A 56,421-nucleotide genomic window follows, 5' to 3' on the forward strand; every position below is an offset into this window, starting at 1 on the left:
CTTCGTCGTCTCTGCCGGAAGCGGCGGGTCAGCCGTCGCGGCCCGTCCCCGACCGGCTCGGCCGGCTCCGACGCGGGCTGCTGGTCCAGGTGCCGGGCCCGGCGGCGCAACCACCAGGTGCTGCCCAGCCAGCGAGCACCGCGAGGACCAGGGCCAGGAGATGTCCTTGGCTCGGCCCGGGCGAGCTGCGCGGGCCCGAGGTGTCGGGGAAAACGCCGGCCCAGCCGGGCCAGCAGCGGACGCCCGCCGCGCCGGCCGACGGCGTACCCGACGGATCAGCCGGTGACGGGCGCGACGAACTCCAGGCGGTTGCCGTGCGGGTCCGCGGTGTGGAACCGCCGCATCCCCGGCAGTTCGTCGTCGCCCCAGGTGACGGGGTGTCCGGCGGCGACCAGCCGGGCGGCGAGGTCGTCCAGGTCGGGACGGAGCAGCGCCGGGTGCGCCTTGCGGGCGGGGCGGAAGTCGTCCTCGACGCCGAGGTGCAGCTCTGCGCCGTACCCGGTGAACCAGCAACCACCGCGGGCGGCGAGGTGCGGCGGTTTCGGCTTCTCGGCCAGGCCGAGCAGGCCGGCGTAGAAGGCTCGGGAGGCCTCCTCCGAGCCGCGTGGGCAGGCGAGCAGGACGTGATGGATCATGGTGGCACCTCCTCGTCCCGAACCCTGGCACGAGGTTGCACTAATAGCAAGACGGACGTACGGTTTTGTTGACGACGAGAATCGGCGGTAAGTGTCACCTAACCTGGGCGGCGCTCCGACCGGTGCGACAGACTGCTCAGGACTACTCACGGTCGCTGGTGTGAAGGAGTACGACGTGGCGAGCCTCGACACCTTCGGTGCGAAGACCCAGCTACGCGTCGGAGACGCGAGCTACGAGATTTTCAGGATTGACAAGGTGGAGGGCCACGACCGGCTGCCCTACAGCTTGAAGGTCCTGCTGGAGAACCTGCTGCGGACCGAGGACGGCGCGAACATCACCGCCGACCACATCCGCCAGCTCGGCGGCTGGGACCCCACCGCCGACCCCAGCGTGGAGATCCAGTTCACCCCGGCGCGGGTGCTGATGCAGGACTTCACCGGCGTGCCCTGCGTCGTGGACCTGGCCACCATGCGGGAGGCCGTCCGCGACCTCGGGGGCGACGCCAGCAAGGTCAACCCGCTCGCCCCGGCCGAGCTGGTCATCGACCACTCCGTCATCGCCGACCTGTTCGGCCGCGAGGACGCCTTCGCCCGCAACGTCGAGCTGGAGTACGAGCGCAACAAGGAGCGCTACCAGTTCCTGCGCTGGGGCCAGACCGCGTTCAACGAGTTCAAGGTCGTCCCGCCGGGCACCGGCATCGTGCACCAGGTCAACATCGAGTACCTGGCCCGCACGATCATGGAGCGCAACGGCCAGGCGTACCCGGACACCGTGGTCGGTACCGACTCGCACACCACGATGGTCAACGGCCTGGGCGTGCTGGGCTGGGGCGTCGGCGGCATCGAGGCCGAGGCCGCGATGCTGGGCCAGCCGGTCAGCATGCTGATCCCGCGCGTCGTCGGCTTCAAGCTGCACGGCGAGATGCCGGCCGGCACCACCGCCACCGACCTCGTGCTCACCATCACCGAGATGCTGCGCAAGCACGGCGTGGTCGGCAAGTTCGTCGAGTTCTACGGCCCCGGCGTGAGCGCCGTGCCGCTGGCCAACCGGGCCACCATCGGCAACATGTCCCCGGAGTACGGCTCCACCGTCGCGATCTTCCCGATCGACGCCGAGACCGTCCGCTACCTGGAGCTGACCGGCCGCGACCCGCAGCAGGTCGCGCTCGTCGAGGCGTACGCCAAGGAGCAGGGCCTCTGGCACGACCCGGAGCGCGAGCCGGAGTACTCCGAGCGGCTGGAGCTCGACCTGAGCACCATCGAGCCGTCCCTGGCCGGCCCGAAGCGCCCGCAGGACCGGGTGCCGCTGGGCAGCGCCAAGACGCTGTTCCGCTCCGCCCTCACCGACTACGTCGCCGAGGGCGACCTCGGTGGCGAGAAGGAGAAGGACGTCAAGCCGGGCGTGCCGCGCGAGCGGCTGCCGCGGGGCGTGGCCGGCCCGGCCGACGAGGCCAGCGCCGAGTCGTTCCCGGCCAGCGACCCGCCCGCCAACGACTACAGCGACCCGAACGACGAGCCGCGCGACCTGGAGACCGCCGCGGTGGGCTCCGGCGGCCGGGCCAGCAACCCGATCCGGGTCACCGCCGAGGACGGCGTCGAGTACGAGCTGGACCACGGCGCCGTGGTGATCGCCGCCATCACCTCCTGCACCAACACCTCCAACCCGCAGGTGATGATCGGTGCCGCGCTGCTCGCCCGCAACGCGGTCGACAAGGGCCTGGCCCGCAAGCCGTGGGTCAAGACCACCCTGGCCCCGGGCTCCAAGGTCGTCATGGACTACTACGACCGCGCCGGCCTCACGCCGTACCTGGACAAGCTCGGCTTCAACCTGGTCGGCTACGGCTGCACCACCTGCATCGGCAACTCCGGCCCGCTGCCGGAGGAGGTCTCCGCCGCGGTCAACGAGGGCGACCTCGCCGTCGTCTCGGTGCTCTCCGGCAACCGGAACTTCGAGGGCCGGATCAACCCGGACGTCAAGATGAACTACCTGGCGTCCCCGCCGCTGGTGGTCGCGTACGCGCTCGCCGGCACGATGGACATCGACCTCGCCAACGAGCCGCTCGGCGAGGACAGCGAGGGCAACCCGGTCTTCCTGCGCGACATCTGGCCGAACAGCGCCGAGATCCAGGACGTCATCGCGCAGGCGATCGGCGCCACCGGCTTCAGCGCCGCGTACGCCGACGTCTTCGCCGGCGACGAGCGCTGGCAGTCGCTGCCCACGCCGACCGGTGACACCTTCGCCTGGGCGGACGACTCCACCTACGTCCGCAAGCCCCCGTACTTCGAGGGAATGCAGCGGGAGCCGAAGGCCGTCGTCGACATCGCCGGCGCGCGGGTGCTGGCCAAGCTGGGTGACTCGGTGACCACCGACCACATCTCCCCGGCCGGCTCGATCAAGGCCGACTCCCCCGCCGGCAAGTACCTCGCCGAGAACGGCGTGCCGCGCCACGAGTTCAACTCGTACGGCTCGCGCCGGGGCAACCACGAGGTGATGATCCGGGGCACCTTCGCCAACATCCGGCTGCGCAACCAGCTCGTCCCGGGCGTCGAGGGCGGCTTCACGGTCAACCACCTGACCGGCGAGCAGACCTCGATCTACGACGCTTCCATGGCCTACCAGGAGGCCGGCGTCCCGCTGGTCATCCTGGCCGGCAAGGAGTACGGCTCCGGCTCGTCGCGCGACTGGGCGGCCAAGGGCACCATGCTGCTCGGCGTCCGGGCGGTCATCGCCGAGTCGTACGAGCGGATCCACCGCTCGAACCTGATCGGCATGGGCGTGCTGCCGCTGCAGTTCCCGGTCGACGTGACGGCGGAGTCGCTCGGCCTCACCGGCACGGAGACCTTCTCCATCACCGGCGTGACCGCGCTGAACGACGGCGACACCCCGCGCACGGTGAAGGTCACCACCGACACCGGCGTGGAGTTCGACGCCGTGGTCCGGATCGACACCCCGGGCGAGGCGGACTACTACCGGCACGGCGGCATCCTGCAGTACGTGCTGCGCCGGATGATCGCCAACTGACGTAGCACCGACGACAGGGCCCCTTCCCGCGCTCGCGGGGAGGGGCCCTGTCGTGTCGCTGCGGTTGCCGGTGCGGTCAGTCCGCCCGGCGCCGGGCGTCGCGGGTCTTCATCGCGTGCTCCAGGAGGGTGACCAGCACGTCCCGGCTGGACTCCCGCTGCCGGGCGTCGCAGAGCAGCACCGGCACACCCGGGTCCAGGTTCAGCGCCGCCTGCACCTCGTCCAGCTGGTAGCGCCGGGAGTCCTCGAAGCAGTTCACCGCCACCACGAACGGCGTGCCCCGCTCCTCGAAGTAGTCGATCGAGGGGAAGCAGTCGGCCAGCCGGCGGGTGTCGGCCAGCACCACCGCCCCGATCGCGCCCAGGGCGAGCTCGTCCCAGACGAACCAGAACCGGTCCTGACCGGGGGTGCCGAAGAGGTAGAGCACCAGATCGTCGCTGATCGTGATCCGGCCGAAGTCCATCGCCACCGTGGTGGTGGTCTTGTCCTCCACGCCCGCCAGATCGTCGACCCCGATGCCCGTCTCGGTCAGCACCTCCTCGGTGCGCAACGGCTTGGTCTCGCTCACCGCGCCGACCATGGTCGTCTTGCCCGCGCCGAACCCTCCCGCGATCAGGATCTTGATCGCGGTGGGCAGCAGCGGCGCGCCGGCCGGCCGCTCAGAGTGCCCGTAGTCCATTGATCACCGCCTCGAAGACGCTTTCGTCAGGTAGGCCGGCGCTGCCGCGCGGCGGCCGCACCACCACCAGTTCACGGGCCATCAGATCGCCCAGGAGGACCCGGACGGTCCCCACCGGCAGGTCCAGATGGGCGGCGACCTCCGCCACGGACTGCATCCGCTGGCAGAGCGCGACGATCGCCAGGTGTTCCGGGCCCAACCCGGAGTCCGAGCCGGCGTCCGCGCGGGTCGCCGTCACCAGGGAGATCAGGTCGAACGTGCCGGTGACCGGGCGGGCCCGGCCGCGGGTGACCGCGTACGGCCGGACCACCGGTCCGGCGTGGTCGTCCACCCACCTGTCCTCGGAACCGCCCCCGACCGTCATCGCCGCTACTTCCCGCCGGCCGGCTGGTCGAGCCCTCGGGTGGGCGACGCGACGAACTTGCCGACCCGGGTCACCAGCATCGCCATCTCGTACGCGATCAGTCCGACGTCGGCGTCCTCGGCGGCGAGCACCGCCAGGCAGGCGTTGCGCCCGGCCGCCGTGACGAACAGGAACGACGACTGCATCTCGATGATGGTCTGCTGGACCTGCCCGCCGCCGAACCGCTTGCCCGCACCCCGGGCCAGGCTCTGGATCCCGGCCGCCATGGCCGCCAGGTGCTCACCGTCGTCCCGGCTCAGCCCCCGCGACGAGGCCATCAGCAGGCCGTCGGAGGAGAGCGCCACGGCGTGTTCGGCCTGCTTCACCCGACCGACCAGATCGTCCAGCAGCCACGTCAGGTCGGCACTCGAAGCCGTCTTCTGCCCCACTCGTCGTCCTCTTCTCCCCCGGCTGGTGTCGCCGTACGTCGGTGTTGCCGTGCCTCGTCGCGCGGTCGCTTCTCCTCGCGCCGCCGTCAGGTCGCCTGACCGTCCCCGTTCTCCGGCCCGTTGCCGGCCCGCGCCCCGGTGGCGGCGCCTCCCAGCAGGCGGGCGGCATCGGTCCGGCCGCGCCGGGTGCCCGTCTGGTAGGAGCTCATCATCCTGCGCACCTGCTCCGGCGGGCGCGTGGCGTGCCCCTCGGAGTCGTCGTCCGCCGCCTGCTCGCCGCGCAGCTCCGGCACGATGTTGGTTTGCCGTACCCGCACCGGTAGGCCGGAGTCGGTGACCCGGGCGGCCGTGCCGGCCGGCGTCTGCTCGTCGGTGGCCGCGTCCGGCACGGCCGCGTCGACCGGCGCCGGGACGGCCGCGGGCCGCTCCGGCGCGGCCGGCCGGGCCACCGTGGTCGGCAGGCCGGTCGGCACGGTGGGGCCGGTCAGGGCACCCTGCCCCGGCCTGGTCCGGGACCGGGTGGGTAGCCCCGACGCGGTCGGCGACGGCGCGGTCCCGGCCCGGACCGGCGGCGGAGTGTCCACCGGCTCGCCGTCCGCGGCGGTGTCCCTGTCGGCCGCCGGTGCCCCTGCCGTTGGCGCGCCCTCGCCGGCGGCGACCGGCGGGACCGACCCGGTGCCGACCGGGAAGCCGCCGGAGGTGTTCGCGTCCTGGCCGGTCTGCACCAGGTCGAGGGGGATCAGCACGACGGCCGTGGTGCCGCCGTACGCGGACTCCTTGAGCTGCACCTTCACCCCGTGCCGCTCGGTCAGCCGGCTGACCACGTACAGACCGAGCCGGGAGGCGTTGGCCAGGTTCAGCTCGGAGCGGTCCACGATGCGGTGGTTGGCGGCGGCCAGGTCCTCCTCGGTCATGCCGAGGCCCCGGTCCTCGATTTCGATGGCGAAACCGTTGGCCACCAGCTGCCCCCGCACCTCCACGGAGGTGTGCGGCGGCGAGAAGGTGAGCCCGTTCTCGATCAGCTCGGCCAGCAGGTGGATGACGTCGCCGACCGCCCGGCCGGCGAGCGACACGGAGCCCAGCGGCAGCACGTTGACCCGGGTGTAGTCCTCGACCTCGGCGACCGCGCCGCGCACCACGTCCACCATGGGCACGTTTCGCCGCCAGGCACGACCCGGGGTCGAGCCGGAGAGCACGATCAGGTTCTCGGCGTTGCGCCGCATCCGGGTGGCCAGGTGGTCCACCCGGAACAGGTCCTCCAGCTCCGCGGCGTCGTGCTCCCGACGCTCCATCGCGTCGAGGAGGGTGAGCTGACGGTGGACCAGCGCCTGGGTGCGCCGGGCCAGGCTGAGGAACACCTCGCGGACGTTGCGGCGCAGCTCGGCCTGCTCCACCGCGGTCCGCACGGCGGTCTCCTGCACCACGTTGAAGGCCTTGCCCACCTGGCCGATCTCGTCGTCGCCGAACTCCAGCGGTGGCGCCTCCTTGGCCACGTCGACCTGCTCGCCGTGACCGAGCCGCTCCACCACCCCGGGCAGTCGCTCGTTGGCCAGCCGGAAGGCGGCCTCGCGCAGCCGTTCCAGCTGACGGACCAGGGCACGGGCGGTGGTGATCGAGACGATCACTGAAGCGATGACGGCGATCAGGCCCAGGCCGGCGGCGAGCACCATCCGGATGATCACCCAGATCGCCACCGGGGTGGCCCGGTCGACCAACGCGTCGCCGCTGGCCAGCACCGCGGCTTCCTGCTCCTGCAACGCCGGGGCGATGGCGGCCTGCCAGTCGTCCGCCTCGACGGGCAGCGGCGCGTTGGGGCGGCCGTCGCGGACCAGCCGGTCCTCCAGGGTGCGCAGCCGGGTGAAGGACTGCCCCTCGGTCATCCGCACGTAGCGTTCGCGGTCAGCGTCGGGCAGCTCGGCCAGCGCGTCGGCGGCCAGGAACCGCTGCGCGCCGACCAGGTGGGCGAACTGGGCGTACTCCCGGTCGTTGATCCGGCCGGCGGCGGCCACCCCGGCGAAGAGCGCGTCCTCCTGGGACATCAGCTCACGCACCCGGACCAGCTGGGTGAGCGTGGCGGTGTCCTTGGCGATCTGCTCGTCGTCCAGTTTGCCCAGTGAGGCGTACACCCGGAACAGCGAGTCGAGGACCCCGGTGTACGCGTCGGCGGCGCCGGCCCGGTCGACGGACCGGGCGGCCACCGCGTCCCGCACCGGGCCCAGGGCGTCCAGCCGGGTGACCACCTCGTCGATCCGCGCCACCAGCTCATCGCTGGAGGCGAGCCGGGCCCGCGAGCTGCGGGCCGCCTCGGCGAACTCCGCGGCGCTTTCCTCGCTGCGCCGACGCTGCTCACGCAGCTGCTGCGCCTGCTCCTGGCTGGGCCGGCCGAGGTAGGCCACCGACATCCGGCGTTCCTGCTGCAGCTCGGTGCGCAGCGACTCGCTCGGCTCGGCGACCTGCGCGTCGAGCGTCTGCACGCCGAGTACGTTGAGACCGTCGCGCAGGGTCACCCAGGCCGCGAAGGCCCAGAGTGCGGCCAGCGAGACCAGCAGGGCCACAACCTTGGTGCGCAGACTTGCACTGCGGGAACCCATCACACCCGTCCCTCGCCGGTCCTGATTCACGTTTCGGATTGGCCGAAAAGCGCGACGCCGACCCCGGCGCACGCTAGCAGTGTCCGGAAGTTCACTCAAGCAGTGCAGACCTGATGGCCGTTGGGGTATGGACCCCAGCGCGCAGCCGATCGCCGGCCACCTGGCACGCGGCGGCCACGGCGGCCCGGACGATCTGTCCAGGATGGTACAGATCTTTGTCGTGCCACAGTGGATGGTGGTCGCGCTCACCGTCCAGCTGGGACAATCGCCCGGCCGCCGCGGCCACGGCCGCATCGACCGAGGGCGAGGGCCGCCCCGCCAGGAGCACGAGCAGGCCGTACGCGGTCTCCTCCGCCGTACCGGCCCACCGCCCCCAGGAGCGGTCGGGTCGCTGGCTGTCCAGCACCCAGGCGACCGCCCGCTCCACGGCCGGACGGGCCGACGGACCGCCGTGGTCGCGCAGGGCGAGCACCGCGCAGCAGGTGGCGTAGTAGGGCGAGGCGTGCCACCGGTCGGACCACCGGCCGTCGGCGTGCTGCCGGTCGAGCAGCCAGCCGGTGAGCCGGCGCACCACCGCCGCCGCCCGGGGACCGCCGTCGGCGAGCTGGTGGCCCAGCGCCTCCAGCACGTGGGCGTTGGTGGTCACCGACGCGCCGTTCTCCCCCTGCCAGGTGCAGAAGTGCTCCCCGGTGTCGTACCCGGCCAGGCACGCCGGGTCGGCCGGCCGGCCCAGCCGCGCCAGCGCGTACAGGGTGACCGCGGTGGTGTCCGCGTCGGTGGGCAGGCCCGGCCCGGTGGCCGCGCCGGCCGGGCCGAGCGCGGCCCGCAGCTCGGCGAGGATCCCGGCCGGCACCGCCAGTGGCACGCCGACCCGGGCCAGGGTGGCGAGCACCCAGGAGCGTTCGAAGACGGTGATCGGGGTGGCGCAGGGCACCGGGCCTTCGTGCTCGGCGGTCGCCCGGCGCAGGTAGTCCGCGGTGGCCGGTGTGCTGTCGTCGGGGTGACCGAGCCAGGCGGCGGTGGCGGCCGGGGAGGCGCCGACCGCGCCCGACGCGGTGGGGGTCACGCTGGGCAGCCGCCGCGCCGCCGGGCCGAGGACCTCCAGGGCGTGCAGCAGCTTCGGCGGCATCGGACGGCCGGACCGGGCGAGCCGGCGTACCCGGTCGAGGCGCTGCGAGTCCATGCCGGCCGGCAGGGGCGGCGGGCCGGCGGCGCGCCACTCGGCGAGCGCCGCCGGCGGATCGGCCAGCCGGTCGCCGATCCACTCGACCAGCGCGGGGACGATCAGGTCCGCGGCCGGCAGGTCTGGCACGGGGTACGTCGCCGGGCCGGCCACCCGGTCGTACAGCAGGCGCAGCGCGCGGTCGACGGCGTTGCGCACGCCGTCGCAGGACCAGCCGACGGGGACGTCCCGCGCCAGCGCGGCGAGCAGCCCCTCGACGGCGCTCAGGGTGGGCACCAGCGCGTAGCCCTCCGGCCCGCCCCAACCGCCGTCCGGGCGCTGCCCCGCCAGCAGGAAGCGGATCCGTTCGGCATGCTGCGGCAGCCATGGCGCCAGGGAGACCAGCCGGCCCGTCTCGTACGGCGACGCGGACGTACGGCCGGCCGGCCGGACGGTCAGCCCGGCGACCAGCTCGCCCGCCGCGACCGCGGACCCGGGATCCTCCGGCGGTGCGGCGTCCCGGGCCAGCGCCTCCGTGCTCACGCCACCCCCCAGAAGTCGGTGGACCGGTAGAAGCCGCTGGTGTAGCCGAGCTGCCGGGTGAGGTAGGCCGCCTCCCGCGGTCGATCGGTACGCAGCTCGTCGAGGAGTTCGGTCGCCCGCGCGACCAGGCCGGTCAGCTCCCGCTCGACGACGACCCGGTCGTCGACCAGCATGATCGCGTTGAGATCGCCCCAGCGCAGGTCCCGCTCGTAGGTGGCCAGGTCGTTGACCAGCCGCAGGGCGCGTTGCACCGCGTCGCTGGCGGCGACCAGCCGCTCGAACCGGTCGGGCACTTCCGTGCCGCCGACCGAGATCCAGTGCGCCACGTTCACCACGGTGCAGGCCAGGTTGTCGGCGTTGGCCAGGTAGTCGGCGAGCGACGGCAGCGGCAGCACTCCGTCGCGGCCGGCCGCCCTCCAGTGCCACTCCCGCCGCATCGCCTCCAGCGTCCGGCGCACCGCCTCCCGCCACCCCCCGCCCAGCGTGCCGAAGGTCGGCGCGGCCGCCAGGTCTGCGCGGAGGCCGGCGAGGAACCGGCCCAGCGGGTCGTCCGCCGCCGCCGGCGCCCCGGCGGCGACCGCGAGCTGCTGTTGCACCAGCCGGTCGACTTCGGCGGCGGAGCTGGCCAGGTGGTCCACCTGCCAGTCCAGCGCGAACCCCCAGAGCACCGCCCGGTTGGTGAGCCGCAGCTCGGCGGCGTCGCACCAGGGGGCGCTGAACGCGATGGCCAGGGCGATGCTGCTGGTCAGGGTCGCGTCGAAGGGTCCGGCGGCGAAGAGGTCCGGATGGGCGGCCAGGCAGCGTTGCAGATCCCGCTGGCCCTGTGCGGCGAGGGCGGAGATCCGTCCGTGCTCGGCGGCCGCCCGCAGCTCGTCCGTGGCCGGTACGACAGGCGCCACCACGGTCAGGCCAGGGCCGGTTGCCGGTGCGGGGTGAGCATCAGCGGCACCCGCTCCCGGGGGCGCAGCGACGCGGCGAGCTGCGGGTTGGGCATCCCCGGCTCGCAGAGCCGGTACCGGAACCGGCTGAACAGGGTCGCCACGATCAGCGGCGCCTCCAGCTGGAAGAGGTACTGGCCGATGCACTGATGGGCGCCGCCGCCGAACGGGTAGTAGGCGTACCGGTGGGCGCGGCGGGGCGCGTCGGGGGCGAAGCGTTCCGGGTCGAACACCTCGGGTCGGTCCCAGTACCGGGCCAGCCGCTGGGTGACGTACGGGCTGAGGACGATGGTCCCGCCGGCGGAGATTCTGGTGCCGCCGATGACGTCGTCGGCGATCGCGGTGCGCGGCACCAGCCAGCCGGACGGGTACGCGCGGACCAGCTCGTCGAGCACCATCCGGGTGTAGCGCAGCTCGCCGAGCTGCTCGCGGCTGACCACGTCACCGGGGCCGACCACCCGGTCGATCTCCTCGTAGAGCCGGCCGGCGATCTCCGGCAGCTGCTCCAGCAGCGGGAAGAGCCAGGTGAGCACCACGTAGGTGGTCTCGGTGGTGGTGGCGAAGATGGACACCAGGTCGTCACGGACCCGCTGCTCGTCCAGCTTGCGACCGTCGGAGTCGCGGGCCCGGGCCAGCGCCGCGAGGATGTCGTCGCCGCCGTCGGAACGGGCGCGCTCGGCGCGGACCAGCGGCAGCAGTATGTCGTCGATGTTCCGCACGGCGCGACGGAACGCCCGGTCGCCGGGCATCGGCACGGCGTCGGGCAGGAACGGGGCGAGCAGCCGGAACCGCAGCGCGGTCGCCACGGTGTCCTGCTCGGCGACCACTCGCACGCCGTCGGCGACGGGGATCTTGTCGCCGAAGAAGACCCGGATGACCGCCTGGCAGATGATCCGGGAGATCTCGGTGGCGGCGTCGACCGGCGCGCCGGCCCGCGCCGGGCCGGCCAGTTCGTCGACCGCCTCGCTGATCGCCCGGCTCAGGTCGTCCACCGCCGTGTCGATCCGCTTGGCGGTGAAGTGCGGCTGGAGCCGCCGGCGGCTCGCCTCCCACTGCGGACCCTCGGACAGGATGCCGTCGCCGGCCAGCTTGCGCACGGACTTCCACATCATGCTGTCGCCGGCGCGGGTGTAGTTGGCGGCGTTGTCGCGCAGCACGTGCTGCACGTGCGCCGGCTCGGTGACCAGGTACGGCCGGATGGTGCCGAGGTTCAGTCGGACGACCTGCCCGGGTGCGGCGTCGGCGAGACCGACCAGGGTGGCCAGCGGGTCCCGGAGCAGCCCGGGCAGTGTGCGGCGCAGCGGGGCGACGTGCGGTTTGCGGGGTACCGGGGCGGTCGGCTCAGTCATGGCTCACCTGCACGGGTCCTCCTCCGGCGACGCGGCCGCCTTGCGCTGCGTACTTCCGTGGTCATCGCGCGTGACGGTTCCGGTGAGCATGTCACCGACGAGAAGGCTTTTCCAGATTTTGCGTCCGGAGGAATTCTCACAGTCAACGAATTCCGTCCATGGTGCACCGTCGCGTGGGGACCTCAGCCCGACAGATCGCGCAGGTAGCGCCACTCGGCGGCGACCGGTCGGTAGCCCAGCCGGCGGTTGAGCGTGAGCATGGCCACGTTGCCGGCGTCGTTACTGGTGTACGCGTACCGCAGCCCCGCCGCGCGGGCCCGGCTCAGCGAGCGCTGCTTGACCGCCCGGGCCAGCCCCCGGCCCCGGTGTTCGCGCCGGGTGCCGGTCATCCCCGACCGGTAGCGGTCCCGCCGGTCGGTGAGGGCGAAGCCGAACGCGAGCACCTCCCCGTCCCGCACCGCCACCGTAGTCAGGTCCCGGTCCAGGTCGGGGCGCTCCCAGTAGGCGCTTCGCCAGTCGGCGTAGCTGATCTCGTCCATCGTCACCTCGCCCGGCTCATCGCGGGAGGCGTCGAGGTCCGCCAGGTAGAGCGGGTACGGATCGGACAGGTCGGCCGCGGCCAGCAGCCGCACCCCGGCCGGCAGCGCCGCCGCCGCGGACAGGTCCGCCTGGGCCAGGTCCAGCAGCAGGAACTCCGCCCGCCGCCCGCGCCGGTAGCCGCGCCGCTCGGCGAAGCCGGTGCTGGCCGGGTCGTCGGCCACCTTCGCGTACGCGGCCACGGCCCCCAACGCGGCGAGCCGCCGCTCGGCGGCGACCAGCAGGGCGGTGCCCGCGCCGCCGCCGCGCCGCCGCGGGTGCACGGTGAGGTTGGCGAAGCCCAGCCCCGGATCGGCGCTCTCGTGCAGCAGCCCGGTCAGCGCCGCGCCCACCACTCCGTCGGCGGTCGCGGCGACCAGCACCCCGAACCGTTCCGCCGCGGGCCCGCCGGTGAGGCGCCAGCCCAGCCACTCCTCGGTGATCATCTGGTGCGGCACGGCGGCGGCCAGCATCTCGACGACCGCCGGCACGTCGGCGGGTCGCAGCGGGCGTACGACAGAGGTCATGGTGGGGCAACCTACCCCGGCGCGGCGGAGCCCGGGGGGTGCGAATCCGGGCGCGCCGGGGCACCCTGTGCCAGGCTCAGGGGCATGGACGACACCACCATCCTGAACCGGATCTCGGAACTCGTCGACGAGGAGCACCGGCTCCGTTCCGCGGCGCAGGCCAACGAGTCCGGCACCGACGACGAGGCGCGCGACCGGCTGCGCGCGCTGGAGGAGTCCCTGGACCAGTGCTGGGACCTGCTGCGTCGCCGTCGGGCGGCCCGCAGCGCGCACGGTGACCCGGACGCCCAGGGCGAGCGGCCGATCCCGGCGGTCGAGCGCTACCTCCAGTAGACCGCCGGTTGCCCGCCGACGGCGGCCGCGACGCGGTACGCCCCGGACGGTCACCGGACCGTCCGGGGCGTACCCGGATCAGCGGATGCCCGCCTCGTGCAGCAGCAGCCCGGTCAGCTCGGCCGGGTCGGTCTCGGCCGCCGGCAGCCCCCGGGCGGTGAACCAGGCCGCGACCACCTTCACGTCCCGGGCCAGGAACTCCGGGCCCTGCGGGTTGGCCACCACGTCGACCACCTGCGGCAGGTCGATCATGACGAGGCGGCCCCGGTGCACCAGCAGGTTGTACGGGGACAGGTCGCCGTGGGCGTACCCGGCGCGGGCGAGCACGACCAGGGCGTCCACCATCTGCTCCCACAGCGCGCGCAGCTCGCCCGCCTCGGGGCGCAGCTGGGCCAGCCGGGGCGCCGCCGCTCCCTCGTCGGCGTCGCCGACGAACTCCAGCATCAGCTCGGTGCCGATCAGCTGGACCGGGTAGGGCACGGCGATCCGCCCGGAGGCGGCCCCGATCTCCCAGAGCCGGCTGAGGGCGGCGAACTCCGCCGCGGCCCACTGCCCGGCGATCATCTGCCGGCCGAAGGCGGTACGCCCGGCCATCGCCCGGTTCTCCCGGGACCGACGGACCCGGCGCCCCTCCAGGTAGCCGGCGTCGCGGTGGAAGAGCCGGTGCTGGGCGTCCCGGTACCGCTTGACCGCCAGCAGGCAGGAGCGGTCGGTGTCCGGCACCGCGCGGCGGACGAGGTGGACGTCCGCCTCTTTGCCGGTCTTGAGCACACCGAGTTCGGTGTCCCGGGCGGCCAGTTCGGTGACCAGCCACTCGGGGTGGGGTTCGGGGCCGTGGACGGCCTCGTCCCAGGAGGACCAGCGGTCCTCCGGTTCGGGCTCGTCGTCGGGCTCGACGAGGGCCGGCTCGGTGTGCCGGCCGTGCCTCAGGAAGTGTGGTTCGTCGTCGTCGAAGCGGCTCTTGCCGCGGCCACGGCGCTGCGGCGCCGGGAGGTCGTGTTCGCGCACGGAAGTGGTGATCCCTTGATCGAGGCTGATGGAGGCAGGTGGAACGACCCTGCAAAGACGGCCATGACCGACCTCCTTCTCCTCGACCGGGCTCGACCCGGCTGCGCCGTACGCGCGGCCACCATGCTGGTCGGCACCCCGACCCGGGGTCAACCGAATTACGGCGACCGTCAGGCGGCGAGCACGGTGGCGACCGCCGCGATCAGCGAGTCGACCGTGCGGGTCGGCGCGAACCGGTTGTCCGGCCAGGGGCGTCCCCGGTGCAGCCAGACGCTGGGCAGCCCGACGGCGGCGGCCCCGCCGATGTCCGCCTCGGGGCTGTCCCCCACCACCCACGCCCCGCGCAATGGCATCCGGGCCCGCTGGGCGGCCAGCGCGAAGATCCTCGGATTGGGCTTGCTGACCCCGGCCTCCTCGGAGATCACCCAGTCGGCGACGTACCGGTCCAGCCCGGTCTGCCGGATCTTGGCGTCCTGCTGACGGACCGAGCCGTTGGTGACCACCACGGGTACCCAGCCGGCGTCGTCGGCGATCCGCAGCGCGCAGGCGACCAGCGGGTCGAGGCGGGTGTTCGCCACCACCCCGTCGTGCAGCTCCTCGACGAGGTCGATGGAGGGGATGCGCAGCGCGTACCGGTCACGGATGGCGTCGGCGACGTCCCACCGATCGGTGAGCCCGTCGGCGTCGATGGAGAGCAGCCAGTCGATGTCGGTGTGCGGCGCGCCGATGCCGTCCAGGAACCGCTCACCCCAGGCGCGGAACGGACCTGCCCGGTCGAGCAGGGTGTTGTCCAGGTCGAGCAGGAGCAGCGGCACGCGGGCACCTTACGGGAGAGGGGGGCGCCGTCGACAGGGCCGAGCGGTCGGCGACGTCCGTCAGGCCGGCAGCACCGTTCGGGGGAGCCCCTGGTCGGCGGGTCGGTCGGCGAGCATGGAGTGGGCCGAGCGGGTGGCCGCCAGCGCGGCCGGGTCCAGGGTGGCGACCAGCACGGCCTCGCCCTCGTCGGCGCCGCGCACCAGCGGACGTCCCTGCGGGTCGTAGACCGCCGCGCCACCGTTGAACCGCCACGGGTCCGCGCCTCCGACGGCGTTGGCGAAGACGACGTACATGGTGTTGTCCAGGGCACGGGCGGCGTAGTAGAGGTCGCGTCGGTGCGCCGACCCGGCGAGGTAGCCGCTCGGGCAGAGGTAGCCATGCGCGCCGTCGGCCGCGGCGGCCCGGGCGTGCTCGGGGAAGCATCCGTCGTAGCAGATGCCCAGCCCGAGCCGCCAGCCGTCGACCAGCAGCGTGGCGCCGCGCCGGCCGGCGTCGAACAGCTCCCGTTCGCCGCCCCAGAGCTGCTGCTTGTCGTATCCGACCCGGACCGTGCCGGTCGGGTCGACGACCAGGGCGGAGATGGTCCGGCGGCCGTCCGGGTGGCGGACCGCCGCGCCGAGGACCACGGTGATCCGGTCGTTACGGGCCGCGGCCCGTAGCGGGTCGAGCCGGGGGTCGTCGACCGCGCCGTCGTCGGTCGCGGCGACGTCGGTGCCGGCCGGGTCGGCGGCCAGCGCCGGCGGGTGGTACGCGGGCAGGAACAGCTCCGGCAGGACGACGATCCGGGCGCCGTCGGCGGCGGCGCGGGCGGCCAGGCCGGCGGCGGCCACCGCGTTGCCGGGCACGTCGCCGGGGACCGGGTCGGCCTGCACGGCCGCGACGGTCAAGGGGGCGGGGGGAAGGGGGGCGGAGGCGACCGGGGGCGTCGTCACCCGGCGATCCTAACCGGACCGGCGCGCCGCGCCGTCCCACCCCGCAAGATCCCAAGCCGTACGTACGGTTTGCGTAACGCAGGGTCAGCTGGAACGATCGACCCGTGCCCAGAGTAAGTCAGGACCAGCTCGACGCGCGTCGGCAGGAGATCCTCGGCGCGGCGCGAGCCTGTTTCGCCCGGCACGGCTACGAGGGAGCCACCGTACGCCGGCTGGAGGAGGCCACCGGGCTGTCCCGGGGCGCCATCTTCCACCACTTCCGTGACAAGGACTCGCTCTTCCTCGCCGTCGCCGAGGACGACGCGGCGGCCATGGTGGAGACCGTGGCCCGCAACGGCCTCGTGCAGGTCATGCGGGACCTGCTCGCCCGGGCGGTCTCCCCCGACACCACCGGCTGGCTGGGCAGCCAGCTGGAGGTGTCCCGGCGGCTGCGTACCGACCCGGCCTTCGCCCGCCGCTGGGCCGAGCGCTCGGCCGCCATCGCCGAGGCCACCCGCGACCGCCTGGTACGGCAGCGGGAGGCCGGCGTGCTCCGCGAGGACGTGCCGATCGACGTACTGGCCCAGTTCCTGGAGCTGGCGTACGACGGTCTGGTGCTGCACCTGGCGATGGGGCGGCCGGCCGGCGACCTCGGCCCGGTGCTGGACCTGGTCGAGGAGGCCGTGCGCCGGCGTTGACCGCGGCACGTCTCGGCTTGGTAACTCGGCGTTCGCGATCGTCGGGGCGTGGCGACCCTGCTCCACACTGGGGCCAGGTTCCCCTCGCACGACAGGAGCAGAGCCATGACCGTTCTCGCGGCCGACACCTGGGGCGTTCCCGGCCCGACGTTCCTCCGGTTCTACCTGCTGGCGGCCCTGGTGGTCGTCGTCGGCTCGCTCGTGTACCGGTCCCGGATGCTCGCCGGGCAGCCGACGGTCGGGGCCGGCCAGCTCGGTCCGCAGCAGGTGGCGTACCTCAACGGCGGCGACCAGCTCGCGATCTGGACGGCGCTGGGCGGCCTGCGCGGCAGCGGCGCGGTCGGGGTGGGTTTCGACCGGCGACTCACCACCGATGGCCCCCTGCCCAGCGGCGTCACCCCGCTCGACCAGGCGGTCTACCACGCCGCCCGCAACCACCTGCACACCCGGGAGCTGGCCCGCGACCAGCGGGTATCCTGGGCCCTCACCGAGCTGCGCGAGGGTCTGGAGCGGCAGGGCCTGACACTGCCGCCCGAGCAGCGCGCGGCGGCGCGACGCGGCGCGTGGTGGGTGCTCGCCCTGATGGCGCTCGGCGCGGCCCGGATCGCCGCCGGGCTGGCCAACGGCCGGCCGGTCGGGTTCCTGCTGATCGCCTGCCTCGCGCTGATCGTCCCGCTGGTGCTGCTCGCCCGGGTGCCGTGGCGGACCCGGGCGGCCGACGCCGCGCTGCGCGAGCTGCGCCGGAGCAACATCCACCTCTCCCCCGCCTCCGCGCCCGCCTACGCCACCTACGGTCCGGCCGGGGCGGCCATGGGGGTCGCCCTCTTCGGCACCGTCTCGCTCTGGACGCTGGACCCGGGCTTCGCCGAGCAGGCGGAGATCCAGCGGCAGGCGTTGAACAGCAGCGGTGGCAGCGGGATCGGCAGCTCCGGCAGTTCCTGCGGGGGCGGCGGCAGCTCCTGTGGCGGTGGCGGTGGCGGCTGCGGTGGCGGTGGTGGGTGCGGCGGATGACCGGACCGAGCGGGGTGGGCATCGGCTGGCGGCCGGAGATCGCCGGGTTCGTCGCCGAGCTGCCCGGGCTGCGCTTCGTCGAGGTGGTGGCCGAGGCGGTCCCGGTGACCGGCCCGCTCCCACCGGGGCTGGCCGAGCTGCGCGGGCGCGGGGTCACCGTCGTACCGCACGGGGTGCGGCTCTCCCTCGGCGGCGCGGAGCCGGTCGACCCGGCCCGGGTGGCGCATCTGGCCCGGGTCGCCGAACTCCTCGACGCGCCGCTGGTCAGCGAGCACATCGCCTTCGTCCGGGCCGGCGGTCTGGAGGCCGGTCATCTGCTGCCGCTGCCCCGCACGCGGGAGGCGGTGGCGGCGGTGGTGGCGAACGTCCGGCGGACGCAGGAGCAGCTGCCGGTGCCGCTCGCGCTGGAGCCGATCGCCGCGCTCTTCGACTGGCCCGAGGACGAACTGGACGAGGCGGACTTCCTCCGCGAGATCCTGGACGCCACCGGGGCGACGCTGCTGCTCGACGTGGCCAACGTGCACGCCAACGCCCGCAACCGCGGCGGTGACCCGGTCGCGCTGCTCGACCGGCTGCCGCTGGACCGGGTCTCCTACGTCCACGTGGCCGGGGGCGCCGAGCGGGGCGGCTTCTACCACGACACCCACACCGATCCGGTACCGCCGGAGGTGCTCGACCTGGTCGGCGCGCTCTGCGCCCGGCACCGGCCACCGGCGCTGCTGCTGGAACGCGACGGGCACTATCCGCCCGCGCCGGCCCTGCGGGCGGAGCTGGACGCGCTCGCCGCCGCCTCCGGCTTCCCGGTGGTCACGTGAGCGGCCCCGACACCGGCCACCGGGAGGAAGCAGCCGCCGACCTCGCCGGTCGACGTGCGGAGCCGGGCGGGGACCTCGCCGGTGGGCGCGGGGCACCTGACGGGGACCTAGCCGCCCGACAGACGGCGCTGGTCGCGGCGCTGGTCGCCGGGGCGCCGCTGCCGGCCGGCTTCGCGCCCGCGCCGGTGGAGGCCGCCCGGGTCGCGCTGCTGGGCAAGCGGGCCGGCGAGGTGGCCCGGCACTGGCCGCTGCTGGCCGCCGCCCTCGGCGACGCCTGGTGGAACACCTTCCGCGAGTGGGCGGACGGCCGCCGCACCAACGGCTCGCTGCGCGACGGCTGGGACCTGGCCCGCGCCCTGCGGGAGCGGGGCGCCCTGCCCCCGCTCGGCGCGGAGGAACTGGCCACGCGCGAGGCGGCCGGCCGCTACGACGGCCGGCACCCGCCGCGACCCCGCCGGCTGCCGGCCGCCGCCCGCGCCGGCGGCGCCGTCGCGATCCAGTTCGCCGGTCGGGTACGCCTGCTGCGCCCCGCCCGCCGCTGACCGCCCACGGGTGCGTCGGGTACGCCCGTGCGGCAGGATCGGACGCATGGATCTCGGACTCATCGACCGGGTGTACGTGCTGACCGGCGCCTCCCGGGGCCTGGGCTTCGCCACCGCCGAGTGCCTCGTGGCCGACGGGGCGCGGGTGGTGCTCTCGGCGCGTGCCCCGGAACGGGTCGCCGAGGCCGTCGAGCGGCTCGGCGGCCCACGGCACGCCATCGGGCTCACCGCCGACCTGGCCGACCCGGAGACGCCGCAGCGGCTGGTGGTGGCGGCGCGGGAGCAGTTCGGCCGGCTGGACGGCGCGCTGGTCTCGGTCGGGGGGCCGCCGCGCGGCACCGCCGCCCAGGTGACCGACGAGCAGTGGCGGCAGTCCTTCGAGACGGTCTTCCTCGGCAGCGTCCGCACCGCGCGTACGGTGGCCGACGCGCTCACCGACGGCGGCGCGATCGGGCTGGTGCTCTCCACCTCGGCCCGGGGCCCGGTGCCCGGCCTCGGCATCTCCAACGGTCTGCGCCCCGGCCTGGCCGGGGTGGCCAAGGACATGGCCGACGAGTACGGCCCGCGCGGCGTACGGGTGCTCGGCCTGCTGCCCGGCCGGATCATGACCGACCGCAACCGGGAACTCCTCGCCGCCACCGGGGACGCCGAGGCGGCCCGGGTCGAGGCGGAGGCCGGCATCGCGCTGCGCCGCATCGGTGATCCGGCGGAGTTCGGCCGGGTGGCCGCGTTCCTGCTCTCCCCTGCCGCCAGCTATCTGACCGGGAGCACCGTGCCGGTCGACGGCGGCGCGCTGCGCGGCCTGTGAGCCCCGCCCACCGCTCCCCCGACCCGGCCGGCGCGCGGCCGGGCCGGTCGGCGGCCCGGGCCGGATCGGGACCACGGGCGCACCGGTCCGACCGGGGGCCGGGCCCGGTGTCCGCCCGACCGTCCGAGGGCGCGCAGCCCGCGTCGGCGCTCGGGTCGGCCGGCGCGCGGACCGCACGGCCGACGAAGGACGAGCTGGCCGCCGCGGCGGACCGGACGATCCCGGACCTGATCGCCCCCGGGCTGGACGTGCTCTTCGTCGGGATCAACCCTGGGCTCTGGTCGGCGGCCACCGGCTGGCACTTCGCCCGCCCCGGCAACCGGTTCTGGCCCGCGCTGCACCGGGGCGGCTTCACCCCGCGCCAGCTGCACCCGAGCGAGCAGCACCTGCTGCCTGGCCTCGGGCTGGGCATCACCAACATGGTGGCCCGGGCCAGCGCCCGGGCCGACGAGCTGACCCCGGCGGAGCTGGTGGCCGGCGCGGCGATCCTGACCGGCAAGGTCGCCGCGCACCGGCCGGCCTGGGTGGCGGTGGTCGGCGTGACCGCCTACCGGATCGGGTTCGGCCGCCCCAAGGCCGGTTTCGGCCCCCAGCCGGAGACGCTGGCCGGGGCCCGGCTCTGGGTGCTGCCCAACCCGAGCGGCCTGAACGCGCACTTCACGCCGGAGACGCTCGGCGCGGCCTTCGGCGAGCTGCGGACGGCCGTCGTCGGCTAGTTCGCCGTGGCCGGTGGTAGCGCCTCCTGGGCGACGTACGTGCCCAGGGGCACCGTGGTGATCACCGGCTCGGGCTCCGCCACCGCGTATGGCGTCGGCGAGTCGGTGACGGCGAACTGGGTGCGGTACAGCTCGGCGTAGAGCCCGCCGATCGCGACCAGCTCGTCGTGCCGGCCCCGCTCCACGATCCGGCCGTCGTCGAGGACCAGGATCTGGTCGGCGTCGCGGACCGTGGAGAGCCGGTGCGCGATCACCAGCGCGGTGCGGCCGGTCAGCGCGACCGCCAGCGCCCGCTGCACCGCGGCCTCGCTCTCCGAGTCGAGGTGGGCGGTGGCCTCGTCGAGGATCACGATCGACGGCGCCTTGAGCAGCAGCCGGGCGATCGCGATGCGCTGCTTCTCGCCGCCCGAGAAGCGGTAGCCCCGCTCGCCGACCATCGTCTCCAGCCCGTCGGGCAGGGCGCGGACCAGGTCGGCGACCTGTGCACCGGCCAGCGCGGCCCAGATCTCGTCGTCGGTGGCGTCCGGCTTGGCGTAGCGCAGGTTCTCGGCGATCGTCTCGTGGAACAGGTGCGAGTCCTGGGTGACCACGCCGATCTCGTCGCGCAGCGAGGCGAGGGTGGCGTCACGGACGTCGACGCCGCCGACGCGCACCTCGCCGTCGGTGACGTCGTAGATCCGGGAGATCAGCATGGAGAGCGTCGACTTGCCCGCGCCGGAGGGCCCGACCAGGGCCACCATCTGACCCGGCTCGACGGCGAACGACACGCCCTTGAGCACCGGCTCGTTGACCGTGCGGTCGAGGGTGGCGACCTCCTCCAGCGAGGCCAGCGACACCTCGGCGGCGGCCGGGTAGCGGAACCGGACGTCACGGAACTCGACCCGGCCGTTGCCACGGGGCACCGGCACCGCGTCCGGCTTCTCCTCGATGCCGGGGCGCAGGTCCAGCACCTCGAAGACCCGGTCGAAGGAGACCAGCGCGCTCATCACGTCCACCCGGACGTTGGAGAGCGCGGTCAGCGGGCCGTAGAGGCGGGTGAGCAGCAGCGCGAGGGTGACCACGGTGCCGGCGCTGACCGCGCCGGTGACCGCGAGCCAGCCGCCGAGCCCGTAGGTCAGCGCCTGGGCCAGCGAGGCGACCAGCAGCATCGCCACGAAGAACGTCCGCGAGTACATGGCCGACTGGATGCCGATGTCGCGGACCCGCTCGGCCCGGCCGGCGAAGCGGCGGGCCTCGACCTCGGGCGACCCGAAGAGCTTGACCAGCAGCGCCCCGGCCACGCCGAACCGCTCGGTCATCGTCGCGTTCATCTTGGCGTCGAGGTTGTACGACTCCCGGGTGATCTCGGCCAGCCGCTTGCCGACCCGCCGGGCCGGGATGATGAAGATCGGCAGCAGGACCAGCGAGAGGGTGGTGATCTGCCAGGAGAGGGTGAACATCACCCCGGCGGTCAGCACCAGCTGGATGACGTTGCTGACCACGCCGGAGAGCGTGGAGGTGAACGCCCGCTGGGCGCCCATCACGTCGTTGTTGAGCCGGCTGACCAGCGCGCCGGTCTGGGTGCGGGTGAAGAACTGCAACGGCATGCGCTGCACGTGGTCGTAGACCCGGGTGCGCAGGTCGAGGATGATCCCCTCGCCGATGCGGGCCGAGTACCACCGCTGGGCGAGGGAGAAGAGCGCGTCGGCGACCGCCAGCGCGGCGATCACCAGCGCCAGGCGGACCACGGTCGCCCCGGCCTCGGCGCCGCCCCGGGTGATGGCGTTGATGACCTTTCCGGCCAGCACCGGGGTGGCCACCCCGATGATCGCGGCGATCACGACGGTGACCAGGAAGACGACGATGTCCCGCCGGTACGGCCCCGCGAAGGCGACGATCCGCCGGGCGGTGCCGCGCTTCAGCCGGTGCGCGGCGACCTCGTCGCTGCTGCGCATCGACCGGAGCATGCTCCACCCGGCCATGCCCCCACCGGACATCGGGCTGGACATCGGTCACCTCCGGGGTCTGGGCAGTACCGTCGGGTTCGATTCTCCCGACGACTACGACAACCTCAGTAGTAACCCGGATCTTCCCGAACGGTCCTTACTATTCTCCCCGGCCGGCGAGGTCGCGCAGCCGACGGGTCTGCGCCTCCCGCTCGGCGCGCTGCTGGTCGGCGTGCGAGCGGCCGGCCGCGCCGGCGAGCAACGCCTTGATCTCCACCACCGCGTCGCGGTTGTTGGCCAGCAGCCCGGCGGTGAGGTCCCGCACCGCGCCGTCCAGGTCGGCGGCAGGCACGACGAGCGTGGCCAGCCCGATCCGGTCGGCCTCGGCGGCGTCCATCCGCCGGCCGGTGGCGCAGATCTCCAGCGCCCGCGAGTAGCCGACCAGCTCGACGAGGCGCTTCGTCCCGGCGAGATCCGGCACCAGGCCCAGGGTCACCTCGGCCATGGAGAGCTTGGCGTCCTCGGCGAGCACCCGCAGGTCACAGGCGAGCGCCAGCTGGAAGCCGGCACCGATCGCGTGCCCCTGCACGGCCGCCACGGAGATCACGTCGGGGCGGTGCAGCCAGCTGAAGCCGCCCTGGAACTCGGCGATCCGGTCGGCGCACTCCTGCTCGGGCAGGGTCGCCAGCTCGGCGAAGGAGCCCGGCCCGGACGCACCGGCCACCGAGAGGTCGAGGCCGGCGGAGAAGGACCGCCCCTCGCCGCGCACCACGACGACGCGCACGTCGCCGGGGAGATCCCGCGAGAAGTCGCTCATCGCGCGCCACATCGCCGGGGTCTGGGCGTTGAGCACGTCGGGCCGGCACAACGTCACCGTCGCGACCGGCCCGTCGCAGTCGAGTCGTACCCCGGTCGTCTCGGCGGTCACCGGACGGCCCGGAACACGACGCTGATGGACGACGCTGGTGAGCGGGTCACGCCTTCTTGCGGCGCCGGGCGCCGCCGCGCTGCCGCAGCTGCACCCCGGACTCGGTGAGCACCCGGTGGATGAACCCGTAGGAACGTCCGGTCGAGGCCGCGAGGGCGCGGATGCTCTCACCCGAGGTGTACCGCTTTACCAGGTCCTTGGCGAGCGTCTGACGCTCGGCTCCGACGATCCGGCGACCCTTCTCAGTGCTGGTGGCTGTGCCAGTGGCTGCCATGCTGATTCCTCACGTCCCAGACTGTGCGGTTCGGATACGGTCCCACCTATTAGACCGCCTCGAACGATCATGCGCCAGATATCAACTCTTCGCCAACCGACACGCTATGCGATGTCAGCTTCCCGATAGCGTGATCCTTCCGACCGGCTCCGCGCGACGTGCGCGCCCGGGCCGGTCGGCGCCCGCCACGCGGCCCGTACCCTGCCTGGCGTGACCGACGTGCTCGCCGCCGCCGCCGGCGCGGCCCTGGTGTTCGCCGCGACCAACGTGGACGACATCGTCGTGCTCACCGTGCTCTTCGTGGCGGCCCGCGCCACCGGCCGGCCCCGGCCCTGGCGGATCGTCGCGGGCCAGTACCTGGGCATCGGCGCGCTGGTGGCGACGGCCGTGGTGGTCGCGGCCGGGCTGCTGGTGGTGCCCGACCCGTGGACCGGGCTGCTCGGCCTGCTCCCGATCGGCCTCGGGGTCCGGGCGCTGCTCGCCCGCACCGACGACGAGGCGCCGCCGACGGTGGTCGGCGGCGCGCTCGGGGTGGCCGGCGTGACCATCGCCAACGGCGCGGACAACATCGCCGTCTACGTGCCGGTGTTCCGCTATTTGTCGCCGGCAGCCGGGCTGGTCTGGCTGCTGGTCTTCGCCGCGCTGGTGGCGCTCTGGTGCGCGGTCGCGGCCCTGCTGGGCGGCCACCCCCGGGTGGTCCGGCTGGTCGGCCGGGCCGGGCACTGGCTGGTTCCGGCGATCTTCATCGGCGTCGGCCTGGTCATCCTGGTCACCTCCGGCGTGCTGACCCGCCTGGTCGACCTGGCCACCTGAGCCCGCCCGCCGGGCGCCGGCGGTCAGGCCAGTTCGACCAGTTCGAGCAGGTCGTCGCTCCAGGCGTCCTCGTCGCCGTCGGGCAGCAGGATGGCCCGGTCCGGCTTGAGCGCGAGCACCGCGCCGGGGTCGTGGGTGACCAGCACGATCGCACCCGGGTAGCGGGCGATCGCGTCGAGCACCTGCTCCCGGCTGACCGGGTCGAGGTTGTTCGTCGGCTCGTCGAGCAGCAGCACGTTGGCGCCGGAGCAGACCAGGGTGGCCAGGGCCAGCCGGGTCTTCTCGCCGCCGGAGAGCACCCCGGCCGGCTTGTCCACGTCCTCGCCGGAGAAGAGGAACGCACCGAGGATCTTGCGCAGGTCGGTGTCGGTCTGCTCGATCGCGGCGGCCCGCATGTTCTCCAGCACGGTGCGCTCGACGTCCAGCGTCTCGTGCTCCTGGGCGTAGTAGCCCAGCCGCAGCCCGTGCCCGGCGTGCACCTCGCCGGTGTCCGGCGTGAGCAGGCCGCCGAGCATCCGCAGCAGCGTCGTCTTGCCGGCGCCGTTGAGCCCGAGGATGGCGACCCGGGAACCACGGTCCACCGCGACGTTCACGTCAGTGAAGATCTCCAGCGAGCCGTACGACTTGGAGAGGCCGGTGGCGGTCAGCGGGGTCTTGCCGCACGGCGCCGGGGTGGGGAAGCGCACCTTCGCCACCTTGTCGGAGACGCGTACCTCCTCCAGGCCGGAGATCAGCTTCTCGGCGCGCCGGGCCATGTTCTGCGCGGCGACGGTCTTGGTGGCCTTGGCCCGCATCTTGTCGGCCTGGGCCATCAGTGCGCCGGCCTTCTTCTCGGCGTTGGCCCGTTCCCGGCGGCGCCGCCGCTCGTCGGTCTCCCGCGCCTCCAGGTACGCCTTCCACCCGAGGTTGTAGACGTCGACCACCGAGCGGGTGGCGTCGAGGAACCAGACCTTGTTGACCACCGACTCCAGCAGCGCGCCGTCGTGGGAGATCACGATCAGGCCGCCCTTGTGGTTGGCGAGGAAGGTGCGCAGCCAGGTGATCGAGTCGGCGTCGAGGTGGTTGGTGGGCTCGTCGAGCAGCAGGATGCCGCCGCCGTTCTCACCGGCGTCGCGGAACAGGATCCGGGCCAGCTCGATGCGGCGGCGCTGGCCGCCGGAGAGGGTGCCGATGGTCTGGGAGAGCGCCCGGTCGGGCAGGCCGAGGTTGGCGCAGATCCGGGCCGCCTCGGCCTCGGCGGCGTACCCGCCCAGGGAGGCGAACTGGTCCTCCAGCGCGCCGTAGCGGCGCACCAGCTTGTCGTCGGCGCCGTCGGCGAGCTTGGCCTCGATCTCCGCCATCTGGGCCATGAGCACGTCCAGCCCGCGGGCGGAGAGCACCCGGTCCCGCCCGGTGACCTCCAGGTCGCCGGTACGCGGGTCCTGCGGGAGGTAGCCGATCGCGCTGCGCCGGTCGATCTGCCCGGCGTACGGCTGCCCCTCGCCGGCCAGCACCTTCAGCGTGGTGGTCTTGCCGGCGCCGTTGCGGCCGACCAGGCCGATCCGGTCACCCGGCTGCACTCGCAGGGTGGTGTCGGACAGCAGGATCCGGGCGCCGGCACGCAGCTCCAGGCCGGTGGCAGTGATCATTTCCGGTACTCGCTCTCGGGGTCTGGAAGGGCTGACTCAGGGCACGCGAAACGGCCGGCGGGCCCGATGGACCGTCGGCGCGGGGCGGTTCAGCCTTCGCAGAGCAGCACGGGGGCAAGTGTACCGGGCCGGCTTCCACGCCCCGCCCGGATTACCCAGCAAGATCATCGGGTACCGAAACGCCGTCCGGACCCGGTCCGGTACCGGAACCACCAAACGTGATGAATCGGTGATCGGGGTCAACATGGAGCTGAACGAGAACGCGCGGATCGACACCAGTCAGGTGGACGATCGGCGAGGGTCCGGCGGAGGCGGCGGGATGGGGATCCCGATCCCGATCGGCGGCGGGCGCGGTGGGATCGTCGGCATCATCATCGCCGTGCTCGTGGCGCTCGTCGGCGGCGGCTTCGGGCTGAACGCGGCGACCAACGGCGGCGGCGGGGAGCAGGGCGACAACACGGCCCTGGAGCAGAAGTGCGCGGCCGACGACGCGCTCCAGCAGCTGGACTGCCGCAATGCCGCCTACGTCAACTCGATCCAGGCGTACTGGCAGACCGCGTTGCCGGAGAAGTTCGGCGAGCAGTACCGGCCGTCCAGGACGGTCTTCTTCAGCCAGGGCGTCAACACCGCGTGCGGCCAGGCCGACTCCGGCGTGGGCCCGTTCTACTGCCCGGCCGACGACCTGATCTACATCGACCTCACCTTCTACCGGGTGCTCGCCGAACAGCTCGGCGCGGAAGGCGAGTTCGCCCAGCCGTACGTGCTGGCCCACGAGTACGGCCACCACGTGCAGGACCTGCTCGGCACCGAGGCGCAGATGCGCCGCCAGCAGCAGCGTGACCCGGACAACGCCAACGCGCTGTCGGTGAAGCTGGAGCTGCAGGCCGACTGCTACGCGGGCGCCTGGGCGAAGAACGCCACCGGCACCGCCGACGCCAAGGGCCAGAAGATCTTCAAGAGCATCAGCGAGCAGGACATCGCGCAGGCGATCGACACGGCCGAGAAGATCGGCGACGACGCCATCTCGGAGCGGGCCAACCGCCCGGCGAACCCCGAGGAGTTCACCCACGGCTCCTCGGCGCAGCGCAAGGAGTGGTTCACCAAGGGCTTCGAGACCGGCGACCCCAAGTCCTGCGACACCTTCGCCGGCGGTCTCTGACCGCCCCTGAGAGGTGCCGGCGGCGGCCGGTGGGTTGGTGACCCACCGGCCGCCGTGGCGTTTCCCGGTCGCCGGTTTCGGCCGCGTTCGGCCACACTGGCCGGATGGCCGGTGCACCGCCCCGGCTCCGGGTCGCCGCCTACGTCGTCCCCGACGGCGCCGCCGGGCCGGAGCTGCTCGTCTTCGACCACGTCGACTTCCCGGAGGCCGGAACGCAGCTCCCGGCGGGCGGCATGAAGCCGGGCGAAGGCGTGGGCCGACGCGGCGGTGCGCGAGGTGGCCGAGGAGACCGGGCTGACGGGACTGACGCCGGTCGCCGCGCTCGGCGTCCGGGACCGGCCGCACCCGGTGACCGGGGGGCCGCGCCGCACCACCTACGTGCACCTCACCGCGCCGCCCGGGCCGGCACGGCGGTGGACCCACCGGGTCGGGGGCGGCGGCGGGGACGACGGACTGCTCTTCGCCTGCCGGTTCACGCCGCTGCCGCTGACCGCCCCGCTCGCCGATGACCAGGACGAGCTGCTCGGTGCGATCGACCCGGCCTGGACGCCGCCCGCCCGGCGGTGACCGGCAGCGGGGTCAGGCCGGGCCGGGCGCGGCGTCGCGCACCAGGATGGTTACCGCACGGGCCGCGGCGATCGCGGCGACCAGCACGGCGTGCCGGGGTTCCGGGACGTCGAGCAGCCGCTCGGCCCGCAGCGCGGCGAGCGGGGCCAGTCGCCGGTCGGCGAGCACGGTGTCGACGGCCCGCCGGTCACCGCCGCAGACCAGCGCCCGCAGCGTCGCCACCTCCGGCAGCAGCAGCCGTACGGCCAGCTCGGTCGCGTCGCCGAGCGCCGCCTTCGCCTGGTTGTCCCGGCGGCGGGCGAACCGCTGCTGGGACCAGCCGCCCGCGGCGGTGCGCCCCTGCACGTAGCGGGTGTCCACCTTGGAGACCACCAGCTCCTCCCCCGCCGCGATGCCAACCGCCACCGCGCCCTTGCGGGCGAGCAGCAGGCCGATCCGGCGCGGCTCGGCCGCCGCGGCCACGAAGGCGGGTACGTCGGGGGCGGGCGAAGCCCCGGGCGGGGTGTGCAGTTCGGCGGTCGCGTCGTCCGGGGCGGTGAGCAGCAGGCCGTACCCGGTGACGGTGGTGGTGGGCGGGCCGTGCCGGTCGGCGAAGCCCTCGACCCAGCGGGCGACGCGGGTCGGGTCGACCTCGACCCACCGGCCACCCCCGGCTGCGGGTCGACTGGTCATGGCGGAACGGTACCGAACTGCCGGACTGCGGGCGGCGCTCGACTCCAGGCCTTTCACGGGCATCGATGAACGCTTACCATCCGGTAACCGAATGTTTCTCGGATCCATCCTCCGTCTGCGAGGTACCCATGCAGCCACGCGGTCCCGTCCCACCGCACCCCGCCCGCCGCGCCGTCGCCCGCCGGCTGACCGCCGCCGCCGCGGCGACGGTCACCGTGGCGGCCCTGCTCACCGTCTCCCCCACCGCTCCCGCCACCGCCGCGCCCGCCGTCACCGACGCCATCGACGCCACCACCAGCGGTTTCGCCGCGGGCGACCACTGTCTCGGCGAGTGCTCGGACATCCTGCCGCCGGGGCAGAACGGCAACGCCACCCTCGTCGAGGTGCTCGCCAACCAGGCCCTCGGCACCCTGCCCCGGCACGCCGGAGACCAGCTCGGCCGGTACGCCGACCTGGTCTACGGCTACGCGGGGCTGCGCGAGGACCAGCTCGGCGCGTTCTTCAACGACGCCGGCTTCGGGGTGCCGGCCGACCAGGTCGAGCGCCGCTACTCGCCCCGCGCCGACGCGACCATCGTGCGCGACCGGGCGACCGGCGTGCCGCACGTCACCGGCAGCACCCGCGGCGGCACCATGTTCGGGGCCGGCTACGCCGGGGCCGAGGACCGACTGTTCACCATCGACCTGCTGCGCCACGTCGGGCGGGGCACCCTCACGCCGTTCGCCGGTGGCGCGCCCGGCAACCGGGCCCTGGAGCAGAGCGTCTGGCGCAACTCGCCGTACACCGAGGCGGACCTGGCGGCCCAGGTGGAGGCGCTGCGACGCAAGGGCCCCCGGGGCGAGCAGCTCTACGCCGACGTGCAGGAGTACATCGCCGGTATCAACGCCTACATCGGGCACTGCATGGCGCACCGCAACTGCCCCGGCGAGTACGTGCTCACCGGGCACCTGGACGCGGTCACCAACGCCGGGGGGCCCGAGCCGTTCCGGATGACCGACCTGATCGCCATCGCCGGCGTGGTGGGCGGGCTGTTCGGCGGCGGGGGCGGCAACGAGATGCAGTCGGCGCTGGTCCGGCTGGCCGCGCGGGCCCGCTACGGGGTGGTCGAGGGGGACCGGGTCTGGACCGCCTTCCGCAGCCGGGAGAACCCGGAGACCGTGCTGACCCTGCACGACGGGCAGAGCTTCCCGTACGGTGGCGCCCCCGCGAACGCGTCCAGCGTGGTGCTGCCGGACGGCGGGTCGGCCCGGGTGGAATCCGTCGTCAGCGACGCCACCGGCACGGCCACCGGCGCCGCCGTCGGCGGACCGTCCGAGCTGGCCGCCGCGCTGTCCGGGCTGACCATCGGCCGGGCCAGCCGGGGCATGTCGAACGCGGCGGTGATCTCGGCCGAGCACTCCGCCACCGGCCACCCGATCGCCGTGTTCGGTCCGCAGACCGGGTACTTCTCGCCGCAGCTGCTGATGGTGCAGGAGTTGCAGGGGCCTGGGATCAGTGCCCGTGGCGCGGCCTTCGCCGGGCTCAACCTCTACGTGCTGCTCGGCCGGGGCCAGGACTACGCGTGGAGCGCCACCTCGTCGGCCCACGACATCACCGACACCTACGCCCTGCCGCTGTGCACCGTGGACGGCAGCGCACCCACCCTGGCCAGCAACCACTACCACTATCGGGGTCGGTGCCAGCCGATGGAGGAGATCTCCCACGTCAACGCCTGGCGGCCCACCCTCGCCGACGGCACGGCGGCCGGGTCGTACCGGCTGGTCGCCCGGCGCACCGCGCTCGGCCTGGTCGCCTGGCGGGGCACCGTGGGCGGCCAGCCGCACGCCTTCACCCACCTGCGCTCCACCTACCGGCACGAGGCGGACTCGGCGATCGGCTTCCAGATGTTCAACGACCCGGCCGCGATGGGCGACGCCGCGGCGTTCCGCGAGTCGGCCGGCACCATCGGGTACGCGTTCAACTGGTTCTACGTGAACTCCACCGAGTCGGCGTACCTGAACTCGGGGCTCAACCCGGTCCGGGCGGCCGGGTCCGACCCGAACCTGCCGATGCGGGCCGATCCGGCGTACGAGTGGCGCGACTTCGACCCGACCACCAACACCGCCGCGTACCAACCCCTGGCCGAGCATCCGTACTCGGTGGACCAGGACTACTACGTGAGCTGGAACAACAAGCAGGCCAAGGACTTCGGGGCCGCCGACGGCAACTTCACCTTCGGCCCGGTGCACCGGGTCGACCTGCTGGACCGGCCGATCCGGGCAGCGCTGGCGGCCGGGCGCACCTTCGATCGGGCCACACTGACCTCGCTGGTCGAGCGGGCCGGGCTGACCGACCTGCGCGGCGCCGAGGTGCTCGACGAGCTGATCCGGGTGCTGGAGAGCCAGCCGGTCACCGACCCCGACCTGGCCGCCGTGGTGACCAAGCTCCGCACCTGGCGTGCCGACGGGGCCCTGCGGGTCGAAACGGCCCGCGGCAGCAAGGTCTACCGGCACGCCGAGGCGATCCGGATCTTCGACGCCTGGTGGCCACTGCTGGTCAACGGCCAGTTCAAGGCGCCGCTCGGCGCCGAGCTCTACCAGGCGCTGGTCAACGCCATGCAGATCAACGAGTCGCCGTCCGGGCAGCAGCGCGGCGACGAGTCCACCCTGCCCACCTCCGCCAACGAGGCGCAGGGCCACAAGGGCTCGTCGTTCCAGTACGGCTGGTGGGGTTACGTGGACGCCGACCTGCGCGCGGTGCTGGGCGAGTCGGTGCCCGGCGGGCCGGCCCGCCGGTACTGCGGCGGCGGCGACCTCGCCGCCTGCCGCCAGATCCTGCTGGACACGCTGCGCAGCGCCGCCGCCCAGCCGGCGACCCAGGTCTACCCCGGCGACGCCAGCTGCGCGGCGGGCGACCAGTGGTGCGCCGACGCCATCGTGCAGTCCCCGCTCGGCGGGCTGAAGCAGCCCGTCATCGCCTGGCAGAACCGGCCGACCTACCAGCAGGTGGTGTCGTTCCCGGCCCGCCGCGGCGACGACCTGACCAACCTGGCCGCCGGCCGGCCGGTCACCGCCTCCAGCAGCCAGCTCTTCCTCCCGGCGAGCCGGGCGGTGGACGGCGACCCGGGCACCCGGTGGTCGAGCGGCTGGTCGGACAACCAGTCGATCACCGTCGACCTCGGGTCGGTCCGGCCGGTGGCCCGCACGGTGCTGCGCTGGGAGGCGGCGCACGCCCGGTCGTACCGGATCGACGTCTCCGCCGACGGCGCCGGCTGGCGAACGGTCTGGTCCACCACCGCCGGTGACGGCGGCACCGACAACAACCGGTTCGCCGCGACCAGCGCCCGCTACGTGCGGATGGTCGGGCTGACCCGGGCCACCTCCTACGGCTTCTCGCTCTGGGAACTGGAGGTGTACCCGCACTGAGCCGGCTGGCTCACCAGATCATCCGCAGCGCGAGCAGCACGATCAGCGCACTGGCCAGCAGCGCGGTGACCAGCCGGCCACGGTCGGAGGTGAGCAGCCGGCCGAGCAGCGAGCCGCCACCGGCGACCAGCAGCTGCCAGCTCGCCGAGGCGGCGAACGCTCCGGCCACGAAGGCCACCTGGCCGGCGGGCATCCAACCACCGGACGCCTGCCGGCCGATCACCAGGGCCACGAAGTAGACGATGGTCATCGGGTTGAGCAGGGTGAGCGCCAGCAGCCCGAGGAACGCCCGGCCCGGCGTGGCCAGGGCCCGCTCGGCCCGCGCCGGACCGGGCGGGCGGTGGTGCCGGCGCAGCGCGCCCACGGCGAGCTGCCCGGCGAGGAGGAGCAGGATCACGACGGCCGACCAGCGCAACGGGGTCGCCACCGGGCGCACCAGCCCGGCCAGGGCCGCGCCGCCGAGCACGGCCAGCGCGGCGTAGAGGCCGTCCGCCACCGCCACCCCGAGGGCCGCGGCGGCGCCGACCCGCAACGAGGTACGGGCGGTGAGCCCGATGACCACGATGGCGATCGCCCCGACGGGCACCGCCACCCCGTAGCCGGCCAGCAGGCCGGCGAGCAGCGCGTCACCCATGACGACCGGTACCGGGTCGCGGCCGCCCCGGCGCCGACCGCTGTCGCCCGGCGGCGATGGCCGCGGCGACAGGGACGGTGCGGGACGACTTCGACTCGATCACCGGGCAATTGTCGCCGGACGCCGTCCCGCCCCGCGACCGGTTATCCGTCGGTCGCGTCGGAGTTCCGCCGACCGCGCACGGAAAAGGCCCCGACCTGGGTCGGGGCCTTTCCGGTGTCTCGCCAGCCGGCAGGACGGATCAGACGTTGAAGCCGAGCGAGCGGAGCTGGTCGCGCCCCTCGTCGGTGATCTTGTCGGGGCCCCACGGCGGCAGCCAGACCCAGTTGATCCGGATGTCGTTGACCAGTCCCCCGCCGGGGCCGGTGGTCAGCGCCTGCCGGGCCTGGTCCTCGATCACGTCGGTGAGCGGGCAGGCCGCCGAGGTGAGCGTCATGTCCAGCGTCGCGACGTTCTCGTCGTCGACGTGCACGCCGTACACCAGGCCGAGGTCGACCACGTTGATGCCCAGCTCGGGGTCGACGACGTCCTTCATCGCCTCCTCGATGTCGGCGACGACGGCCTTGCCGCCCGCCGCCGTCGGGGCGCCGTCGGTCGCCACGGCACCGGTCGCCGGCGTCGTGGCGGCGTCACCGGCCTCCGGCGTCGCCGCAGTGGCGGTGTCCTCGCTACTCATGCCTTCACCTCCGTCGGGCTCACGCCCACGCCGGCGCGTGCCGCGGCGTCCTTGAACGCCATCCACGGCAGCAGCGCGCACTTGACCCGGGCGGGGTAGCGGGCGACGCCCGCGAAAGCCACCCCGTCACCGAGCACGTCCTCGTCCGGGGTGACCTGGCCACGCCCGGACATCAACTCGACGAACGCCTCGTGCACGGCGAACGCCTCACCCGCACCCCGACCGCGCAGCAGCTCGTGCAGCACGCTCGCCGACGCCTGGCTGATCGAGCAGCCCATCCCGTCGTACGAGATGTCGTCGAGCGTGTCGCCGTCGGTGGCCACCCGGACGGTGATCTCGTCACCGCAGGTCGGGTTGACGTGGTGCGCCTCGGCGACCCGGGCGTCCGGGTCGGCGTCGCGCAGGCCACGCCCGTGCGGGTGCTTGTAGTGGTCCAGGATGATCTCCTGGTAGAGCTGGTCGAGCTGCATCAGTCGAACACCTTCCGTGCCTGCTCGAGCCCCGCCACCAGGGCGTCGATCTCCTCCGTGGTGGTGTACAGGTAGAACGAGGCCCGCGTCATGGCCGGCACGCGGAACCGCGTGCACACCGGCTTCGCGCAGTGGTGCCCCACCCGCACCTGCACGCCGAGCGAGTCGAGGACCTGCCCCACGTCGTGCGGGTGGATGTCACCGAGCGCGAACGAGATCGTCCCACCCCGGCCGACCGGCACCGTCGGTCCGAAGATCCGCAGCCCCGGCACGGTGGCGAGGGCGTCCAGCGCGTACGCCGTCAGCTCCTTCTCGTGCCACTGGATGGCGCGCATCCCGATGCCGGTGAGGTAGTCCACCGCCGCGCCGAGCGCGACCGCCTCGGCGATCGGCGGGGTGCCGGCCTCGAACCGGGCCGGCGGCGCGGCGAACGTCGAGCCCGCCATCGACACCGTCTCGATCATCGACCCGCCGCCGAACACCGGGGGCATCGCGGCGAGCAGCTCGCCCCGGCCCCAGAGCACGCCGATGCCGGTCGGGCCGCACATCTTGTGGCCGGTGAAGACGATGAAGTCGGCGTCGTACTCGACCACGTCCATCGGCATGTGCGGCACCGACTGCGAGCAGTCGAGCAGCAGCAGCGCCCCCACCTCACGGACCCGCTGGGTGATCCGGGAGGTGGCGTTGACCGTGCCGAGGATGTTGGACATGTGCACCAGCGAGACGATCTTCGTCCGCTCGGTGACCAGCTCCTCCAGCCCCGACTCGTCCAGCCGCCCGTTGTCGGTGACCGGGAACCAGCGCAGCGTCGCGCCGGTGCGCTCGCAGAGCAGCTGCCACGGGACGATGTTCGAGTGGTGCTCCATCTCGGAGATCACCACCTCGTCACCCGGGCCGAGCCGGAACCGCGGGTCGGCGTCGGGCCGCAGCGAGGCGTTGGAGAACGCGTACGCCACGATGTTGATCGCCTCGGTGGAGTTCTTGGTGAACACCACCTCGTCCACGCTCGGCGCGTTGATGAACGCGGCGATCTTCGCCCGCGCCCCCTCGTACGCCTCGGTCGCCTCGGTGCCCAGGGTGTGCACCGAGCGTGACACGTTCGCGTTGTGCATCGCGTAGTGCTCGGCGAGCACGTCGAGCACCTGGCGCGGCTTGTGCGAGGTGTTGGCGCTGTCGAGATAGACCAGCCGGTGCCCGTTGATCTCCCGGTCCAGGATCGGGAAGTCGGCGCGCACTCCCGCCACGTCGAAGCGTGGCACGTCGTCGTACTGCGGCATCCCGGACGGGATCGCGATGGTGGTCATCTCAGCCGGCCCCTGTCGTGTCAGGCCCGCGCCGAGCCGGCCCCGGCGGCGTAGCGCTCGTAGCCCTCGGCCTCGAGCTTGTCGGCCAGTTCCGGGCCGCCCTGCTCGACGATCCGGCCGGCGACGAAGACGTGCACGAAGTCGGGCTTGATGTAGCGCAGGATGCGGGTGTAGTGGGTGATCAGCAGCACGCCGGTGTCGCCGTTGTCGCGGACCCGGTTGACGCCCTCGCTGACCACGCGCAGCGCGTCCACGTCGAGGCCGGAGTCGGTCTCGTCGAGGATGGCGATCTTCGGCTTGAGCAGCTCCAGCTGCACGATCTCGTGCCGCTTCTTCTCACCGCCGGAGAAGCCCTCGTTGACGTTGCGCTGGGCGAACGCCGGGTCCATCTGCAGGCGCTCCATGGCGCCGCGCAGCTCGCCGCCCCAGGTGCGCAGCTTCGGCGCCTCGCCGTCGATGGCGGTCTTGGCGGTCCGCAGGAAGTTCGCCACCGAGACGCCGGGGACCTCGACCGGGTACTGCATGGCCAGGAAGAGACCGGCGCGGGCCCGCTCGTCGACGGACATGGCCAGCACGTCCTCGCCGTCGAGGGTCACCGAACCGCCGGTGATCTCGTACTTGGGGTGGCCGGCGATCGAGTACGCCAGGGTGGACTTGCCGGAGCCGTTCGGCCCCATGATCGCGTGCGTCTCGCCCGAGCGGACGGTCAGGTCGACACCGGCCAGGATCGGCTTGAGCTCACCCTCGGGCAGCTTGACCGACACCTTCAGGTCGCGGATCTCCAGGGTGCTCATTATCGGGTCACTCCATTGCTCGGCGTCAGGCTGACGTAGATGTCGCCGTCGCGGACTTCGACGGGATAGACGGGAACGGGTTCGGTGGCGGGCAGCCCGGTGGGCTCACCCGTCCGCAGGTCGAAACGGGATCCGTGCAGCCAGCATTCCAGCGTGCACCCCTCGACCTCGCCCTCGGAGAGGGCGACCGCGGCGTGCGAGCACTCGTCGCGGACGGCGTGGAAGGTGTCGTCCTCGGCGTGCACGAGCGCGATCTGCGTGCCGTCGACGTCCGCGCTGATCGCGGTCCCCTTCGGCACGTCCTCGGTCGAGCAGATCTTGATCATCAGGCGCCCGCCTTGGCCAGCCGGGCCTCGATCGCGTCGCCGAGCCGCTCGCGCAGCTCCTCGACCGGGATCTTGTTGATCAGCTCGGCGAAGAAGCCGCGCACCACCAGGCGCCGGGCCTCGCCCTCCGGGATGCCCCGGGCCATCAGGTAGAAGAGCTGCTCGTCGTCGAAGCGGCCGGTCGCGCTCGCGTGGCCGGCGCCGGCGATCTCGCCGGTCTCGATCTCCAGGTTGGGTACGGAGTCCGCCCGCGCGCCGTCGGAGAGCAGCAGGTTCCGGTTGATCTCGTACGTGTCGGTGCCGGTCGCCTCGGCGCGGATCAGCACGTCGCCCACCCAGACGGTGTGCGCGTCGTCGCCCTGCAGAGCACCCCGGTAGCCGACGTAGCTGCGGCAGTCCGGCACGTTGTGGTCGACCAGCTGGCGGTGCTCCAGGTGCTGGCCGCCGTCGGCGAAGTAGACGCCGTACAGCTCGGCCTCGCCGCCCCGGCCGGTGTACTCCACCGAGGTGTACTGCCGGACCAGGTCGCCGCCCAGGCTGACCTGGATGTGCGTCACCTTGGCGTCGCGGCCCAGCTTGACCTTGAGGTGCTGGGCCTGCACCGCGTCGGCGGCCCAGTCGGCGACGGTGACCAGGATCAGCTTCGCGCCCTCGGCCACCGACACCTCGACGTTGTCGGCCAGGGTGGCCGAGCCGACGTGCTCCAGCACCAGGGTGACCTCGGCGAACCGGCCGACGTCGACGAAGGTGTGCCCGAAGGCCAGCTGATCGGCGCCGTCGCCGACCACCCGCAGGCTCACCGGCGCGCCGACCACGGCGTCCCGGGCGACCTCGACCAGCAGCGCGTCGCCCGCGCCGCCGTACGCCAGCGCGCTGACCCGGTCGACCGGGGTGAGCACGCTGCCCACCCGCGGGTCGTCCGCGCCGATCCGGCCGACGGTGACGCCCTCGGGCAGGTCGCCGTACTCGTGCCGGACCGTGGCGGTGGCGGCCTGCGCCCCGCCGACCAGCCCGCGCAGCCGCTTGAGCGGGGTGAAGCGCCACTCCTCCTCCAGGCCCGTGAGGGCCGGGAAGTCGGCGACGTCGTACGAGCGGAGCGCCTGCGTCTTGGTGCTGGGCGGCGCGGAAGCCTGGGTAGTCATCTCTTCCTTGGTCTGTTCTGCGACGACGGAATCAGGTGAGCGGACGGCGGGCCGGTGTCGGCCGGCCCGCCGGGTGGGGCGGCGGCGTCAGCCGACCGCGCCCTCCATCTGCAGCTCGATCAGGCGGTTGAGCTCCAGGGCGTACTCCATCGGGAGTTCCTTGGCGATCGGCTCGATGAAGCCGCGCACGATCATCGCCATCGCCTCGTCCTCGCTCAGACCGCGGCTCATCAGGTAGAAGAGCTGGTCGTCGCTGATCTTGGAGACGGTCGCCTCGTGCCCCATCGACACGTCGTCCTCACGGATGTCGACGTACGGGTAGGTGTCCGAGCGGGAGATGGTGTCGACCAGCAGCGCGTCGCACTTGACCGTGCTCCGGCTGTGGTGCGAGCCCTCCAGCACCTGGACCAGGCCCCGGTACGAGGTGCGGCCGCCGCCCCGGGCGATCGACTTGGACACGATGGTGGAGGAGGTGTGCGGCGCGGCGTGCACCATCTTGGCGCCCGCGTCCTGGTGCTGGCCCTCGCCGGCCATGGCCACCGAGAGCACCTCGCCCTTGGCGTGCTCGCCGGTCATGTAGACCGCCGGGTACTTCATGGTCACCTTGGAGCCGATGTTGCCGTCGACCCACTCCATGGTCGCGCCCTCGTGGCAGACGGCGCGCTTGGTGACCAGGTTGTACACGTTGTTCGACCAGTTCTGGATGGTCGTGTAACGGCACCGGGCGTTCTTCTTGACGATGATCTCCACGACCGCGCTGTGCAGCGAGTCGGAGGAGTACAGCGGCGCGGTGCAGCCCTCGACGTAGTGCACGTACGCACCCTCGTCGACGATGATCAGCGTCCGCTCGAACTGGCCCATGTTCTCCGTGTTGATCCGGAAGTAGGCCTGCAGCGGGATCTCCACGTGCACGCCCTTCGGCACGTAGATGAACGAGCCACCGGACCAGACGGAGGTGTTCAGCGCGGCGAACTTGTTGTCGCCGACCGGGATCACCGTGCCGAAGTACTCCTTGAAGATGTCCTCGTGCTCGCGCAGCGCGGTGTCGGTGTCCAGGAAGATGACACCCTGCTCCTCAAGGTCCTCACGGATCTTGTGGTAGACCACCTCGGACTCGTACTGCGCCGCGACACCGGCGACCAGGCGCTGCTTCTCCGCCTCCGGGATGCCCAGCCGGTCGTAGGTGTTCTTGATGTCCTCGGGCAGGTCCTCCCAGCTGGTGGCCTGCTTCTCGGTGGACCGGACGAAGTACTTGATGTTGTCGAAGTCGATCCCGGTGAGGTCCGCGCCCCAGGACGGCATCGGCTTGCGGCCGAACAGGCGCAGGCCCTTCAGCCGCAGGTCGAGCATCCAGGCCGGCTCGTTCTTCTTCGCCGAGATGTCCCGTACCACCGCCTCGTTGAGACCGCGCTGGGCGACCGCCCCGGCGACGTCGGGGTCGGACCAGCCGTACTCGTAGCGACCCAGGGCGGCGAGCTGCTCTTCCTGGGTCAGGGGCTGGACGATCTGCTCGGTCATTTATCTGTCCTCACAGTGGTGACGGTGTTACCGGACTGGGCACGCGGCTGGGCCGGGATGTGCGTGGTGCACACCCCGTCGCCGTGCGCGATGGTGGCCAGGCGCTGCACGTGGGTGCCGACCAGACGGGAGATCACCGCGGTCTCGGCCTCGCACAGCTGGGGGAACTCGGCGGCCACGTGCGCCACCGGGCAGTGGTGCTGACACAGCTGGCCGCCGGAGGCGATCGTGGACGCGTTGGCAGCGTAGCCCTCGGCGGTGAGCGCGCTCGCGAGCGCCTCCGCCCGCGCGAGGGGGTCGCTCCCCGCGTCCTCCATGGCGCCGCGGCAGCGGGCCTCCAACGCGGCGACCTGGTCGGCGGCGAACGCCTCGACCGCGTCGGCACCGCCGTTGCGGGCGATCCAGCGCAGCGCGGCAGTGGCCATGTTGTCGTAGTGGTGGGTGCCGCAGCGGACCCGGGCGGCCTCGGTCAGCAGGAAGACCTTCGCCGGACGGCCCCGCCCGCGGCTGCCGCGCACGGCCTGCTCGCGGGCGACCACGTCACCGTCGGCGAGCATCGCGTCGAGGTGCCGGCGGATCGCGGCCGGGCTGAGCCCGAGCGCCGAGCCGAGCTGGGCCGCGGTGGTCGCGCCCCGCTCCAGCAGCAGCTGGGTGACCCGGTCCCGGGTGGAAAGATCAGTGGACGACGCGGTAGAACCAGCGACCGTCCCGGTCGCCGGCTGCTGCTCGGAGAGCGCCGCCGCGTTTTTCACAACGCCAACGTTACGTAATTCGACGGAGGCCCGCAAACCCGGGCCCCGGTGATCCCCGACACCGGCGTGGCGGAGTCACCCGATCGGGATCCACTACGGTGCGTAGGATTCGCTCCGTGAAGCGATCCGTCCGGTTCCCGGTCTCCGCCGCTCTGCTGCGCCGCCTCGCGTACGCCTCGATCGTGGCAAACGTGGCCATCGTCGTGACCGGCGGGGCCGTCCGGCTCACCGCCTCCGGGCTCGGCTGCCCGACCTGGCCCCGCTGCACGGACGAGTCGTACACCACCACCGCCGAGATGGGCGTGCACGGGGTGATCGAGTTCGGCAACCGGCTGCTGACCTTCGCAGTGGGGATCATCGCGCTGGCCACGGTGCTGGCGGTGCTGGCGTACCGGCCGCGGCGCAAGGGGCTGCTGGGGCTCTCGGTGGCGGTGTTCCTCGGCATCCCGGCGCAGGCCGTGATCGGCGGGATCACCGTGCTGACCAACCTCAACCCGTGGGTGGTCGGGCTGCACTTCCTCGCCTCGATGGCGGTCATCGCGGCCGCGTACGCGCTCTGGCGGCGGATCAAGGACCCGGACGGCCCGGCGGTGGCCGTGGTGCCCGGCCCGCTGCGCACGCTGGCGGCGCTCACCACGGTGGTCAGCGTCGCGGTGCTGGTGGTGGGCACCTGGGTCACCGGCAGCGGCCCGCACGCCGGCGACGGCGGCGCGGCCCGCAACGGTCTCGACCCGGAACAGATCTCCCAGGTGCACGCCGACGCGGTGTTCCTGCTGCTCGGGCTCTCCGTGGCGCTGGTCTTCGCGTTCCGGGCGGTCGGCGCGACCGGCCCGGCCCGGGCCGCCGTGGTGCTGCTCGCGGTGGAGCTGGGTCAGGGCGTGATCGGCTTCGTGCAGTACTTCACCGACCTGCCGGCGCTGCTGGTCGGCGCGCACATGCTCGGCTCCTGCCTGGTGCTGCTGGCCACCCTCTCGGTCCTCTGGTCGACCCGCGAACGCCGCCCGGTGGCGCCGGCACCGGCCGCCGCCCCCGTCGAGGAACCGGTCCCCGCCACCGCCTGACCCCGGCCGCGCGGCCGGCTGCGCCCCGGATGTCGGTGCCCCCGTTTGCGGCGCGTCGGGGCTTCCCGGCCGTGGGAGACCCGACACGCCGCAAATGGGGATCAATCACCCCGTGGCGCGTCGAGGAGTGGTCAGGCTCGCAGGCGGGCCAGGTGGGTGCGGATGGCGTCGGCGAGGCGGTCGGCGGCCCCGTCGGCGTACCCGAGGAAGAGCGACGGCTCGGTCAGCTCCAGCTCCACCAGGACGGGCGCGCCGTCGGGACCGGGGATCAGGTCCACCCGGGCGTAGAGCAGGCGCTCGGACCCGCCCGGCACCTGCGCCAAGACCCGTTCCGCGACGGCCAGCTGGTCCGGGCCGGCGGTGCGGGCGCTGATCTGCTCGGGCTTGTACAGCCCCTCCACGCCCAGGTCCGGGCCCTCCAGCATCGCGCCCTTGCGGATCGCGTGGCTGAACGCCAGCCCCTGCGGACCGGCCAGGAACAGCAGCGCCGTCTCGCCGGCCGTGTCCACCGCGTCGAGGTACGGCTGCACCATGGTCAGCCGGCCCGCGTCCGACAGCCGCCGCACGTGCGCGGCGGCCAGCTCGCGGTGCTCCGGGTCGGCCAGGTCGTAGCGGCCGGTGTCCTGGCTGCCGGCGCTGACCGCCGGCTTGATGACGTACTCGCCGGAGTCGGCGGGCGGTCGCCAGGACTCCCCCGGCGCCACCCACGAGGTCGCCACGACGGGCACCCCGGCCGCCGACAGCTCGCCCAGGTAGCGCTTGTCGGTGTTCCAGCGGACCACGTCGGCGGGGTTGACCAGGGCGGGCACGGTCTGCGCCCAGGCGACGAACTCGTCGCGGCGCAGCGCGTAGTCCCAGGGCGAGCGGAGCACGACCAGGTCGTACCCGGCCCAGTCGACGCTCGGGTCGTCCCAGACGGCCGGCTCGGCGGTGACGCCGCGGGCGGCCAACGGGGCGAGTACGAGCCGGTCGTCCGGGTCGAGGTCGGCGAGCCGGTCGCAGGTAACGAGAGCGACCCGGGGTTCCCCCCGGGTCGACTGGTGGTGAGGGGTCAATTTATGTCAACGGGCCATCGTGCGCCGGGCCATCGACCGCCAGAGGTCGTTGCTCGGACGCATCTGGTCCATCAGTTCACGCTCCCAGGCGTTCTCGACGGTGACTCCCGCCTTGGCGCACGCCTGCCGCGCCTGGACGGTGTCGTCCGCGAACTGGTCGGCCCACGCGCCGTCCTCGCCGACGAGGACGATCCGTGCGCCACGCTTGCCGACGTACTCGATGACCGCCTTCGCGCCACCGTGGCCGGCGGCGAACGACTTGATGCCCGAGACCAGCCCGTTGGGGGCCTGCTCGGCGGTCTGCTCAGCCGTCAGCGTCGTATCGGAACCATCTGCCATGACGCGAAGCCTAAGCAGACACCGACCCGAAGGTGCGAGAACCATGAACTATTTGTGATGCCAATTACCTACAGGTTTAAGGAAGACCACAGGTGATTCGCCCGTACTTGTCGGATAAGTGAGGGCGAATCGGGCGGCCCGGATCGCCCCACTGAGTCCGAGTTGAGTCGATGGGACTCAGACCGAAAACCGACTCGGGAAATTCATGGTCTTGACAGCGGCGATCAGGCCCGAAGGGCCGCCCGGCGGTGCTCAGACCAGCGCGTCGAGGGCGACCGCGGCGAAGAGGATGGTGAGGTAGGTCGTCGACCAGTGGAACAGCCGCATCGGCTTGACGGCCTCGCCGCGGGTCACCCGGCGGCAGAGCCGGTGCGCCTCGACCACGAAGATCCCGCCCACGACCAGCGTCGGCACGCCGTAGATCGCGCTCATCCCCATTGGCCACAGGGCCAGCGAGAGCAGCACGGTGATCCAGGCGAAGGTCAGGATCTCGGCGTTCACCCGCCGGGCCGAGGCCACCACCGGCAGCATCGGGATACCGGCTCGGGCGTAGTCGTCCTTGTACTTCATCGCCAGGGGGTAGAAGTGCGGCATCTGCCAGAAGAAGACCACGCCGAAGAGCACCCAGGCCTGCGGTGCCAGCGAGCCCGTCACCGCGGCCCAGCCGATCAGCACCGGGGCCGCCCCGCAGGCGCCACCCCAGAAGGTGTTCGTCGGCGTGGTGCGCTTGAGCCAGAGCGTGTAGACGACGTCGTAGTAGACGATCGCCGCCAGGGTCAGCCCGGCCGCCAGCAGGTTGGTGAAGGCCGCCATCAGCACCACCGACACCGCCGCCAGCACCAGGCCGAAGACAAGCGCGTTGCGCGGCGAGACCGTGTGCGCCGGCAGCGGACGACGCTTCGTGCGCCGCATCAGCTGGTCGATGTCCCGGTCGATGTAGCAGTTGATCACGCTGGCCGCGCCGGCGGCGAGCGAGCCGCCGACCAGCACCACGGCCACCAGCCACAGCGACGGCAGGCCGCCGTCGGCGAGCATCATCGCCGGCACGGTGGTGACCAGCAGCAGCTCGACGATGCGAGGCTTGGTCAGCGCGACGTACGCCGCGACGACCGACCGGAGGTGGCGGCGGGCCGGCTCCTCGACCACCGTGCGCACCGGCGGCTGCCCGGCAGGGTTGCTGACGGGGCGCTCGGTGATCATGCTCACGGATTGCCACCTTCCGGCATCGGCAGGGAGATCAGGTCGGCGGGACCCGGGGAGGGTCCACACACCGACCCACAGACTACGCGCCGTCGTATTGGCTGCCCGGGCGACCCGACAACGGTGCCAGCCGTCACACCGTCGGGCTCAACGACCGGTCCGACACGACTCGTACCGCACAGGGTGCAGTGATCCCCGGGCGGACGTTTACGACCGCTCGATAGGGTCATCAGTGAGGGTTCCGCCCATCTGCCGAGGAGCACAACCATCGTGGCTGCCAACCGACCCGAGCACCCCGCACTCAACTGGACCGACCTCGATCGCCGGGCCGTCGACACCGTCCGCGTGCTGGCCATGGACGCCGTGGAGAAATCCGGCAACGGCCACCCGGGCACCGCGATGAGTCTCGCGCCCGCGGCGTACCTGCTCTTCAACCGGGTGATGCGGCACAACCCGGCCGATCCGAACTGGCCCGGCCGGGACCGCTTCGTCCTCTCCGCCGGGCACTCCAGCCTGACCCTCTACATCCAGCTCTTCCTCTCCGGCTACCCGCTCGCCCTGGAGGACCTGCAGTCGCTGCGGCAGTGGGGCTCGCTCACCCCGGGGCACCCGGAGCACGGGCACACCCCCGGCGTGGAGACCACCACCGGCCCGCTCGGCCAGGGCCTGGGCAACGCGGTGGGCATGGCGATGGCCGCCCGCCGCGAGCGTGGCCTGTTCGACCCGGAGAGCGAGCCGGGCGGCTCGGTCTTCGACCACGACATCTGGTGCATCGCCTCCGACGGCGACATCGAGGAGGGCATCAGCCACGAGGCCAGCGCGCTCGCCGGGCACCAGCAGCTGGGCAACCTCACGGTGATCTACGACGACAACGAGATCTCCATCGAGGACGACACCCGTATCGCCAAGAGCGAGGACGTCGCGGCCCGCTACGAGGCGTACGGCTGGCACGTGCAGACCGTCGACTGGCGCACCGGCGACGCCGACCAGGGCGACTACCACGAGGACGTGGAGGCGCTGCACCAGGCGCTGCTGGCCGCCAAGGCGGAGACCGGCCGTCCCTCCTTCATCGCGCTGCGCACCATCATCGGCTGGCCCGCCCCGAACAAGAAGAACACCGGCAAGATCCACGGTTCGGCGCTCGGCGGCGAGGAGGTGGCCGCCACCAAGCAGCTGCTCGGCTTCGACCCGGCGCAGAGCTTCCAGGTCGACGAGGAGGTCCTCGCGCACGCCCGCCGGGTGATGAGCCGCGGCGACGCCGCCCAGCAGGAGTGGACGACCGCGTTCGACGCCTGGGCGCAGGCCAACCCGGAGCGCAAGGCGCTCTGGGACCGGATGGCCGGCCGGGTGCTGCCGCAGGGCTGGACCGAGGCGCTGCCGACCTTCCCCGCCGACGCCAAGGGCCTGGCCACCCGGGCCGCCTCCGGCAAGGTGCTGGAGGCGCTCGCCCCGGTGCTGCCGGAGCTCTGGGGCGGCTCGGCCGACCTGGCGGAGAGCAACAACACCACCATGAAGGGCGAGCCGTCGTTCATCCCGGCCGCCCACGCCACCAAGGACTTCCCGGGCCACGAGTACGGCCGGACGCTGCACTTCGGCATCCGTGAGCACGCCATGGGAGCGATCCTCAACGGCATCGCCCTGCACGGCGGCACCCGCCCGTACGGCGGCACCTTCCTGGTGTTCAGCGACTACATGCGCCCCTCCGTGCGGCTGGCCGCGCTGATGAAGCTGCCGGTGGTCTACGTCTGGACGCACGACTCGATCGGCCTGGGTGAGGACGGCCCGACCCACCAGCCGGTGGAGCACCTGACCGCGCTGCGCGCCATCCCGGGCCTGAGCGTGGTCCGCCCGGCGGACGCCAACGAGACCGCCTGGGCCTGGCGGCAGGCGCTGGAGCACACCGACCGGCCGACCGCGCTGGCGCTGAGCCGCCAGGCGCTGCCGACGCTGGACCGGGAGACGCTGGGCAGCGCCGAGGGCGTGGCCAAGGGCGGCTACGTGCTGGCGGAGGCGTCCACCGGCAAGCCGCAGGTGATCATCGTCGGCACCGGCTCCGAGGTGCAGCTCTGCCTCACCGCCCGGGAGCGGCTGGAGGCCGACGGCACCCCCACCCGGGTGGTCTCGATGCCCTGCCAGGAGTGGTTCTACGAGCAGGACGAGGCCTACCGGGAGTCGGTGCTGCCGCGCGGGGTAAAGGCACGGGTGAGCGTGGAGGCGGGCATCGCCATGTCGTGGCGCGGCGTGGTCGGCGACCTCGGCGAGAGCGTCAGCCTGGAGCACTACGGGGCGAGCGCCCCGCACACCGTGCTCTTCGAGCAGTTCGGGTTCACCCCCGACCGGATCGTGGCGGCGGCACACGCCTCGATGGCCCGGGTGGGCGACATCACCGGTTTCACGACCGGCAACTGAGGGGAGCGTGGACGGCATGACGGACAGGCTGAGTGAGCTCACCGCCGCTGGCGTGGCGGTATGGCTCGACGATCTTTCCCGGGTACGACTGAGCTCCGGCGGGCTGGACCAGCTGCGCCGGGAGAAGCACGTGGCCGGGGTGACCACGAACCCGACCATCTTCGCGAAGGCGCTGAGCGACGCCGACGAGTACAACTGGCAGCTGAAGGACCTCGCCACCCGTGGCATCGAGGTCGAAGAGGCCGTCCGCATGCTCACCACGTACGACGTGCGGTGGGCGTGCGACGTGATGCGCCCGTCGTACGACAAGAGCGCGGGCGTGGACGGCCGGGTCTCCATCGAGGTGGACCCCCGGCTGGCCCACGAGACGGACCGGACCGTCGCCGAGGCCAAGGCGCTGTGGTGGCTGGTGGACCGGCCGAACCTGTTCATCAAGATCCCGGCCACCGAGGCGGGCCTGCCGGCGATCACCGCCACCCTGGCCGAGGGGATCAGCGTGAACGTGACGCTGATCTTCGGCCTGGACCGGTACTCCGCGGTGATGGACGCCTTCCTCGCCGGCCTGGAGCAGGCGAAGGCGAACGGCCACGACCTGTCCAAGATCGGCTCGGTGGCGTCGTTCTTCGTCTCCCGCGTCGACTCCGAGGTCGACAAGCGGCTGGAGAAGATCGGCTCGGACGAGGCCAAGGCGCTGCGCGGCAAGGCGGCCATCGCCAACGCCCAGCTGGCGTACGAGCGCTACGGCGAGGTCTTCTCCTCCGACCGGTGGCAGGCCCTGGCCGACGCGGGCGCCCACCCGCAGCGGCCGCTCTGGGCGTCCACCTCGACGAAGAACCCGGACTACCGGGACGTGATCTACGTCGAGGAGCTGATCGCCCCCGGCACGGTGAACACCATGCCGGAGCCGGTCATCCACGCCTTCGCCGACCACGGCGAGACCCGCGGCGACACCATCACCGGTTCGTACGACGCGGCCCGGAAGGTCTTCGCCGACCTGGAGTCGGTGGGCGTCGACATGTCCGACGTGATCGCCACCCTGGAGCGGGAGGGCGTGGAGAAGTTCGAGGCCAGCTGGCTGGAGCTGCTCGACGGGGTGCGCAAGTCGCTCACCGCCGCCGCGCAGGGCACCGGCGCGCCGAACAAGGCCGCCAAGGGCAACGCGCGGGCCGCCGAGCAGGCCGGGGGCAACGCGTGACCAACGGCGTCGGATCCGTCGCGGGGCCCCGCCCCGCGGCGCTCCACGCCGTCGCCCAGCCGAGGTGGCGACATGGGTGACCTGCTGGCCGGCCCGGCGGACGCGTCCGCCGGGCTGGCCGTGCACGGCGCGGACGCGGTCGACAGGTCCGCGCCCGCGTCGGTACGGGACGCGCTGGTCGGCCGGGACGTCCCGGCCCGGCTGGCCGCCGGGGATCCCGCCCTCTGGGGACCGGCCGTCGAAGCGGCGGCGAAGAACCGCCTCGGCTGGCTGGACGCCCACCGCCGCAGCCGGGAGCTGCTCCCCCAGCTCGCCGAGCTGGCGGCGGAGCTGGACGACCTGGACCACGTGGTGCTCGCCGGGATGGGCGGATCCTCGCTCGCCGCCGAGACCATCACGCGCACCCTGGGCCGGCCGCTGACCGTGCTCGACACCACCGACCCCGGGCGGGTCCGGGCGGCGCTGACCGACCGGCTGGAGCGCACCGTGGTCGTGGTGGCCAGCAAGTCCGGCACGACGGTGGAGACCGACAGCCACCGCCGGGCGTACTGGCAGGCCTTCCTGGACGCCGGGATGACCGAGGCCGAGGCGGCCCGGCACTTCGTGGTGGTGACCGACCCGGGCTCGCCGCTGGAGGCCACCGCGGACGAGATGGGCGTGGTGGTGCTGCCGGCCGACCCCGAGGTGGGTGGACGCTATTCGGCGCTCACCGCGTTCGGTCTGGCTCCCGCCGCGCTGGCCGGGGTGGAGGTCACCGAGCTGCTGGACGACGCCGAGGCGTTGTCGGCCGCGCTGGGCCGGGACCGGGACAACCCGGCTTTGGCGCTCGGGGCGGCGCTCGCCGCGGCGGCCACCACCGGCCGGGACAAGGTGGCCCTGGTTCCCGACGGCACCGGCCTGGACAGCCTGGGCGACTGGGTCGAGCAGCTGCTCGCCGAGTCGACCGGCAAGGCCGGGCTCGGTGTGCTGCCGGTGGTGGTGGAGTCGCCGCAGGCGCCCGGCGCCACCGGGCCGGACGTGCTGACCGTCAGCTACGGCGGCGCGCTGACCGCCGGGGACGTACCCGGGGGCGGCTGCGAACCCGACCTGACGGTGAACGGCCCGCTCGGCGCCCAGTTCCTGACCTGGCAGTACGCGACCGCGATCGCGGCGGTGGTGCTCGGCGTCGACCCGTTCGACCAGCCGGACGTCGCCGCGAGCAAGGAGCACACCCGACGGATCCTGGCGTCCGGACCGCCGGCGCAGGCGCCGTCGTCCACCGAGGGCGCCATCGAGGTGTACGCCCCGCCGGGCGCCCCCGCCGACCTGGCCGGCGCGCTGCGCCACCTGCTCGACGGGCTGGGCGACGCGGGCTACCTCGCCGTGTCGGCGTACCTGGACCGGGTGGGCGACGCGGACGCGGCGCGGCTACGGCCGCTGCTGGCCGAGGTCGCCGGGCGGCCGGTCACCTTCGGGTGGGGGCCCCGCCACCTGCACTCCACCGGGCAGTATCACAAGGGCGGTCCCCCGGTCGGGAGCTATCTTCAGCTCACCGGGGCGGTGGACGTTGATCTCCCGGTGCCGGGGCGGCCGTACTCCTTCGCGGAACTGCAGGCGGCGCAGGCCGCCGGCGACCGGCAGGCACTGACCGACCGGGGCCGACCGGTGCTACGGCTGCACCTGACCGACAGGCCCGCGGGCCTGGCCCAGCTGCTGGATGCGATCGGACGATGGCGGGCGTGACGATGAACGACATGGACCAGACGGAGCGAGGAGGCGGCGTGAACCCGCTGCGCGACGCGCAGGACCGGCGACTGCCCCGGATCCCGGAGCCCTGCGCTCTGGTGATCTTCGGGGTGACCGGTGACCTGGCGCGCAAGAAGTTGCTGCCAGCGGTCTACGACCTGGCCAACCGGGGGCTGCTGCCACCCGGGTTCGTGGTGCTGGGCTTCGCCCGGCGGGACTGGGGCGACGGCGACTTCGAGTCGCTGGCCCACGAGGCGGCCAAGAAGCACGCCCGCACCCCCTGGCGCGAGGAGGTCTGGGCGCGGCTCGCCGGCAACATCAAGTTCGTCGGCGGCTCGTTCGACGACGACGACGCCTTCGACCAGCTCGCCACCACCCTGGACGAGCTGCGCGCGACCCACGGCATCCAGGGCAACGCGGCGTTCTACTTCTCCATCCCCCCGGCGGCCTTCCCCGTGGTGCTCAAGCAGCTGGCCCGCACCGGCATGGCCGACAACGCCAAGTCCGGCGGCTGGCGCCGGGTGGTGGTGGAGAAGCCGTTCGGCAACGACCTGCCGTCGGCCAAGGAGCTCAACGACCTGGTCGACGACGTCTTCACCAGTCAGGACGTCTTCCGGATCGACCACTACCTGGGCAAGGAGACGGTCCAGAACATCCTCGCCCTGCGGTTCGCCAACAACCTCTTCGAGCCGCTGTGGAACTCCAAGTACGTCGACTCGGTGCAGATCACCATGGCCGAGGACGTCGGCATCGGCACCCGGGCCGCGTTCTACGACTCCGTCGGCACCGCCCGGGACGTGCTCCAGAACCACCTCCTGCAGCTGCTCGCCCTGGTGGCGATGGAGGAACCGACCAGCTTCGACGCCGACGAGATCCGTGCCGAGAAGCTCAAGGTGCTCAAGGCGATCACCCTGCCGGACGACATCTCCCGGGGCACCGTGCGCGGGCAGTACCTGCCCGGCTGGGTCGGCGGCGAGCGCGCCGTCGGCTACCTGGAGGAGGAGGGCGTCCCGGCGGACTCCACCACCGAGACGTACGTCGCCGTGGAGCTGGGCATCCAGAACCGCCGCTGGGCGGGGGTGCCGTTCTACATCCGGGCCGGCAAGCGGCTGCCCCGCCGGGTCACCGAGGTGGCGGTCGTGTTCAAGAAGGCGCCGCACCTGCCGTTCAACGCGGCCGACATGGAGTCGCTCGGCCCCAACCAGCTCGTCATCCGGGTGCAGCCGGACGAGGGCGTGGTGCTGAAGTTCGGCTCCAAGGTGCCGGGCACCACCATGGAGGTCCGGGACATCGCGATGGACTTCCAGTACGGCGAGGCGTTCACCGAGTCCAGCCCCGAGGCGTACGAGCGGCTGGTGCTGGACGTGCTGATCGGCGACCGGACGCTCTTCCCGGACGCCGCCGAGGTGGAGCAGAGCTGGCAGGTGGTGGACCCGCTGGAGCACGCCTGGGCGGGCACCACGCCGGAGCCGTACCGGGCCGGCGAGTGGGGGCCCCGGGCGGCCGACGAGATGCTGGCGCGCGAGGGCCGCGCCTGGCGGCGGGCATGAGCGCGCACGTGAGCGGAGACAGCGGCGTGCGCGGGCACGGCGAGCGGACCGGGAGGCTCCAGTGATCGGCCTGTGGGACACCACCGGTAACGAGGTGGTCAAGGCACTCGCCGCCGAGCGGCGCAGTGCGGGTGGGGTGGCCAGCGGCATGGCGCTGACCCTCATCGTGGTGGTGGACGAGAAGCGGGTCCGCGAGGCGGAGGCGGCGGCGACCATCGCCGCCGCCGCCCACCCGTGCCGGCTGCTGGTGGTGGTGCGCACCGACGTGGAACGGGAGCGCAACCGGCTGGACGCGGAGATCGTGGTGGGCGGGCGGCTCGGCCCGTGCGAGGCGGTGGTGACCCGGATGTACGGCCGGCTGGCCCTGCACGCGGAGTCCGTGGTGATGCCGCTGCTGGTGCCGGACGTCCCGGTGGTGACCTGGTGGCACGCTGATCCGCCGGCGGAGATCGCCACCGACTTCCTCGGCGTGGTCGCCGACCGGCGGATCACCGACGCCGCCCAGGCGGTGGACCCGATCGAGGCGCTGCGCCGGCGGGCCCACGACTACGCGCCCGGCGACACCGACCTGGCGTGGACCCGGATCACCCCGTGGCGCACCCTGGTCGCCGGGGCGTTCGACACCATCGAGGCCCGGGTCACCGAGGCGACGGTGGTCGCGCCGCGCACCGACCCGACCGCGGCGCTGATGCGCGGCTGGCTGGCGGCCCGGCTCGGCATCGACCCGGTGTTGGAGCACACCGACGAGTTCCCCCGCATGCGTGAGGTGCAGCTGCGCTGCGCCAACGGCGACCAGCTGACACTCACCCGCAACGACAGTGTCGCGGTGTTCCGGCGTAGTGGCCAGGAGGACCGGACGCTGCCGCTGGTACGCCGCCCGCTCGGTGACGAGCTGGCCGAGGAGCTGCGCCGGCTCGACGCCGACCAGGTCTACGCCGAGGCGCTGGGCACGGCGGCCGGCATCACCGGCCTGGACCAGCGGCCCGCCGGCCGGGTGCACGTCTGGAAGGACCCGGCCACTGCCCAGCGGGCCGAGGCCGGGGTCACCGCGCACGCCGGCACCAGCGCTACCCCCTGACCGCTGTCGCCGCGGGGCGGGCCGGAACCGGCCCGCCCCCGGCGCGGCAGGGCGCGACGGACGGGCCGACCGGCCCCCGGGCACGACGAACACGGACCGCACGAGAGCGGTCGGGAGACGAAGGCACAACATGAGTGAGGCGAGTGTCGCCGTACACGCCGACGCCGACCTGCTGGCGCAGGCGGTGGCGGCCCGGCTGGTGGTGAAGCTGCTCGACGCGCAGGCGGACCGGGGTCAGGCGTCGATGGTGCTGACCGGCGGGCGGATCGCGGCGGCGGTCTACCGGGCGGTGGCCGCGCTGCCGGCCCGGGACGCGGTCGACTGGTCCCGCGTCGACGTCTGGTGGGGCGACGAGCGATTCCTGCCCGCCGGGGACCCGGAGCGCAACGAGACGCAGGCCCGGGCGGCGCTGCTGGACGCGGTGCCGCTGGACCCGGCGCGGGTGCATCCCATGCCGGCCTCCGACGGCCCGCTCGGCGCCGACCCGGAGGCGGCAGCCGCCGCGTACGCCGAGGAGCTGGCCCGGGCCACCCGGCCCGGGCACGCCGCGCTCCCCCACTTCGACGTGCTGATGCTCGGCGTCGGCGAGGACGGGCACGTGGCGTCGGTCTTCCCCGAGCACCCGGTGCACTACGACAACCGGCCGGTCAGCGCGGTGCGGGGCAGCCCGAAGCCGCCGCCGCTGCGCACCACGCTCACCCTGCCGACGATCAACACCGCCGAGGAGGTCTGGCTGGTGGCCAGCGGCGCCGACAAGGCCCGCGCGGTCGGCATGGCGCTGGCCGGGGCGGGCTCGGTGCAGCTGCCGGCGGCGGGCGTGCAGGGCGTCGCGCGTACCCTCTGGCTGCTGGACCGGTCGGCGGCGGCCAACGTACCGCCGCGGCTGCGCAGCCTGCGCTGAGCGACGAACGAGGAGCCCCGGCCCCCGGGTGGGGGTCGGGGCTCCGTCGTGTCACTCCCGGCCGCGGCGGCGGCGCAGGGCGGCGAGGGCCTCGGCCAGGATGGCCTCCCCCTCCTCCTCGCTGCGCCGCTCCTTCACGTACGCCAGGTGGGTCTTGTAGGGCTCGGGACGGGCCCGCCCGGGCGGGTTCTCCGCGTCCCGGCCGGCGGGCAACCCGCAGCGGGGACAGTCCCAGAGCGGGGGCGCCTCGGCGTCCACCGCCATCCTGATCTCGGTGGCGTGCCCGTTGCGGCACCAGTAGGTCACCGGCTGGCGAGGTGCGGGCTCGTAGCGCTCGGCGGGGCGTTCCGGGGCGGACCCGATCCGTGAGCCACGGATGACGTTGCCACTGGGCACGGCTGCTCGCTCCTGTCGTCGGAGGGACCGTCGCCCGGGAGGGGGCGGGCGGCGGCGAGGCGGTGCACAACGAACTGCGCGCGGTCCGTAACGGACCGCGCGCAGATTGTACGCCGAGACTCCGACCGGCTCAGGCCCCGGTGTTGAGCTGGAGCTTGAGCCAGAGGCCGAGCCCCACGATGCAGGCGAACCAGATGATGCTCACCAGGACGGTGTAGCGGTCCAGGTTCTTCTCGGCCACCGACGAGCCGGCCAGGCTGGAGCTGACGCCACCGCCGAACATGCTCGACAGCCCGCCACCCTTACCCCGGTGCAGCAGGATGAGCATGGTGAGCAGAACGCTCGTGATGACCAGCAACACGATCAACGTGTATGCGAACCAAATCGGCAGCATGGCTGGGGTCAGTCCTCTCGTAACGATCCTCGCCCGGACAGATCGGGCACTGCGGCACCGACCGGTGGACGGGCGGACTCAAGGATAGCGAGCGATCAGCGGGCGGTGTGCTCCGGGAACCGGCAGATCTTCGCGAACTCCTCGGCGTCCAGGCTGGCGCCGCCGACCAGGGCCCCGTCCACGTCCGGCTGCGCCATGATCGCGGCCACGTTCGAGGACTTGACCGACCCGCCGTAGAGGATCCGGACCTGGTCCGCCGTGCCCTGGTCGAAGGTCTCGACCAGCCGCTTGCGGACCTCGCCGCAGACCTCCTGGGCGTCCTCCGGCGTCGCGGTCTTGCCGGTGCCGATCGCCCAGACCGGCTCGTACGCCACGACGACCTTGGCCACCTGCTCGGCGGTGAGCCCCCGCAGGGCGCCGTCGAGCTGGTCGCAGCAGTGCGTCACGTGCCGCAGCTGCTCGCGGATCTCCAGGCCCTCACCGATGCAGAGGATCGGGGTGAGCCCGTTGGCCAGCGCCGCCACCACCTTCGCGTTGACGATCGCGTCGTCCTCGTAGTGGTAGGCGCGCCGCTCGGAGTGCCCCACCACCACGTACGTGCAGCCCAGCTTGGCCAGCATCGACCCGGCGACGTCCCCGGTGTAGGCGCCCGACTGGTACGGCGACAGGTCCTGCGCGCCGTAGCCGATCAGCAGCTTGTCGCCGTCCACCGCGGTCTGCACGGTGCGCAGGTCGGTGAAGGGCGGCAGGACCACCGTCTCGACGTCGGTGAGCTGCTTCTCGGTGAGGCTCGCGGCCAGCTTCTGCACCAGCAGGTTGGCCTCGAGGTGGTTCAGGTTCATCTTCCAGTTACCGGCCATCAGCGGCCGGCGGGTGACGCTCGCCATCAGTTCTCCAGGGCCGCGATGCCGGGGAGGGTCTTGCCCTCCAGGTACTCCAGTGAGGCGCCACCGCCGGTGGAGATGTGGCCGAACGCGGAGTCGTCCAGCCCGAGGGCCCGCACCGCGGCGGCGGAGTCACCGCCACCGACCACCGTGAACGCGCCGGACTTGGCGATCGCCTCGGCGACCCCGCGGGTGCCGTTGGCGAAGGCCGCCATCTCGAACACACCCATCGGGCCGTTCCAGAAGATCGTCTTCGCGCCCTTGAGCGCGGCGGCGAACCCGGCCACCGTCTCCGGGCCGATGTCCAGCCCGACCCGCTTGCTCGGGATGCCGTCGGCCGGCACGGTGTCGTGCGCGGCGTCCGGGGCGAACGCGTCCGCGGCCACCACGTCCACCGGAAGCAGGATCTTCCCGCCGGAGCGCTCCATCAGGTTGCGGCAGGTCTCGACCATCTCCTGCTCGAGCAGCGAGCTGCCCACCTCGTGGCCCTGGGCCTTGAGGAAGGTGAAGCACATCCCGCCGCCGATGAGCAGCCGGTCGACCGTCGGCAGCAGCGCCTCGATGACCGCCAGCTTGTCGGAGACCTTCGAGCCGCCGAGCACCACCACGTACGGGCGCTCCGGCTGGCCGGTCAGCGTGGAGAGCACCTCCACCTCGCGCAGCACCAGCCGGCCGGCGACGTGCGGCAGCCGGGCCGGTACGTCGAAGACGCTGGCGTGCTTGCGGTGCACGGCGCCGAACGCGTCGTCGACGTACGCCTCGCCGAAGGCGGCGAGCTGGTCGGCGAACGCGCCCCGCTCGGCGTCGTCCTTGCTGGTCTCCCCCTTGTTGAACCGGAGGTTCTCCAGCAGGGCGACCTGGCCGTCGGCCAGCGCCTCCACGGTGGACCGGGCCGAGTCACCGACGGTGTCCTCGGCGAAGTGCACCGGCGCGTCGAGCAGCTCGCCGAGGCGACCGGCGACCGGGCGGAGGCTGAACTGCGGGTCCGGCGCGCCCTTCGGGCGGCCCAGGTGCGAGCAGACGACCACCTTGGCGCCGGCGGAGACCAGCGCGCCCAGGGTCGGCAGGACCGCGCGGATGCGGCCGTCGTCGGTGATCTCACCGGTCTGCTTGTCGAGCGGGACGTTCAGGTCGGCGCGCACCAGCACGCGCCGACCCGACACCCCCTCGGCGAGCAGGTCGTCGAGGTTGCGGATGCTCACAGCGAGGAACCCACCAGCTTGACCAGGTCGACGAGGCGGTTCGAGTAGCCCCACTCGTTGTCGTACCAGCCGACGACCTTGACCTGGTTGCCGACGACCTTGGTCAGCGGCGCGTCGAAGATGCAGGACGCCGGGTCGGTGACGATGTCCGAGGAGACGATCGGGTCCTCGTTGTAGATCAGGATGCCCTTGAGCGGGCCGTCGGCGGCGGCCTTCAGCGCGGCGTTGACCTCGTCGACGGTGGTCTCCCGGCCGACGTTGACGGTCAGGTCGGTGGTCGAGCCGGTCGGGATCGGCACCCGCAGCGCGTAGCCGTCCAGCTTGCCCTTCAGCTCCGGCAGCACCAGGCCGATCGCCTTGGCGGCGCCGGTCGAGGTGGGGACGATGTTCAGCGCGGCGGCCCGGGCCCGACGCAGGTCCTTGTGCGGCGCGTCCTGGAGGTTCTGGTCCTGGGTGTACGCGTGGATGGTCGTCATCAGACCGTGCTGGATGCCGAACGTGTCGTGCAGGACCTTCGCCATCGGGGCGAGGCAGTTGGTGGTGCAGGACGCGTTCGAGATGATCGTGTGCTTGGCCGGGTCGTACTGGTCGTGGTTGACGCCCATGACGACCGTGACGTCCTCGTTCTTCGCCGGGGCGGAGATGATGACCTTCTTGGCCCCGCCGTCAATGTGCGCCTTCGCCTTGGTGGCGTCGGTGAAGAAGCCGGTGGACTCAATGATCACGTCCGCGCCGACGTCGCCCCACGGCAGCGCCGCCGGGTCCTTCTCGGCGTACGCCTTGATGGTCTTGCCGCCCACGGTGATCTCGTCGGCGGTGGCCTTCACCTCGTGCGGGAGGCGACCCAGGATGCTGTCGTACTTGAGCAGGTGGGCGAGGGTCGCGTTGTCGGTCAGGTCGTTGACCGCCACCACCTCGATGTCAGCGCCGGACGCCAGCACTGCCCGGAAGAAGTTACGGCCGATCCGGCCGAAGCCGTTGATGCCAACCCGGATGGTCACAGGTCCCATCTCCTCGCGTTCTGGTCCGCCGGCGTAAGACCCGGACCGGCGGAGGTGTGTGCGCCGACCGTTGGAGCCGGCCGTTGACGGTTCATCTCGGCCACCCCGCCGCGGTCCGTGTGGACCTAGACCGCCGGAGGCGGTGAGCACGGCGAGGAGTGCCTGTGCCGGCCCCCTTGCCGTACGCAGCGACCCTATCCGAGCGTGCCGCGTCCCGCTGCGGCGGGTGGTGACCCTTCTCGCGTTGCCCGGACGCCGCGCGCCACGACGACGCGAGGCCGAGGCGCCCTGGCTGATGCTTCGCCGGCTGCGCTCGCTCCCGTCGCGCAGCCCCACCGTCCTATCAGACCACGAGCATGTCGGGCGTGACGGCCGCTTCCGTATCCGGGATGCCCAGGTCGCGGGCGCGCTTGTCGGCCAGCGCCAGCAGCCGGCGGATCCGGCCGGCGATGGCGTCCTTGGTCAGCGGCGGCTCGGCCAGCGCGCCGAGCTCCTCCAGCGAGGCCTGCCGGTGCTCCAGGCGCAGCCGTCCGGCCGAGGTCAGGTGGTTGGGGGCGTCGTCGGCCAGGATCT

54 protein-coding genes (1 of these 54 only partly in view) are annotated in these 56,421 nt (G+C 73.1%); 19 read left to right on the plus strand and 35 right to left on the minus strand.

Annotated elements, in window-relative coordinates; all coding sequences use genetic code 11:
• Nucleotides 1-275: 275 nt before the first annotated feature.
• Nucleotides 276-635, minus strand: coding sequence for a VOC family protein (locus tag V6U88_RS27180; RefSeq protein WP_334457274.1), 360 nt, complete (start codon nucleotides 633-635; stop codon nucleotides 276-278).
• 160 nt (nucleotides 636-795) lie between these two features.
• On the opposite strand from V6U88_RS27180, the gene V6U88_RS27185 reads away from it, so the two are divergent.
• The gene (locus tag V6U88_RS27185) at nucleotides 796-3,657 is read left to right on the plus strand and encodes an aconitate hydratase (RefSeq protein WP_334457276.1); all 2,862 of its coding nucleotides are present in this window, start codon (nucleotides 796-798) and stop codon (nucleotides 3,655-3,657) included.
• 76 nt (nucleotides 3,658-3,733) lie between these two features.
• Here V6U88_RS27185 and V6U88_RS27190 read toward each other — a convergent pair whose 3' ends face one another.
• The 8 genes from V6U88_RS27190 to V6U88_RS27225 all read right to left on the minus strand — a co-directional run bounded on the left by V6U88_RS27190 (nucleotide 3,734) and on the right by V6U88_RS27225 (nucleotide 12,814).
• Nucleotides 3,734-4,336, minus strand: coding sequence for a GTP-binding protein (locus V6U88_RS27190; RefSeq protein ID WP_334457278.1), 603 nt, complete (start codon nucleotides 4,334-4,336; stop codon nucleotides 3,734-3,736).
• A complete protein-coding gene (locus V6U88_RS27195) occupies nucleotides 4,317-4,700 on the minus strand; it encodes a DUF742 domain-containing protein (protein ID WP_334457280.1) in 384 nt (127 codons plus the stop codon). The genes V6U88_RS27190 and V6U88_RS27195 overlap by 20 nt, the downstream gene beginning before the upstream one ends.
• A gap of 5 nt (nucleotides 4,701-4,705) precedes the next feature.
• Nucleotides 4,706-5,128, minus strand: coding sequence for a roadblock/LC7 domain-containing protein (locus tag V6U88_RS27200; RefSeq protein ID WP_088961283.1), 423 nt, complete (start codon nucleotides 5,126-5,128; stop codon nucleotides 4,706-4,708).
• A gap of 86 nt (nucleotides 5,129-5,214) precedes the next feature.
• Nucleotides 5,215-7,719, minus strand: coding sequence for a sensor histidine kinase (locus V6U88_RS27205; RefSeq protein ID WP_334457283.1), 2,505 nt, complete (start codon nucleotides 7,717-7,719; stop codon nucleotides 5,215-5,217).
• A 91-nt stretch (nucleotides 7,720-7,810) separates the two neighbouring features.
• On the minus strand, nucleotides 7,811-9,424 hold the full coding sequence (locus V6U88_RS27210; RefSeq protein WP_334457286.1) for a prenyltransferase/squalene oxidase repeat-containing protein: 1,614 nt from the start codon (nucleotides 9,422-9,424) through the stop codon (nucleotides 7,811-7,813).
• Nucleotides 9,421-10,323 carry a terpene synthase family protein gene (locus V6U88_RS27215; protein WP_334457288.1) on the minus strand — a complete coding sequence of 301 codons (903 nt, stop codon included), beginning with the start codon at nucleotides 10,321-10,323 and terminating at the stop codon, nucleotides 9,421-9,423. The genes V6U88_RS27210 and V6U88_RS27215 overlap by 4 nt, the downstream gene beginning before the upstream one ends.
• Before the next feature lie 5 nt (nucleotides 10,324-10,328).
• The gene (locus V6U88_RS27220; RefSeq protein ID WP_334457289.1) at nucleotides 10,329-11,711 is read right to left on the minus strand and encodes a cytochrome P450; all 1,383 of its coding nucleotides are present in this window, start codon (nucleotides 11,709-11,711) and stop codon (nucleotides 10,329-10,331) included.
• 182 nt (nucleotides 11,712-11,893) lie between these two features.
• Nucleotides 11,894-12,814, minus strand: a complete 921-nt coding sequence (locus V6U88_RS27225; RefSeq protein ID WP_334457291.1) for a GNAT family N-acetyltransferase — start codon at nucleotides 12,812-12,814, stop codon at nucleotides 11,894-11,896.
• 84 nt (nucleotides 12,815-12,898) lie between these two features.
• On the opposite strand from V6U88_RS27225, the gene V6U88_RS27230 reads away from it, so the two are divergent.
• The gene (locus V6U88_RS27230) at nucleotides 12,899-13,147 is read left to right on the plus strand and encodes a DUF2630 family protein (RefSeq protein WP_334457294.1); all 249 of its coding nucleotides are present in this window, start codon (nucleotides 12,899-12,901) and stop codon (nucleotides 13,145-13,147) included.
• 78 nt (nucleotides 13,148-13,225) lie between these two features.
• Here V6U88_RS27230 and V6U88_RS27235 read toward each other — a convergent pair whose 3' ends face one another.
• The 3 genes from V6U88_RS27235 to V6U88_RS27245 form a co-directional block, all read right to left on the minus strand.
• The gene (locus V6U88_RS27235) at nucleotides 13,226-14,155 is read right to left on the minus strand and encodes a serine protein kinase RIO (protein WP_334457296.1); all 930 of its coding nucleotides are present in this window, start codon (nucleotides 14,153-14,155) and stop codon (nucleotides 13,226-13,228) included.
• A gap of 170 nt (nucleotides 14,156-14,325) precedes the next feature.
• Complete coding sequence (locus tag V6U88_RS27240; protein ID WP_334457298.1) at nucleotides 14,326-14,970, minus strand: HAD family hydrolase; 645 nt, start codon at nucleotides 14,968-14,970, stop codon at nucleotides 14,326-14,328.
• A gap of 60 nt (nucleotides 14,971-15,030) precedes the next feature.
• Nucleotides 15,031-15,903 (minus strand): carbon-nitrogen hydrolase family protein, encoded by an 873-nt coding sequence (locus V6U88_RS27245; protein WP_334457300.1) that lies wholly within the window; start codon nucleotides 15,901-15,903, stop codon nucleotides 15,031-15,033.
• Nucleotides 15,904-16,007: 104 nt separating this feature from the next.
• Here V6U88_RS27245 and V6U88_RS27250 point away from each other — a divergent pair, with 104 nt between their 5' ends.
• The 6 genes from V6U88_RS27250 to mug all read left to right on the plus strand — a co-directional run bounded on the left by V6U88_RS27250 (nucleotide 16,008) and on the right by mug (nucleotide 20,472).
• Nucleotides 16,008-16,580 (plus strand): TetR/AcrR family transcriptional regulator, encoded by a 573-nt coding sequence (locus tag V6U88_RS27250; RefSeq protein WP_088972210.1) that lies wholly within the window; start codon nucleotides 16,008-16,010, stop codon nucleotides 16,578-16,580.
• Nucleotides 16,581-16,685: 105 nt separating this feature from the next.
• A complete protein-coding gene (locus V6U88_RS27255) occupies nucleotides 16,686-17,591 on the plus strand; it encodes a TIGR04222 domain-containing membrane protein (RefSeq protein WP_334457303.1) in 906 nt (301 codons plus the stop codon).
• Nucleotides 17,588-18,406 (plus strand): DUF692 domain-containing protein, encoded by an 819-nt coding sequence (locus V6U88_RS27260; RefSeq protein WP_334457305.1) that lies wholly within the window; start codon nucleotides 17,588-17,590, stop codon nucleotides 18,404-18,406. The genes V6U88_RS27255 and V6U88_RS27260 overlap by 4 nt, the downstream gene beginning before the upstream one ends.
• Before the next feature lie 128 nt (nucleotides 18,407-18,534).
• Nucleotides 18,535-18,948, plus strand: coding sequence for a hypothetical protein (locus V6U88_RS27265; protein WP_334457347.1), 414 nt, complete (start codon nucleotides 18,535-18,537; stop codon nucleotides 18,946-18,948).
• Nucleotides 18,949-18,994: 46 nt separating this feature from the next.
• On the plus strand, nucleotides 18,995-19,756 hold the full coding sequence (locus V6U88_RS27270) for an SDR family oxidoreductase (RefSeq protein ID WP_334457306.1): 762 nt from the start codon (nucleotides 18,995-18,997) through the stop codon (nucleotides 19,754-19,756).
• A gap of 107 nt (nucleotides 19,757-19,863) precedes the next feature.
• Entirely contained in the window at nucleotides 19,864-20,472 is a 609-nt protein-coding gene (gene mug, locus V6U88_RS27275; protein WP_442934711.1) for a G/U mismatch-specific DNA glycosylase, read from the plus strand.
• Here mug and V6U88_RS27280 read toward each other — a convergent pair.
• From V6U88_RS27280 to V6U88_RS27290, 3 genes are all read right to left on the minus strand, one after another.
• Nucleotides 20,469-22,448 (minus strand): ABC transporter ATP-binding protein, encoded by a 1,980-nt coding sequence (locus tag V6U88_RS27280; protein ID WP_334457349.1) that lies wholly within the window; start codon nucleotides 22,446-22,448, stop codon nucleotides 20,469-20,471. The genes mug and V6U88_RS27280 overlap by 4 nt on opposite strands.
• A 109-nt stretch (nucleotides 22,449-22,557) precedes the next feature.
• On the minus strand, nucleotides 22,558-23,325 hold the full coding sequence (locus tag V6U88_RS27285) for an enoyl-CoA hydratase/isomerase family protein (protein ID WP_334457308.1): 768 nt from the start codon (nucleotides 23,323-23,325) through the stop codon (nucleotides 22,558-22,560).
• Nucleotides 23,326-23,371: 46 nt separating this feature from the next.
• Nucleotides 23,372-23,599 (minus strand): helix-turn-helix domain-containing protein, encoded by a 228-nt coding sequence (locus V6U88_RS27290; RefSeq protein ID WP_007462679.1) that lies wholly within the window; start codon nucleotides 23,597-23,599, stop codon nucleotides 23,372-23,374.
• 210 nt (nucleotides 23,600-23,809) lie between these two features.
• Here V6U88_RS27290 and V6U88_RS27295 point away from each other — a divergent pair, with 210 nt between their 5' ends.
• Nucleotides 23,810-24,412, plus strand: coding sequence for a cadmium resistance transporter (locus tag V6U88_RS27295; RefSeq protein ID WP_334457310.1), 603 nt, complete (start codon nucleotides 23,810-23,812; stop codon nucleotides 24,410-24,412).
• Between the two features lie 23 nt (nucleotides 24,413-24,435).
• Here V6U88_RS27295 and V6U88_RS27300 read toward each other — a convergent pair whose 3' ends face one another.
• Nucleotides 24,436-26,040, minus strand: a complete 1,605-nt coding sequence (locus V6U88_RS27300) for an ABC-F family ATP-binding cassette domain-containing protein (protein ID WP_334457312.1) — start codon at nucleotides 26,038-26,040, stop codon at nucleotides 24,436-24,438.
• 244 nt (nucleotides 26,041-26,284) lie between these two features.
• Here V6U88_RS27300 and ypfJ point away from each other — a divergent pair, with 244 nt between their 5' ends.
• A complete protein-coding gene (gene ypfJ / locus V6U88_RS27305) occupies nucleotides 26,285-27,199 on the plus strand; it encodes a KPN_02809 family neutral zinc metallopeptidase (RefSeq protein ID WP_334457350.1) in 915 nt (304 codons plus the stop codon).
• A 276-nt stretch (nucleotides 27,200-27,475) separates the two neighbouring features.
• The gene (locus tag V6U88_RS27310; RefSeq protein WP_334457314.1) at nucleotides 27,476-27,766 is read left to right on the plus strand and encodes a hypothetical protein; all 291 of its coding nucleotides are present in this window, start codon (nucleotides 27,476-27,478) and stop codon (nucleotides 27,764-27,766) included.
• Nucleotides 27,767-27,778: 12 nt separating this feature from the next.
• On the opposite strand, the gene V6U88_RS27315 is transcribed toward V6U88_RS27310, so the two are convergent.
• Entirely contained in the window at nucleotides 27,779-28,438 is a 660-nt protein-coding gene (locus V6U88_RS27315) for an acVLRF1 family peptidyl-tRNA hydrolase (protein ID WP_334457315.1), read from the minus strand.
• 128 nt (nucleotides 28,439-28,566) lie between these two features.
• Here V6U88_RS27315 and V6U88_RS27320 point away from each other — a divergent pair, with 128 nt between their 5' ends.
• Nucleotides 28,567-31,842: a penicillin acylase family protein gene (locus V6U88_RS27320; RefSeq protein ID WP_334457316.1), complete on the plus strand. Its 3,276-nt coding sequence runs from the start codon at nucleotides 28,567-28,569 to the stop codon at nucleotides 31,840-31,842.
• A 10-nt stretch (nucleotides 31,843-31,852) separates the two neighbouring features.
• Here the strand turns inward: V6U88_RS27320 and V6U88_RS27325 are convergent, their stop codons facing one another.
• From V6U88_RS27325 to V6U88_RS27365, 9 genes are all read right to left on the minus strand, one after another.
• Nucleotides 31,853-32,476 (minus strand): LysE family transporter, encoded by a 624-nt coding sequence (locus tag V6U88_RS27325; RefSeq protein WP_334457317.1) that lies wholly within the window; start codon nucleotides 32,474-32,476, stop codon nucleotides 31,853-31,855.
• 241 nt (nucleotides 32,477-32,717) lie between these two features.
• A complete protein-coding gene (locus tag V6U88_RS27330; RefSeq protein WP_334457318.1) occupies nucleotides 32,718-33,152 on the minus strand; it encodes a metal-sulfur cluster assembly factor in 435 nt (144 codons plus the stop codon).
• Nucleotides 33,149-33,622: a Fe-S cluster assembly sulfur transfer protein SufU gene (gene sufU / locus V6U88_RS27335; RefSeq protein WP_154943622.1), complete on the minus strand. Its 474-nt coding sequence runs from the start codon at nucleotides 33,620-33,622 to the stop codon at nucleotides 33,149-33,151. Before sufU ends, V6U88_RS27330 begins: the two co-directional genes overlap by 4 nt.
• Complete coding sequence (locus tag V6U88_RS27340; protein WP_334457322.1) at nucleotides 33,622-34,926, minus strand: cysteine desulfurase; 1,305 nt, start codon at nucleotides 34,924-34,926, stop codon at nucleotides 33,622-33,624. The genes sufU and V6U88_RS27340 overlap by 1 nt, the downstream gene beginning before the upstream one ends.
• Before the next feature lie 20 nt (nucleotides 34,927-34,946).
• Nucleotides 34,947-35,720 carry a Fe-S cluster assembly ATPase SufC gene (gene sufC / locus V6U88_RS27345; RefSeq protein ID WP_334457323.1) on the minus strand — a complete coding sequence of 258 codons (774 nt, stop codon included), beginning with the start codon at nucleotides 35,718-35,720 and terminating at the stop codon, nucleotides 34,947-34,949.
• Nucleotides 35,720-36,046: a non-heme iron oxygenase ferredoxin subunit gene (locus V6U88_RS27350; protein WP_334457324.1), complete on the minus strand. Its 327-nt coding sequence runs from the start codon at nucleotides 36,044-36,046 to the stop codon at nucleotides 35,720-35,722. Before V6U88_RS27350 ends, sufC begins: the two co-directional genes overlap by 1 nt.
• A complete protein-coding gene (gene sufD / locus V6U88_RS27355; RefSeq protein ID WP_334457325.1) occupies nucleotides 36,046-37,188 on the minus strand; it encodes a Fe-S cluster assembly protein SufD in 1,143 nt (380 codons plus the stop codon). The genes V6U88_RS27350 and sufD overlap by 1 nt, the downstream gene beginning before the upstream one ends.
• A gap of 87 nt (nucleotides 37,189-37,275) precedes the next feature.
• The gene (gene sufB / locus V6U88_RS27360) at nucleotides 37,276-38,706 is read right to left on the minus strand and encodes a Fe-S cluster assembly protein SufB (RefSeq protein WP_334457326.1); all 1,431 of its coding nucleotides are present in this window, start codon (nucleotides 38,704-38,706) and stop codon (nucleotides 37,276-37,278) included.
• Complete coding sequence (locus tag V6U88_RS27365) at nucleotides 38,703-39,458, minus strand: helix-turn-helix transcriptional regulator (protein WP_334457327.1); 756 nt, start codon at nucleotides 39,456-39,458, stop codon at nucleotides 38,703-38,705. The genes sufB and V6U88_RS27365 overlap by 4 nt, the downstream gene beginning before the upstream one ends.
• Before the next feature lie 98 nt (nucleotides 39,459-39,556).
• On the opposite strand from V6U88_RS27365, the gene V6U88_RS27370 reads away from it, so the two are divergent.
• Entirely contained in the window at nucleotides 39,557-40,519 is a 963-nt protein-coding gene (locus tag V6U88_RS27370) for a COX15/CtaA family protein (protein ID WP_334457328.1), read from the plus strand.
• 131 nt (nucleotides 40,520-40,650) lie between these two features.
• Here V6U88_RS27370 and V6U88_RS27375 read toward each other — a convergent pair whose 3' ends face one another.
• The 3 genes from V6U88_RS27375 to V6U88_RS27385 all read right to left on the minus strand — a co-directional run bounded on the left by V6U88_RS27375 (nucleotide 40,651) and on the right by V6U88_RS27385 (nucleotide 43,119).
• Entirely contained in the window at nucleotides 40,651-41,574 is a 924-nt protein-coding gene (locus V6U88_RS27375; protein WP_334457329.1) for an ATP-grasp domain-containing protein, read from the minus strand.
• 6 nt (nucleotides 41,575-41,580) lie between these two features.
• Nucleotides 41,581-41,913 (minus strand): hypothetical protein, encoded by a 333-nt coding sequence (locus V6U88_RS27380; RefSeq protein ID WP_334457330.1) that lies wholly within the window; start codon nucleotides 41,911-41,913, stop codon nucleotides 41,581-41,583.
• Between the two features lie 252 nt (nucleotides 41,914-42,165).
• Nucleotides 42,166-43,119: a heme o synthase gene (locus V6U88_RS27385; protein ID WP_334457331.1), complete on the minus strand. Its 954-nt coding sequence runs from the start codon at nucleotides 43,117-43,119 to the stop codon at nucleotides 42,166-42,168.
• A 264-nt stretch (nucleotides 43,120-43,383) separates the two neighbouring features.
• Between V6U88_RS27385 and tkt the strand changes: the two genes are divergently transcribed.
• The 6 genes from tkt to pgl all read left to right on the plus strand — a co-directional run bounded on the left by tkt (nucleotide 43,384) and on the right by pgl (nucleotide 51,971).
• Nucleotides 43,384-45,522, plus strand: a complete 2,139-nt coding sequence (gene tkt / locus V6U88_RS27390; RefSeq protein ID WP_334457332.1) for a transketolase — start codon at nucleotides 43,384-43,386, stop codon at nucleotides 45,520-45,522.
• 16 nt (nucleotides 45,523-45,538) lie between these two features.
• Nucleotides 45,539-46,717, plus strand: a complete 1,179-nt coding sequence (gene tal / locus V6U88_RS27395; RefSeq protein WP_334457333.1) for a transaldolase — start codon at nucleotides 45,539-45,541, stop codon at nucleotides 46,715-46,717.
• A gap of 72 nt (nucleotides 46,718-46,789) precedes the next feature.
• Entirely contained in the window at nucleotides 46,790-48,439 is a 1,650-nt protein-coding gene (locus V6U88_RS27400) for a glucose-6-phosphate isomerase (protein WP_334457334.1), read from the plus strand.
• 2 nt (nucleotides 48,440-48,441) lie between these two features.
• Nucleotides 48,442-49,992, plus strand: a complete 1,551-nt coding sequence (gene zwf / locus V6U88_RS27405; RefSeq protein ID WP_334457351.1) for a glucose-6-phosphate dehydrogenase — start codon at nucleotides 48,442-48,444, stop codon at nucleotides 49,990-49,992.
• A gap of 61 nt (nucleotides 49,993-50,053) precedes the next feature.
• The gene (locus V6U88_RS27410) at nucleotides 50,054-51,070 is read left to right on the plus strand and encodes a glucose-6-phosphate dehydrogenase assembly protein OpcA (protein ID WP_334457335.1); all 1,017 of its coding nucleotides are present in this window, start codon (nucleotides 50,054-50,056) and stop codon (nucleotides 51,068-51,070) included.
• A gap of 130 nt (nucleotides 51,071-51,200) precedes the next feature.
• On the plus strand, nucleotides 51,201-51,971 hold the full coding sequence (pgl, locus tag V6U88_RS27415) for a 6-phosphogluconolactonase (protein ID WP_334457337.1): 771 nt from the start codon (nucleotides 51,201-51,203) through the stop codon (nucleotides 51,969-51,971).
• A 51-nt stretch (nucleotides 51,972-52,022) separates the two neighbouring features.
• On the opposite strand, the gene V6U88_RS27420 is transcribed toward pgl, so the two are convergent.
• The 6 genes from V6U88_RS27420 to whiA form a co-directional block, all read right to left on the minus strand.
• A complete protein-coding gene (locus tag V6U88_RS27420; protein WP_334457339.1) occupies nucleotides 52,023-52,367 on the minus strand; it encodes an RNA polymerase-binding protein RbpA in 345 nt (114 codons plus the stop codon).
• A gap of 130 nt (nucleotides 52,368-52,497) precedes the next feature.
• Entirely contained in the window at nucleotides 52,498-52,758 is a 261-nt protein-coding gene (secG, locus tag V6U88_RS27425; RefSeq protein ID WP_334457352.1) for a preprotein translocase subunit SecG, read from the minus strand.
• A gap of 98 nt (nucleotides 52,759-52,856) precedes the next feature.
• Nucleotides 52,857-53,648 (minus strand): triose-phosphate isomerase, encoded by a 792-nt coding sequence (gene tpiA, locus V6U88_RS27430; RefSeq protein WP_334457341.1) that lies wholly within the window; start codon nucleotides 53,646-53,648, stop codon nucleotides 52,857-52,859.
• Nucleotides 53,648-54,847, minus strand: coding sequence for a phosphoglycerate kinase (locus V6U88_RS27435; protein ID WP_334457342.1), 1,200 nt, complete (start codon nucleotides 54,845-54,847; stop codon nucleotides 53,648-53,650). The genes tpiA and V6U88_RS27435 overlap by 1 nt, the downstream gene beginning before the upstream one ends.
• Nucleotides 54,844-55,848 carry a type I glyceraldehyde-3-phosphate dehydrogenase gene (gap, locus tag V6U88_RS27440; protein ID WP_334457343.1) on the minus strand — a complete coding sequence of 335 codons (1,005 nt, stop codon included), beginning with the start codon at nucleotides 55,846-55,848 and terminating at the stop codon, nucleotides 54,844-54,846. The genes V6U88_RS27435 and gap overlap by 4 nt, the downstream gene beginning before the upstream one ends.
• Nucleotides 55,849-56,191: 343 nt before the next feature.
• Nucleotides 56,192-56,421, minus strand: the final stretch of a protein-coding gene (whiA, locus tag V6U88_RS27445; protein WP_334457344.1) for a DNA-binding protein WhiA. The gene runs 751 nt beyond the window's last position; only the last 230 of its 981 coding nucleotides appear in the window; its start codon lies beyond the right edge, outside the window; its stop codon occupies nucleotides 56,192-56,194.

Source organism: Micromonospora sp. CPCC 205739, from assembly GCF_036906795.1.
Taxonomy (GTDB): domain Bacteria; phylum Actinomycetota; class Actinomycetes; order Mycobacteriales; family Micromonosporaceae; genus Micromonospora.

Excerpts from the sequence above, each read along its gene's own strand:
- ypfJ (WP_334457350.1), top strand. The coding sequence starts at position 26,285 with ATGGAGCTGAACGAGAACGCGCGGATCGACACCAGTCAGGTGGACGAT.
- V6U88_RS27380 (WP_334457330.1), bottom strand. The coding sequence starts at position 41,913 with ATGGCAGATGGTTCCGATACGACGCTGACGGCTGAGCAGACCGCCGAG.
- V6U88_RS27300 (WP_334457312.1), bottom strand. The coding sequence starts at position 26,040 with ATGATCACTGCCACCGGCCTGGAGCTGCGTGCCGGCGCCCGGATCCTG.
- sufC (WP_334457323.1), bottom strand. The coding sequence starts at position 35,720 with ATGAGCACCCTGGAGATCCGCGACCTGAAGGTGTCGGTCAAGCTGCCC.
- V6U88_RS27195 (WP_334457280.1), bottom strand. The coding sequence starts at position 4,700 with ATGACGGTCGGGGGCGGTTCCGAGGACAGGTGGGTGGACGACCACGCC.
- V6U88_RS27220 (WP_334457289.1), bottom strand. The coding sequence starts at position 11,711 with ATGACTGAGCCGACCGCCCCGGTACCCCGCAAACCGCACGTCGCCCCG.
- V6U88_RS27350 (WP_334457324.1), bottom strand. The coding sequence starts at position 36,046 with ATGATCAAGATCTGCTCGACCGAGGACGTGCCGAAGGGGACCGCGATC.
- V6U88_RS27255 (WP_334457303.1), top strand. The coding sequence starts at position 16,686 with ATGACCGTTCTCGCGGCCGACACCTGGGGCGTTCCCGGCCCGACGTTC.
- V6U88_RS27400 (WP_334457334.1), top strand. The coding sequence starts at position 46,790 with ATGGGTGACCTGCTGGCCGGCCCGGCGGACGCGTCCGCCGGGCTGGCC.
- V6U88_RS27205 (WP_334457283.1), bottom strand. The coding sequence starts at position 7,719 with ATGGGTTCCCGCAGTGCAAGTCTGCGCACCAAGGTTGTGGCCCTGCTG.
- pgl (WP_334457337.1), top strand. The coding sequence starts at position 51,201 with ATGAGTGAGGCGAGTGTCGCCGTACACGCCGACGCCGACCTGCTGGCG.
- V6U88_RS27340 (WP_334457322.1), bottom strand. The coding sequence starts at position 34,926 with ATGACCACCATCGCGATCCCGTCCGGGATGCCGCAGTACGACGACGTG.
- V6U88_RS27230 (WP_334457294.1), top strand. The coding sequence starts at position 12,899 with ATGGACGACACCACCATCCTGAACCGGATCTCGGAACTCGTCGACGAG.
- V6U88_RS27260 (WP_334457305.1), top strand. The coding sequence starts at position 17,588 with ATGACCGGACCGAGCGGGGTGGGCATCGGCTGGCGGCCGGAGATCGCC.
- V6U88_RS27315 (WP_334457315.1), bottom strand. The coding sequence starts at position 28,438 with ATGACCAGTCGACCCGCAGCCGGGGGTGGCCGGTGGGTCGAGGTCGAC.
- V6U88_RS27225 (WP_334457291.1), bottom strand. The coding sequence starts at position 12,814 with ATGACCTCTGTCGTACGCCCGCTGCGACCCGCCGACGTGCCGGCGGTC.
- V6U88_RS27325 (WP_334457317.1), bottom strand. The coding sequence starts at position 32,476 with ATGGGTGACGCGCTGCTCGCCGGCCTGCTGGCCGGCTACGGGGTGGCG.
- zwf (WP_334457351.1), top strand. The coding sequence starts at position 48,442 with ATGAACGACATGGACCAGACGGAGCGAGGAGGCGGCGTGAACCCGCTG.
- V6U88_RS27290 (WP_007462679.1), bottom strand. The coding sequence starts at position 23,599 with ATGGCAGCCACTGGCACAGCCACCAGCACTGAGAAGGGTCGCCGGATC.
- tpiA (WP_334457341.1), bottom strand. The coding sequence starts at position 53,648 with ATGGCGAGCGTCACCCGCCGGCCGCTGATGGCCGGTAACTGGAAGATG.
- sufU (WP_154943622.1), bottom strand. The coding sequence starts at position 33,622 with ATGCAGCTCGACCAGCTCTACCAGGAGATCATCCTGGACCACTACAAG.
- V6U88_RS27190 (WP_334457278.1), bottom strand. The coding sequence starts at position 4,336 with ATGGACTACGGGCACTCTGAGCGGCCGGCCGGCGCGCCGCTGCTGCCC.
- tal (WP_334457333.1), top strand. The coding sequence starts at position 45,539 with ATGACGGACAGGCTGAGTGAGCTCACCGCCGCTGGCGTGGCGGTATGG.
- V6U88_RS27280 (WP_334457349.1), bottom strand. The coding sequence starts at position 22,448 with ATGTCCGGTGGGGGCATGGCCGGGTGGAGCATGCTCCGGTCGATGCGC.
- sufB (WP_334457326.1), bottom strand. The coding sequence starts at position 38,706 with ATGACCGAGCAGATCGTCCAGCCCCTGACCCAGGAAGAGCAGCTCGCC.
- V6U88_RS27270 (WP_334457306.1), top strand. The coding sequence starts at position 18,995 with ATGGATCTCGGACTCATCGACCGGGTGTACGTGCTGACCGGCGCCTCC.
- V6U88_RS27320 (WP_334457316.1), top strand. The coding sequence starts at position 28,567 with ATGCAGCCACGCGGTCCCGTCCCACCGCACCCCGCCCGCCGCGCCGTC.
- V6U88_RS27330 (WP_334457318.1), bottom strand. The coding sequence starts at position 33,152 with ATGAGTAGCGAGGACACCGCCACTGCGGCGACGCCGGAGGCCGGTGAC.
- V6U88_RS27180 (WP_334457274.1), bottom strand. The coding sequence starts at position 635 with ATGATCCATCACGTCCTGCTCGCCTGCCCACGCGGCTCGGAGGAGGCC.
- sufD (WP_334457325.1), bottom strand. The coding sequence starts at position 37,188 with ATGACTACCCAGGCTTCCGCGCCGCCCAGCACCAAGACGCAGGCGCTC.